At 74.8% G+C, this 57671-nt stretch carries 44 protein-coding genes (1 of these 44 only partly in view); 23 read left to right on the forward strand and 21 right to left on the reverse strand.

Annotation, left to right across the window (positions count from 1 at the left end; all coding sequences use genetic code 11):
- Window positions 1–117: 117 nt before the first annotated feature.
- The 4 genes from ACIRVF_RS24885 to ACIRVF_RS24900 form a co-directional block, all read right to left on the reverse strand.
- The gene (locus ACIRVF_RS24885) at window positions 118–1215 is read right to left on the reverse strand and encodes a CU044_5270 family protein (protein ID WP_402821735.1); all 1098 of its coding nucleotides are present in this window, start codon (window positions 1213–1215) and stop codon (window positions 118–120) included.
- The gene (locus tag ACIRVF_RS24890; protein WP_402821738.1) at window positions 1212–1850 is read right to left on the reverse strand and encodes an RNA polymerase sigma factor; all 639 of its coding nucleotides are present in this window, start codon (window positions 1848–1850) and stop codon (window positions 1212–1214) included. The genes ACIRVF_RS24885 and ACIRVF_RS24890 overlap by 4 nt, the downstream gene beginning before the upstream one ends.
- Window positions 1851–2181: 331 nt before the next feature.
- Entirely contained in the window at window positions 2182–2679 is a 498-nt protein-coding gene (locus ACIRVF_RS24895) for a phosphoribosyltransferase (protein WP_402821740.1), read from the reverse strand.
- 125 nt (window positions 2680–2804) lie between these two features.
- On the reverse strand, window positions 2805–4211 hold the full coding sequence (locus ACIRVF_RS24900) for an alpha/beta fold hydrolase (RefSeq protein ID WP_402821743.1): 1407 nt from the start codon (window positions 4209–4211) through the stop codon (window positions 2805–2807).
- Window positions 4212–4424: 213 nt separating this feature from the next.
- Between ACIRVF_RS24900 and ACIRVF_RS24905 the strand changes: the two genes are divergently transcribed.
- The 3 genes from ACIRVF_RS24905 to ACIRVF_RS24915 all read left to right on the forward strand — a co-directional run bounded on the left by ACIRVF_RS24905 (window position 4425) and on the right by ACIRVF_RS24915 (window position 7576).
- A complete protein-coding gene (locus ACIRVF_RS24905) occupies window positions 4425–5171 on the forward strand; it encodes a hypothetical protein (protein ID WP_402821745.1) in 747 nt (248 codons plus the stop codon).
- Window positions 5168–6502, forward strand: coding sequence for a nucleotidyl transferase AbiEii/AbiGii toxin family protein (locus ACIRVF_RS24910; RefSeq protein ID WP_402821748.1), 1335 nt, complete (start codon window positions 5168–5170; stop codon window positions 6500–6502). The genes ACIRVF_RS24905 and ACIRVF_RS24910 overlap by 4 nt, the downstream gene beginning before the upstream one ends.
- A gap of 216 nt (window positions 6503–6718) precedes the next feature.
- A complete protein-coding gene (locus ACIRVF_RS24915) occupies window positions 6719–7576 on the forward strand; it encodes a polysaccharide deacetylase family protein (protein ID WP_402821751.1) in 858 nt (285 codons plus the stop codon).
- A gap of 200 nt (window positions 7577–7776) precedes the next feature.
- Here the strand turns inward: ACIRVF_RS24915 and ACIRVF_RS24920 are convergent, their stop codons facing one another.
- Window positions 7777–8448 (reverse strand): hypothetical protein, encoded by a 672-nt coding sequence (locus ACIRVF_RS24920; RefSeq protein WP_402821754.1) that lies wholly within the window; start codon window positions 8446–8448, stop codon window positions 7777–7779.
- 47 nt (window positions 8449–8495) lie between these two features.
- Between ACIRVF_RS24920 and ACIRVF_RS24925 the strand changes: the two genes are divergently transcribed.
- Window positions 8496–9191 (forward strand): hypothetical protein, encoded by a 696-nt coding sequence (locus ACIRVF_RS24925; protein WP_402821757.1) that lies wholly within the window; start codon window positions 8496–8498, stop codon window positions 9189–9191.
- An 87-nt stretch (window positions 9192–9278) separates the two neighbouring features.
- On the opposite strand, the gene ACIRVF_RS24930 is transcribed toward ACIRVF_RS24925, so the two are convergent.
- The 3 genes from ACIRVF_RS24930 to ACIRVF_RS24940 form a co-directional block, all read right to left on the reverse strand.
- Complete coding sequence (locus tag ACIRVF_RS24930) at window positions 9279–10475, reverse strand: ParB/RepB/Spo0J family partition protein (protein WP_402821759.1); 1197 nt, start codon at window positions 10473–10475, stop codon at window positions 9279–9281.
- Window positions 10475–11041 carry a ParA family protein gene (locus ACIRVF_RS24935; protein ID WP_402821857.1) on the reverse strand — a complete coding sequence of 189 codons (567 nt, stop codon included), beginning with the start codon at window positions 11039–11041 and terminating at the stop codon, window positions 10475–10477. Before ACIRVF_RS24935 ends, ACIRVF_RS24930 begins: the two co-directional genes overlap by 1 nt.
- A 399-nt stretch (window positions 11042–11440) precedes the next feature.
- Window positions 11441–12466, reverse strand: coding sequence for a saccharopine dehydrogenase family protein (locus ACIRVF_RS24940; protein WP_402821762.1), 1026 nt, complete (start codon window positions 12464–12466; stop codon window positions 11441–11443).
- A 103-nt stretch (window positions 12467–12569) separates the two neighbouring features.
- Between ACIRVF_RS24940 and ACIRVF_RS24945 the strand changes: the two genes are divergently transcribed.
- Complete coding sequence (locus ACIRVF_RS24945; RefSeq protein WP_402821765.1) at window positions 12570–13556, forward strand: helix-turn-helix domain-containing protein; 987 nt, start codon at window positions 12570–12572, stop codon at window positions 13554–13556.
- 6 nt (window positions 13557–13562) lie between these two features.
- On the opposite strand, the gene ACIRVF_RS24950 is transcribed toward ACIRVF_RS24945, so the two are convergent.
- From ACIRVF_RS24950 to ACIRVF_RS24965, 4 genes are all read right to left on the reverse strand, one after another.
- Window positions 13563–14552, reverse strand: a complete 990-nt coding sequence (locus ACIRVF_RS24950) for an aldo/keto reductase (RefSeq protein ID WP_402821768.1) — start codon at window positions 14550–14552, stop codon at window positions 13563–13565.
- Between the two features lie 299 nt (window positions 14553–14851).
- On the reverse strand, window positions 14852–16126 hold the full coding sequence (locus tag ACIRVF_RS24955; RefSeq protein WP_402821770.1) for an alpha/beta hydrolase family protein: 1275 nt from the start codon (window positions 16124–16126) through the stop codon (window positions 14852–14854).
- A gap of 385 nt (window positions 16127–16511) precedes the next feature.
- Window positions 16512–16892: a hypothetical protein gene (locus ACIRVF_RS24960; RefSeq protein ID WP_402821773.1), complete on the reverse strand. Its 381-nt coding sequence runs from the start codon at window positions 16890–16892 to the stop codon at window positions 16512–16514.
- A gap of 141 nt (window positions 16893–17033) precedes the next feature.
- Window positions 17034–17357 carry a hypothetical protein gene (locus ACIRVF_RS24965; RefSeq protein ID WP_402821776.1) on the reverse strand — a complete coding sequence of 108 codons (324 nt, stop codon included), beginning with the start codon at window positions 17355–17357 and terminating at the stop codon, window positions 17034–17036.
- A gap of 319 nt (window positions 17358–17676) precedes the next feature.
- Here ACIRVF_RS24965 and ACIRVF_RS24970 point away from each other — a divergent pair, with 319 nt between their 5' ends.
- Entirely contained in the window at window positions 17677–18222 is a 546-nt protein-coding gene (locus ACIRVF_RS24970; protein WP_402821779.1) for an RNA polymerase sigma factor, read from the forward strand.
- 60 nt (window positions 18223–18282) lie between these two features.
- Here ACIRVF_RS24970 and ACIRVF_RS24975 read toward each other — a convergent pair whose 3' ends face one another.
- On the reverse strand, window positions 18283–19038 hold the full coding sequence (locus tag ACIRVF_RS24975) for an SH3 domain-containing protein (RefSeq protein ID WP_402821781.1): 756 nt from the start codon (window positions 19036–19038) through the stop codon (window positions 18283–18285).
- A 268-nt stretch (window positions 19039–19306) separates the two neighbouring features.
- Here ACIRVF_RS24975 and ACIRVF_RS24980 point away from each other — a divergent pair, with 268 nt between their 5' ends.
- Window positions 19307–20473 carry an NlpC/P60 family protein gene (locus tag ACIRVF_RS24980; RefSeq protein WP_402821784.1) on the forward strand — a complete coding sequence of 389 codons (1167 nt, stop codon included), beginning with the start codon at window positions 19307–19309 and terminating at the stop codon, window positions 20471–20473.
- A 138-nt stretch (window positions 20474–20611) separates the two neighbouring features.
- On the opposite strand, the gene ACIRVF_RS24985 is transcribed toward ACIRVF_RS24980, so the two are convergent.
- Complete coding sequence (locus ACIRVF_RS24985) at window positions 20612–21178, reverse strand: Uma2 family endonuclease (protein WP_402821787.1); 567 nt, start codon at window positions 21176–21178, stop codon at window positions 20612–20614.
- A 234-nt stretch (window positions 21179–21412) separates the two neighbouring features.
- Here ACIRVF_RS24985 and ACIRVF_RS24990 point away from each other — a divergent pair, with 234 nt between their 5' ends.
- On the forward strand, window positions 21413–23848 hold the full coding sequence (locus ACIRVF_RS24990; RefSeq protein ID WP_402821789.1) for a bifunctional serine/threonine protein kinase/MFS transporter: 2436 nt from the start codon (window positions 21413–21415) through the stop codon (window positions 23846–23848).
- Between the two features lie 128 nt (window positions 23849–23976).
- On the opposite strand, the gene ACIRVF_RS24995 is transcribed toward ACIRVF_RS24990, so the two are convergent.
- The 3 genes from ACIRVF_RS24995 to ACIRVF_RS25005 form a co-directional block, all read right to left on the reverse strand.
- Window positions 23977–24303 carry a PadR family transcriptional regulator gene (locus ACIRVF_RS24995; RefSeq protein WP_402821792.1) on the reverse strand — a complete coding sequence of 109 codons (327 nt, stop codon included), beginning with the start codon at window positions 24301–24303 and terminating at the stop codon, window positions 23977–23979.
- A gap of 164 nt (window positions 24304–24467) precedes the next feature.
- Complete coding sequence (locus ACIRVF_RS25000) at window positions 24468–24722, reverse strand: hypothetical protein (protein WP_402821794.1); 255 nt, start codon at window positions 24720–24722, stop codon at window positions 24468–24470.
- A 114-nt stretch (window positions 24723–24836) separates the two neighbouring features.
- Window positions 24837–26288 (reverse strand): amidase, encoded by a 1452-nt coding sequence (locus tag ACIRVF_RS25005; RefSeq protein ID WP_402821797.1) that lies wholly within the window; start codon window positions 26286–26288, stop codon window positions 24837–24839.
- 169 nt (window positions 26289–26457) lie between these two features.
- On the opposite strand from ACIRVF_RS25005, the gene ACIRVF_RS25010 reads away from it, so the two are divergent.
- Window positions 26458–27072, forward strand: a complete 615-nt coding sequence (locus ACIRVF_RS25010) for a TetR/AcrR family transcriptional regulator (RefSeq protein ID WP_402821860.1) — start codon at window positions 26458–26460, stop codon at window positions 27070–27072.
- Between the two features lie 103 nt (window positions 27073–27175).
- Window positions 27176–28411: a cytochrome P450 gene (locus ACIRVF_RS25015; RefSeq protein WP_402821800.1), complete on the forward strand. Its 1236-nt coding sequence runs from the start codon at window positions 27176–27178 to the stop codon at window positions 28409–28411.
- A 254-nt stretch (window positions 28412–28665) separates the two neighbouring features.
- Here ACIRVF_RS25015 and ACIRVF_RS25020 read toward each other — a convergent pair whose 3' ends face one another.
- Window positions 28666–29439, reverse strand: coding sequence for a hypothetical protein (locus ACIRVF_RS25020; RefSeq protein ID WP_402821803.1), 774 nt, complete (start codon window positions 29437–29439; stop codon window positions 28666–28668).
- 447 nt (window positions 29440–29886) lie between these two features.
- Between ACIRVF_RS25020 and ACIRVF_RS25025 the strand changes: the two genes are divergently transcribed.
- The gene (locus ACIRVF_RS25025) at window positions 29887–30333 is read left to right on the forward strand and encodes a hypothetical protein (RefSeq protein ID WP_402821806.1); all 447 of its coding nucleotides are present in this window, start codon (window positions 29887–29889) and stop codon (window positions 30331–30333) included.
- Between the two features lie 290 nt (window positions 30334–30623).
- Here ACIRVF_RS25025 and ACIRVF_RS25030 read toward each other — a convergent pair whose 3' ends face one another.
- Complete coding sequence (locus ACIRVF_RS25030; protein WP_402821808.1) at window positions 30624–31217, reverse strand: VOC family protein; 594 nt, start codon at window positions 31215–31217, stop codon at window positions 30624–30626.
- A 32-nt stretch (window positions 31218–31249) separates the two neighbouring features.
- On the opposite strand from ACIRVF_RS25030, the gene ACIRVF_RS25035 reads away from it, so the two are divergent.
- The 3 genes from ACIRVF_RS25035 (at window position 31250) to tgmC (ending at window position 32969) form a co-directional block, all read left to right on the forward strand.
- Entirely contained in the window at window positions 31250–31405 is a 156-nt protein-coding gene (locus ACIRVF_RS25035; RefSeq protein WP_402821811.1) for a hypothetical protein, read from the forward strand.
- A gap of 191 nt (window positions 31406–31596) precedes the next feature.
- Complete coding sequence (locus tag ACIRVF_RS25040) at window positions 31597–31857, forward strand: hypothetical protein (protein ID WP_402821814.1); 261 nt, start codon at window positions 31597–31599, stop codon at window positions 31855–31857.
- Window positions 31854–32969: an ATP-grasp peptide maturase system methyltransferase gene (gene tgmC, locus ACIRVF_RS25045; RefSeq protein ID WP_402821817.1), complete on the forward strand. Its 1116-nt coding sequence runs from the start codon at window positions 31854–31856 to the stop codon at window positions 32967–32969. The genes ACIRVF_RS25040 and tgmC overlap by 4 nt, the downstream gene beginning before the upstream one ends.
- A 409-nt stretch (window positions 32970–33378) precedes the next feature.
- Here tgmC and ACIRVF_RS25050 read toward each other — a convergent pair whose 3' ends face one another.
- Window positions 33379–34260, reverse strand: a complete 882-nt coding sequence (locus ACIRVF_RS25050; protein WP_402821819.1) for an SDR family oxidoreductase — start codon at window positions 34258–34260, stop codon at window positions 33379–33381.
- An 85-nt stretch (window positions 34261–34345) separates the two neighbouring features.
- Between ACIRVF_RS25050 and ACIRVF_RS25055 the strand changes: the two genes are divergently transcribed.
- From ACIRVF_RS25055 to ACIRVF_RS25090, 8 genes are all read left to right on the forward strand, one after another.
- The gene (locus tag ACIRVF_RS25055) at window positions 34346–34924 is read left to right on the forward strand and encodes a TetR/AcrR family transcriptional regulator (protein ID WP_402821822.1); all 579 of its coding nucleotides are present in this window, start codon (window positions 34346–34348) and stop codon (window positions 34922–34924) included.
- Between the two features lie 485 nt (window positions 34925–35409).
- A complete protein-coding gene (locus ACIRVF_RS25060) occupies window positions 35410–36369 on the forward strand; it encodes a thiopeptide-type bacteriocin biosynthesis protein (protein WP_402821825.1) in 960 nt (319 codons plus the stop codon).
- A gap of 3 nt (window positions 36370–36372) precedes the next feature.
- Window positions 36373–39153, forward strand: a complete 2781-nt coding sequence (locus tag ACIRVF_RS25065; protein WP_402821828.1) for a lantibiotic dehydratase — start codon at window positions 36373–36375, stop codon at window positions 39151–39153.
- Window positions 39154–39164: 11 nt separating this feature from the next.
- The gene (locus ACIRVF_RS25070; protein ID WP_402821831.1) at window positions 39165–39335 is read left to right on the forward strand and encodes a hypothetical protein; all 171 of its coding nucleotides are present in this window, start codon (window positions 39165–39167) and stop codon (window positions 39333–39335) included.
- Between the two features lie 143 nt (window positions 39336–39478).
- Window positions 39479–40696, forward strand: coding sequence for a lanthionine synthetase LanC family protein (locus ACIRVF_RS25075; protein ID WP_402821834.1), 1218 nt, complete (start codon window positions 39479–39481; stop codon window positions 40694–40696).
- 236 nt (window positions 40697–40932) lie between these two features.
- Complete coding sequence (locus tag ACIRVF_RS25080) at window positions 40933–41670, forward strand: hypothetical protein (protein ID WP_402821837.1); 738 nt, start codon at window positions 40933–40935, stop codon at window positions 41668–41670.
- 752 nt (window positions 41671–42422) lie between these two features.
- Entirely contained in the window at window positions 42423–42704 is a 282-nt protein-coding gene (locus ACIRVF_RS25085) for a MerR family transcriptional regulator (protein WP_402821863.1), read from the forward strand.
- A gap of 276 nt (window positions 42705–42980) precedes the next feature.
- Window positions 42981–44018 carry a GDP-mannose 4,6-dehydratase gene (locus ACIRVF_RS25090; RefSeq protein WP_402821840.1) on the forward strand — a complete coding sequence of 346 codons (1038 nt, stop codon included), beginning with the start codon at window positions 42981–42983 and terminating at the stop codon, window positions 44016–44018.
- 55 nt (window positions 44019–44073) lie between these two features.
- On the opposite strand, the gene ACIRVF_RS25095 is transcribed toward ACIRVF_RS25090, so the two are convergent.
- Window positions 44074–44391 carry a hypothetical protein gene (locus tag ACIRVF_RS25095; protein WP_402821843.1) on the reverse strand — a complete coding sequence of 106 codons (318 nt, stop codon included), beginning with the start codon at window positions 44389–44391 and terminating at the stop codon, window positions 44074–44076.
- Window positions 44392–44718: 327 nt separating this feature from the next.
- Here ACIRVF_RS25095 and ACIRVF_RS25100 point away from each other — a divergent pair, with 327 nt between their 5' ends.
- Window positions 44719–57671 carry the beginning of a type I polyketide synthase gene (locus ACIRVF_RS25100; RefSeq protein WP_402821866.1) on the forward strand. The gene runs 15340 nt beyond the window's last position, so only the first 12953 of its 28293 coding nucleotides appear in the window; its start codon is at window positions 44719–44721; its stop codon lies off the right edge, out of view.

The raw sequence follows: 57671 nt of genomic DNA on the forward strand, positions 1-57671 counted from the left end.
TGTGGTACCCGCCCCGATTTTTTTTGGGGGGGGGCGCCGTGCTGGCCCCCTGCGCCGGGGGGGGGGGGGCCCCCCCCCGGGGGGGCCCCCCCCCCCCGCGGCCCCCGGGCCGGCCCGTCACTTGGCGGGTTCGGCCTCCAGCTTGTCGACGACGGCCGAGGTGAGGACGGCCGAGGCGTACTCGAAGCCCTTGCCGTCGCCGGCGCCCGGGGACGGGTCGCCCGTCGGCGGGAGGCCGTCGGGGCCGGCCGGCGGGAGGTCGGAGAGGAGCACCTCGCGCACGCCGAGGAAGGCGCCGGTGGTCCTGTCGAAGATCAGGGACACGCGCATGGTGCCGTTGGTGCCGACCACCGCGACGCCGTGCCGGCCGGCCGCGTCCACCTCGTCGGCGACCACGGACGTGCCCGGGATCTTCGCGGCCGCCTCCATGAGCGGTCCGGCGACGGCCGGCGGCGCCGCGATGTTCTGGAAGATCATCTGGACGTCCGCGAAGGCGAACTGGTTGTACAGCTTCGGCGTCATCGGCGTCCCCGACACCCGCTTGGCGCGGTCGAAGGAGAGCAGCTGTTGCAGCAGCTGCTGCGGATCGGTGGGCAGCGAGGCGACGAATTCGTAGGTGGGGGAGTCGAAGCCCGCCGTGCGGGGGGCGCCGGAGGAGGTCGACAGCGTGGCGGGCCAGGAGGTGCGCCCGTTGCCCATCGTCGGGTCGAGGATCAGGCCGTCGGACCTGCCGTCGACCGCGAACCACGACCTGCGCTCGTGCCTGGTCTCGCGGGCGCCGTCCTGGAGCTCCCGCCGGTAGACGAACTGGGCGCCCCTGGCCCCGGGGTCGGGGCTGCTCGCGACGGCCTTCGCGGCGCGGGCGAGCAGGCCCGCGGGATCGGTCGGCTCGGGCAGCGGGGTGGCGGACGGGGCCGGCGAGGCGGACGACGCGGACGAGGCGGACGAGGCGGACGAGGCGGACGAGGCGGACGAGACCGGCGCCGCCGGCGCGGCACCGCCGTGGCCGCGGCCCGGGACGGCCACCACGGTGACGGCTGCCAGCGCGCCGACCGCCAGCGGGGCGGCGATCAGCCACACCATCCTGCGCCGCGATCGCGATTGCGATCGCGCTGGCTGCCGCGATCCGTTCGTCCCGGCGGCGATCTCACTCATCAGGTGCTCCTTCAGGAACCGTCGGCGGTCGGCGGGGAGCAGCTCGGGCGAGTTGTTCATCGGGTCTCCTCCTGCAGCGACCGGGCGGTCTCGAAGCCGCCACCCCGTACCTGTCCGACGCCGGGAACGGGTTCCCGGCGTCTCGCCGCCCCGTGCAGCTCCTTGTCGGCGAGCGTGCGCAGCCGGGCCCGCGCCCGGGACAGGCGCGAGCGCACGGTGCCCACCGGGACGCCGAGGGCCTCGGCCGCCGACGCGTAGTCGAGCCCCACCCACACGCAGAGCCGGAACACCTCGCGCTCGGAACGGCGCAGACGCGTCAACGCGCGCTGAACGGCGGCTAGTTGGGCGCCGTCGTCGATCCGGGAGACCAGTTCGTCGGCGAAGTCCGGTACGGGCTCGCGCTCGGCCAGGCGCGCCATCGCCGCCCGGTGGCGCCGGGTGGCCCGCGCGGTGTTGCGCAGCACGTTGGTGGCGATCCCGAAGACCCAGGGGCGCAGGTCGCCGTCGCCCTCGTGCAGTTCGGCGCGCAGGCGCCAGGCCTCCAGGAAGGTGAGCGACACCGCGTCCTCGGCGGCCGCCCAGTCCCCCAGGGTGCGCAGCGCGTATGCATACACGGCCTGGGCGTGCGCGTCGAAGACCTCGCCGAGCGCGCCCTGGTCCCCGGCGCGCAGGCGCGCCCGTTGTGACAGTTCCATACCTCCCCCTGTCCGCCGGGCGGGTGGGGTTCCGTATGGGCCGCGTCACAGCGCATCGGCCCCCGACGGCGGGTCGTCGCCGGGAGCCCGGTGTGGCTGAGCGGTGATCAGGTTACCCGTCGCGCGTGATTCCCTCCCGGGTCGAGGAGACGCGCAGGCAGCAGCCGCTGGCCATGCCAGGGGTCGCGCAGTGGCATCCTCGACCCGGGAGCCGCATCCCGGCGCAGCGCGAAGAAATCGGGAACCCGCCGAGACGGTCCGGATCGCCGTGGTGGGAATCCCCGGCCCTCAGGCCGGCGAGCGGAGGTCAATGAGCCGCTCGCCACCCCGGTCAGGCATCGAGGATCTGGCCGTGGCGCCTGACCACCGGGCCCTGCGCCGACCACGGGAACTCGATCCAGTCGTCGGTCCTCTTCCACACGTACTCGCACTTCACGAGGGAGTGCGACTTCTCGTAGATGACGGCGGAGCGGACCTCGGCGACGTGTTCGAGGCAGAAGTCGTGCACCAGCCTCAGCGTCTTGCCGGTGTCGGCGACGTCGTCGGCGATCAGGACCTTCTTGTCGGTGAAGTCGATCGCGGCGGGGACGGGCGCCAGCATGACGGGCATTTCGAGGGTCGTGCCCACGCCCGTGTAGAACTCGACGTTCACGAGGTGGATGTTCTTGCAGTCCAGCGCGTACGCCAGGCCGCCCGCCACGAACACGCCGCCGCGGGCGATGCTCAGGACGAGGTCGGGCGCGTAGCCGTCGTCGGCGATCGTCTGCGCGAGTTCGCGCACCGCCCGGCCGAAGGTCTGGTAGTCGAGGATCTCGCGTGCATCGGTCACGGCGTTCAGTGTCCCCGGCCGCCGGCCGGCCGGCGAGCACCGGCACGCTGGGAGCCGCCGGGCGGGCCGTTCCGTCCGGCGTGCGGACGGCCCGCCCACGGACGGGAACCCGGCGACGGCTCCCCCTACTTGAGCAGGAAGTCGTACACCGCCTGCCGTCCGGCCGGGTTCGCGGCCCGGTTCTGCACCGAGTGCGCCGCCCCGGGCACGATCACGATCTGCGGGTCGTGCGCCATTCCGGCCACCTGCTGGAGCACTTCGTACGGGGTGGAGATGTCCCGGTCGCCGCCGAGCAGCAGCACCGGCACGTCGGGTAGCTTGCGGTGCTCCGACGGCGCCGGCGGCACCTGCTCGCGCGGCCAGTCGAGGCAGACCAGCAGGCTGCCGATACCGGTCGCCGTCGCCGCGTCGTACGGCCAGGTCTGCTCGGGGGTCAGCCGCTGCCGGGTGCGTTCCAACGCCGCCGCGCGGTCCGCGACGGGGGTGTCGGTGGTGCCCCACGGGAAGCGCGAGTCGGCGCACAGGGTGGCGGAGTGCAGTCCCTGGCTGAGCTCCTCGGCGGGGGCGGCGTCGACCTCCCGGTGGACGAGGTCGAAGAAGTCCTGGAGCTTCGCCGGCCGCCCGGCGGCGGCCTCGTGAAGGATCTCCGGGACCGCGCCGTAGTCCGGGTCGATGAACTCGTAGCCGGTGAGCGCACTCAGGATCTGCGCCCCGTTGCCGTACCGGTGGACGGTGGCGGCCAGGTCCTCGGCCGGGTCGGTGGTGCAGCCGGTGGCCAGGCAGGCGTCCCGCAGGACCCGGGCGGTGGCGGGCAGCGCGGCCAGGTCGAGGGGGTCGAAGCCCTGTGGCGGCGCCACCGAGTCGAGCACCAGCCGGGCCACGTGCCCCGGGTGGGCGAGGGCGTAGCGCTCGGCGACGAAGGTGCCGTACGAGACGCCGTCGAGGGTCAGCCGGTGGTCGCCGAGGGCGCGGCGCAGCAGGTCGATGTCGGCGACGGTGTCCGCGGTGCTGTAGAAGCGAGCGTCCGGGCCGAGGGCGGCGGCGCAGTCGGCGATCGACTGCTTGCGCGGCAGGGCGAGGTCGGAGGAGCCCATGTCCTCCTGGAGGCCCGGGCACCGGAGCGCGCCCCGGCCGGTGCCGCGCTGGTCGAACATCACCAGGCGGTAGTCCTTGAGGACGGGCTCCAGCCTGCTCGCCATCCGCTCGATGGTCGGGACGCCGGGCTGGCCGGGGCCGCCGGTGAGGAACAGCAGGTCGCCCTTGGGGGCGTGGGCGTTGCCGGTCATCGCCACGGCGAGGTCGAGGGTGCCGGGGGTCCGGCCGCCGTGGTCGAGCGGGACGGCGAGGGTCCCGCAGACGAACTCCGGTGCGTCCCGGCAGGGCGCCCGCCCGGTGATCCCGCCGCCGCCGGCTCCGGCCGGTCCGGCGGCGGCGGTGGCGGCGAAGCCGGCGGCGGGGGTGGCCAGGGTGGTGCCGACGGCCACCGCGACGGCGCCCAGCAGGGCGGCGATGCGGCCGCGCGTGCGCGTCATGTTTCGTCCTTCCGATCGCGCCGCGTCCGTACTGACGCGGTCGTGGAACAGCCTGCGCACCGGGGCCCGGCGATGGCGAGCGTTCGGACCGGATTCGACCGGGAACAAACCGTCGGGACCCGGGAGTCCGTTCGTAGGGGGAGGGGCCGGTGGGTTCGGCTCCGCGCGGCAGGGCGTGAGCGGTTGTCAGAGGCGCTTGGCAGGATGCCTCCCATGCTCGCCACCCATCCTGACCAGCGCCAGGACGACCGTCCCGGCCGACTCGACCGGCCCGCGCGGCCCGTTCCCCCCGACGTCCGGGGTGCCTTCGAGGTGCACCTGACCGTGGGGCCCGGTGCCGCCGAGGCGCTGGCCGCGTGGGCCGACGGCCACGGCCTGAAGTTCACCCACATCCTGCTGGAGCGCGGCGCGTCGCCCTCGCAGCCGATGCTCACCCTGCGGGCCGACGGAACGCTGGCGGAGGTCGCCGCCCTGACCGACCAGGTCGGGGGTCGGCTGCGGCGGGCCGGGTTCACCGTCCTGCGGGCGAAGATCGAGGCCACGCCGTGGGCGGAGGGTGTTCCGGCCTCGGACGAGGACGCCGTGCCGCACGGGGCCGGCCGCTACTTCGAGCACCACGTCAAGCTGCTGCTGCCGGCCCCGGCCGGCGCACCCGACACCGCCCGCCTCACCGCGCTGGCCGTCCGGCACGACGCGCACCTGTCGCGCAACCCGCGCCGGGTGCGCGAGGACGGCCGGCGGGAGTGGTTCGTGACCCAGCGGTGCCGCCTGGTCGGCCTGGACACCGCGGGCCGTCGGCTGGAGGCGTTGCTGCGGGACCTCGCCGCCGACGGCCACGAGGTGGTCTCCGCGGAACGCGAGTTCGTCGTCGTGGACAGCCATGAAGGCCTGGACGCGGGCTGGATAGCCGAGCAGCACGGGCACACCGCCCGGCCCTACGGAGAAGGAGAGTCGATATGACCCAGGGGCAGGAGCAGGGGCAAGAGCAGGAGCAGGGGCAGGGCCGGCCCCCGTCCGCCGTGGCGTGGGAGGAACTGCGGTACGGGCCGTGGCGCGGCGTCGTGCTGCCCAGGCAGCCGCCGTCCGAGGACGTCCGCGAGGAGCGGGAGCTGCCCAGGAGCATCCGGCCGGTCGACGACGCGGCGGTGACCCAGCAGCCGGTCTTCGACCCCGCCCTCGCCGGGTACGCCCGGGCCCTGCGGCCCAGCGAGCCCGCCTTCACCGACCCGCGGCTCGCCGAACGCTGGCTCGCCGCGCGCCGCGAGGCGCTCACCACCGTGCTGTCCGCCGTCGCCGGTTCGCGGTGGGCCGAGCACCTGGTGCTGCGGGGGAGCGTCCTGCTGCGCGCCTGGTACGGCGAGCAGGCGCGCGAGCCCGGCGACCTGGACTTCGTGGTCCGCCCGGTGGACTGGGAGCTGGAGGACGAGCGCACCGACCGCATGCTCCGGGACCTCGCCGCCGACGCCGAACGCCTCTCGGGCGCGGTGCGGCTGCACGCGGACCAGGCGGTCGGCGACGAGATCTGGACGTACAGCAGGATTCCCGGGCGCAGGCTCGTCCTGCCGTGGTCGGCGCCGGGCGTTCCCGGCGGGACGGTCCAGCTCGACTTCGTCTTCACCGAGCACCTGCCCGTCCCACCCGAGCCCTACCGGCTCCCGGGCGTCACCGCGCCGCTGCTCGGTGCCACGCCCCAGCTCTCCCTCGCGTGGAAGATCCTCTGGCTGGTCTCGGACAACCACCCGCAGGGAAAGGACCTCTACGACGCGATCCTGCTCTCGCGCACGGCCGAGGTGCCCTACGAGCTGCTGCGGCAGGTCTTCAGTCGGTCCGACGAAGGCTGGTCGCAGTGGCCGGTCCTCCCGGAGCAGATCGGCGAACTCGACGTCGACTGGGACGAGTTCGCCAAGGACTACCCGCAGTTCGCCGAACCCGTCGAGGAGTACCCGGCCCAACTGCTCGCCGCGCTCCGCCCGACCTTCGCCGGTCTCGGAGAGTACGCACTGCGCGCCCGGTGGCTGGCACCGCTGACCGAGGAGCTGCGGGACGTGCTGGTGAGCGAGGGCATGGAGGAGGTCCAGCAGCGGATGTCCCGACGCCGCATAATGCCGGACAACACCCTGGTGATCACCTGCGAACTGCTGGGCGGGGACCTCGAAGGCGCCCACCGGACCGTCGCCGGCCACCTCGGCACCCAGCCGGACCGCAGGACCCGCAAGCTGGCGGAGGCCGCCGCACGCTACGCCGCCGAACTCGCCGGGGACGGTCCGGAGGGCGGCGGCGCCGGCCACTGAGGCCGGCCGCAGGCCGCTGCTCCCGGCACTGCGGGCCGGGAGCAGCGGCCTGTTCGAAAGGGGCGGGTCCGTGAAGCGGAGCCTCGCTCCCACGCGAAACTTCCCGGGTTCGTCACCGCCCGGCTACGCGCGTGGAACCGGGGAACCCCGCCACCCCCGCCGACGTCATGGACCTCAGAGAGCACGGCAGGAGCGGTTCGGGGGGAGTGGTCGTTGATGGAGTTCAAGGCGCGCACGGGGAACGAGCGCAAGCGTTCGTGGGTGGCCGTCGCCGCGGCGGTCGTCGTCACGGTGGCGGCCGCCTGGGCGATCCCGACCGTCACCGCGTCGGTCGCCGCCCCCCACTCCACCGCCGCACAGGGGCGGGACGCGAGCGCCGACGGCGGCCACAACGGCCAGGACGGCGCCCAGGGCAGCGGTGGCGTCGGTGGCGGCGGCGCGCAGCAGGGGGCCGGGGCCGTCCCCGAGGGCATATCCCACGCCTCCGAAGCCGGAGGCAACGCCGTCAACATCACCATCGACGACGGCCCCGACCCCGTCTGGACCCCGAAGGTCCTCGACGTCCTCAAGCAGTACGGCGTGAAGGCCACGTTCTGCATGATCGGACCGCAGGCCAAGGCCCACCCCGAGCTGGTCAAGCAGGTCATCGCGGGCGGCCACCGGCTCTGCGACCACACCGTGGACCACGACACCACCATGGACAAGAAGCCCGTCGCCTACCAGGAGAAGGAGATCCTGGACGCGAAGAAGATGATCGAGGAGGCCGCGGGCGGCGCCGCCCAGGTCCAGTACTACCGGGCCCCCGGCGGCTCCTTCACCCCCGACAGCCGGCGCATCGCCGCCGCCAACGGCATGCGCCCGCTCGGCTGGAACGTCGACTCCAAGGACTTCACCAGGCCCGGCACGGCCGCCATCGTCGACACCGTCAAGAAGGAGATCGGCAACGGCCCGACCATCCTCTTCCACGACGGCGGCGGCGACCGCCAGCAGACCGTCGAGGCCCTCGGTCAGGTGCTCACCTGGCTGAAGGCCCAGGGCCGCCCGACCGGCTTCCCCGTCCGCACCACCTCGTGACCACCCGTCCCCCGGTGCTGCTCACCGGCGGCGGCCACGACGAGGAGGCGATCTGCTGGGCCGCCACCGCCCACCGACGACACCGCGAACACCTGGTACGCCGTCATGCCCTCCGCGGGGGCGATCCGGGGACAGGCCGCCACCCGCGCCCAGGGCCTCCCCTGACGGTTCCACCAGCGGGCCCGCTGGTGGAACCGTCCTCAGGGAAGCGGCGTGGGACCGGAGGCGGGGCCCTGGCCGACGAGGTGGATCCGGTTGCGGAGCTCCGCCTCGGCCCAGTCCAGGTCGGCGCGCAGGTCGAACCAGACCCGGTCCTGGCGGCCGTCCGGCTGGTCGAGCCCGACGGCGACCCAGGAGAAGACGCCCTGAAGGATCTCCCGTCGGCGCCCGGGGGAGGTCACGGACAGGGCGAACGCCACGGCGAGGCCGGCCCGGGTGACGAGCAGGTGGCTCGGGTCGCCCTGCCGCGGGCGGCCCGCGGTGAGGTAGCGCGGGGAGTCGGTGATCTTCAGCCATTCCAGGACCGCGTCCGGCACCTGCTCACGCAGGATTCCCGAGATGGAGTCGCGCACGGCGACCGCAGGTTCCTCGGCGAGCCAGCCCAGCCAGTGTCCGGACCCCGTGAGCTCGGTGAAGTCGTCCTTGGGCGGGCCGTAGTCCGGGTTCTCCACGAACTCCCCGGTCAGCTTCCCGTCCTCGCCGACCCGCCACACGCCCTGGACGGCTTCGCCCGGAACGTAGCCGTTGGGGTCGCCGATGAGATCGGGGTCGATCGCGGCGACCGACCCGCCGGGATTCGCGGCAGCCTCCGCGACCAGCTCCGGCGGAGGCGACTGCAGGATGCGGCGCCGCTCGGCCGATATGTCCCCCATGGTGCAAACCCTTCGTCCGGCGCGATCCCGAGGACCCGCCTCGTGCAATGCCGAGTCATGGTCCCACGGGTGCGGTCGGACGGGCTTTCAGGGGCCGGAGAAACACCACCGGCGGCCCGAGCGGGCTCTCCCACGCGCGTGCGACCGTCGACTTCTGGTCCCACCTCGTCGAGGGCTGCCCCGAGACCGCGTTCACCACGCCGCACGACCCCTACGCCACCACCGCGCAGGAGGCGGTCGAGCACCTGCGGATGCTCGCCCTGGAACGCCGGATCGGCCGCCAGGTGCACGACGACCAGCTGGCTCGGGCCGGGCTGACGGCGATGGCACTCGGCGTCGAGGCGCCGTCCCTGCTGCTGCTCGCGGGGCTGTCGCGCGAGGAGTACGGCCGGGCCTCCGGGCTCTTCGACCAGGTGCTCGGCGAACTGGGCCTCGACGCCGGCCCGCTCACCGACGACACCGATCTCCCTGGGGAGTCGGCCCGCTGGGAGCTGGTCCGCCGGTGGCTCCGGCTGATCGTGAACGGAAGCACGGCACCCGCGACCGGCGGCGACGTCATCGCGTACGACGGCTGGGGCAAGCCGGCCAGGCCCCGGGCACTGTGGCCCCTGGTCAGCCTGGTCATCGAGTACCACGACGGCCCCGGGAGGCCGCTCCGCGCACCGGGGGAGCTCGCCGGAGCGATCGTGGCCGAGGCCGAACGACTGCTCGCCGGCCCATGGCCGCCCCGCGGGCCGCGGTGACGGGAGAACGCCCGGTGCCCTCACCGCCGGGGAGGCGATGAGGGCACCGGGGCCGGTCGTCAGCAGCCGGTCGTCAGCTGCCGGCCGTCAGCTGCTGGTCGTCAGCAGCCGGTTGGCCAGGGCGTCGGCGAGGCGGTAGGCCTCGTCGGCCGAGAGGGTGCGGCAGATGGCGTCCGCCAGTTCCTCGACGTTGTGCCAGTCGACGTTGCCGAGGCCCGTCTGCGGGGCGGCCGGCGTCGGCTCCTCGTCCACCGGGGCGAGGGCGCGCTGCTCCGGCATCGGGAGGGGCTCGGAATTTTCCGCGGAAAATCGCTCGGCGCCCGGAGCCGGTTCTGGGCTCGTCGGCTGCGGGCCGCGGGGCGCGGGCTCCGACCGGTCGGCCGAAGGCACCGGAGCCGGAGCCGGAGCAGGCGTCGAAGCCGGAGCCGGAGCCGGAGCTGGGGCCGGAGCCGGAGCTGGGGCCGGTGTCGAAGTCGGCGTCACCACGGGTGCAGCCGGCTGCGGAGCCGCAGCCTGGGCGGGGGCCTGCGCCGCCGCCCTGGCCTCCAGCTTCGCCGCCCGCCTGGCCGCCACGGCGTCGGCGTCGGCCTGGAGCAGCTGCTCCAGCTCCGCCGTCTGCTCGGCCAGGGACATCTCCTCGATGCCCTTCACCGACCCGAGCCGCCGTGCGACGTTGATCGAGACGCCCTCCTCGCCGCGCGCCTTGGCCCGCACCTGGCGCTGCAGCTCGGGGTGGAGCTTCAGCAGGTTCTTGCGGTGCGAGATCCAGCTCTGGGACCAGCCCTCCGCCTCGGCGGCCTCCTTGGCGGTCGGGTACTGCGCCACGATGAGCAGGACCGCGTTGGCCTCCTCGATCGGGTCGAAGTCCTTGCGCGCCATGTTCTCGTCGAGCGCCGCCCGCAGCAGGGTCGCCTTGGACTCCGCCACCGAGTCGTCGACGACGACCAGCAGCTGCTCGCGCCCGTACAGCTGCGCGGCGGCCCGTCGGCGGTTGCCGTTGACGACGACGACGTCGTCCGGGCCCGCGCCCAGCGCCTGCCGGTCCTCCGGCCACAGCCGGAGGTAGGCGGCCGGGGTGACGGCGAGGCAGCTCTGCAGCTGGCGGTCCTTGATGCTCGCCAGGTCGGAGAGGTCGCCGAGCTCGTCGCGCGGGTTGCGCGGGTTGGGCAGGCAGTTGGCGGTGCGGATCCACCGCGCCGGGGTGTCGCTCGCGCTGTCCACCCCGGGGGCGTCGACGACCGGGTCGGCGGCCATCGAGGCGAAGGAGACGCGACGGCCCGCCATCAGCGACCTCCGTAACCGAGTTCGAGGGACAGCCGGAAGAAGTCCTCGCGGGCGCGGTAGGCGGTGCCGCTCTCCTTGTACTGGGTGACGACCGTTCCCTCGGCCACCGCCCGGGAGTGGATCTTGTACCGGCGCAGGACGGTCTTGGCACGCGGCCATCCCCGCGCGGCGATGTACGCCTCGGTGTCCTCCAGGTCGGCGCGGCCGTCCCGGGGGTCCCAGTTGTTGACGACGACCCGGTACGGGATGCCCATCGGCTCGATGACCTTCTGGATGGTGCGCGCCGTGGGGTCGAAGCACAGCGGCTCGGTGATCATCGGGACGAGGACGTCGTCGGCTATCTCCAGCGCGCGGCGCAGGATCTCCTCGTCGGCCAGGGTGCCCGGCGTGTCGATGAAGATGTGCTCGTACTCGTCCTTCGCGCCGAGGACGTCGAAGGTGCACGCCGCCAGGTTGACCGTGGTGGTGGTCTTGCCGACGCCGCCCTTCTGGTTGGCGATCACGTGGATCTTCGCGCCGGTCTTCTTGAGGTGGACCAGCTGCTCGGCCTGGTCGTGCGCCGCCATGAAGTCGAAGGGCAGGTTGTCCCCGACCCGTTCGGCCCAGACGACCGCCGACCCCTGGGGGTCGGTGGACACGACAAGCACAGATGGCTTCATGATGTTCCGTTCTCTCCGTGGGCTTCCCGGGCGGCTCGCCCGGTACTGCGGATGCCCGCCGCTCAAAGCCGTGGCGGCGGACTGGAACAGCATTCCAGATGATCGACTCGGCATCCGACACGACCCGCCTGTGGCGGAGCGCAACAGCCGTGATCCGCGAGGAGGGGGCGGTGAGCGCCGCCACTCCGGCGGTCACCGACCGGTCCCGGCCGCAGCCGGGCGGGTCGGGAGCCAGCTGGGTGGTCAGCCGGCCGGATCGTCAGTCGCCGGGTCGTCAGCCGGGCGGGTCGTCAGCCGGCCGGGTCGTCAGCCGGTCAGGTCCACGGTCAGGTGACCGGAGAGCGCCCGCAGGAAGTCGACCGCGTCGAACGCCTCGCCCGCGGCGACGACCCCCACCGCCCGGTTCTGCCCGGCGAGGATGCGGCGCACCGCCTCCACCGCCAGGGGCGCCGAGACGGCGTAGATGTCCCGGCCCCGGGCCACCGCCCGGCGCTGCCCGCCGCCGGAGCGCACCACCACGTCGACCAGGAAGGTCTGGTCGGAACGGCCCTGCTCGTCGGCCGCGACCGGCGCGGGCGTCTGCGGGGCGGCGAGGTCCCGGACCGCCTCCACGGTCATGTAACTGTGCAGATCGGTGACGGACAGGTGGCTCGGCACGGTCACGATGTCCGCCATGGCGAAGTCGCCGATGACCGGGCGCGCGCCCAGCGGCTCGGGGAAGGTCCACTCCAGCGCGGGCAGTTCGTCCTGGTGGTACGTCAGCCGGCCGCCGGTGTGGCGCAGCCGCCGGTCACCGCGCCGCTCCCGCGAGACGGCGCCCGACAGCCGGGTGCCCGGGGTGGGGTGCCAGCTGCTCAGTCCGTAGGCGATGTGCACCTCGTCGGCCGCCGTCCAGTCGCCCATCGCGGCGGTGGCCAGCAGGTCGCCGAGGCCGCCGTAGAAGGCCATCGCGGGGACCACCACGGTGCCCGCGGCCCGGGCGCGGTCGGCGAACCGGTCGAAGGTGTCCAGGTTGGCCTCGATCTCCGCCGCCACGTCCACGTACGGGATCCCGGCGCGCAGTGCCGCCTCGATCACCGGGGCGACGGTACCCGCGAACGGCCCCGCGCAGTTGATCACCGCGTCGGTGCCGGCCAGCGCGCGGTCCAGCGAGTCCGGGTCCTCGACCGACGCCGGCCGCGCCTCGCTCCCGGGGTGCTCGGCCGCCAGCGCCGCCAGCCTGCCGGCGTCCCGGCCGACCAGCACCGGGTGGAAGCCCCGCTCCCGCAGGTGCGCCACCACGAACCGCCCGGTGTGCCCGTACGCCCCGACCACCGCGACCGTCTGACCCATCGTTCTCCGCCTCTTCCCGCTCGTTTGCCGTTGCCACCATCCTGGCGGCGCGGCAGCCCGGGCGGTGAGTGTCCGGAACGACAGCGCTCGTACAATTCCGGACATGGCTTCCGTCGCCCTGGCCGTCACCGACGGCATGCTGCACTTCGAACTCTCCCTCGCACACGAGGTCTTCGGTTCGCGTCCGGCCGCCGTCACCGGCCCCTGGTACGACCTGGCCGTCTGCGCGCCGGCTCCGGTCCGGGTCGAACGGTTCCGGCTGGAGCCCGACCACGGGCTCGACCGGCTGGCGGCCGCCGACACGGTGATCGTCCCGGGCTGGGCCGACGCGGACGCCGACCCGCCCGCCGAGCTGGTCGACGCCGTGCGCGCGGCCCACCGGGCGGGCGCGCGGGTGGCCTCGCTCTGCACCGGCGCGTTCGTGCTGGCCGCCGCCGGGCTGCTGGACGGCCGGCGGGCCACCACCCACTGGGCCCACACCGACGCGCTGGCGGCCCGCTACCCGCGGGTGACGGTGGATCCGGACGTGCTCTACGTGGACAACGGCAGCGTGCTCACCTCCGCCGGCAAGGCCGCCGCCATGGACCTGTGCCTGCACCTGGTCCGGCTCGACCACGGCGCCGCGGTCGCCAACACCGTGGCCCGCCGGCTGGTGGTGCCCCCGCACCGCGACGGTGGCCAGTCCCAGTTCGTCACCACCCCGGTGCCCGCCCCGGAGAACCACCCGCTCGCCGCGCTCTTCCCGTGGGTGCTGGAACGTCTCGACCAGCCCCTGATGGTCGAGGACCTCGCCCGGCAGGCCCGGATGAGCTCACGCCACCTGGGCCGGCACTTCCGTGCGGTCACCGGCACCACGCCGCTGCAGTGGCTGCTCGCCCAGCGCATCCGCCACGCACAGGAGTTGCTGGAGACCACGAACGACGGGATCGAGCGGATCGCCGGCGCGACCGGCATGGGCACCGCCACCACGCTGCGCCGCCACTTCCAGCGCACGGTCGGCGTGCCTCCGGACACCTACCGCCGCACCTTCCGTCCTGAGGCGGTCCTGACGGGCGGTCACCGATCAGTACGTCCGGGACCTGTCCGGTGACCGGCGCTAGCGGTTCACCGCCCGCATCCCTTCCTCGTCGTAGCGCTCGCCGGCCGCCTCGGGCAACTCGGCGTCGATGCGGGCCAGGTCCTGGCCGGTCAGCTCGATGTCGACCGCGCCCGCGTTCTGCTCCAGATAGGTGCGGCGCTTGGTGCCCGGGATCGGCACGAGGTCCTCGCCGCGGGCCAGTACCCAGGCGATCGCCAGCTGGGCCGGGGTGACGCCCTTCTCCGCGGCGATCTCCTTCACCTTGTCCGCGAGCCGGAGGTTGGCGGCCAGGTTGGCCTCGGTGAAGCGCGGGTTGGTGCGGCGGAAGTCGTCCCGGTCGAGCTCGTCCGGGGAGCTGAAGCGGCCCGCGAGGAAGCCGCGGCCGAGGGGGGAGTACGGCACGAAGCCGATTCCGAGCTCCCGGCAGGTGGGGAGCACCTCCGCCTCCACGTCCCGGGTCCACAGCGAGTACTCGCTCTGGACGGCGGTGAGCGGGTGGACGGCGTGGGCGCGGCGGATGGTCTCCGCGCTCGCCTCGCTCAGCCCGATGTGGCGCACCTTGCCCTCCGCGACCAGTTCGCCGAGCGCGCCGACGGTCTCCTCGATGGGCACGGTCGGGTCGACCCGGTGCTGGTAGTACAGGTCGATGCGGTCGGTGCCGAGCCGCGCGAGCGAACCGTGGACGGAACTGCGGACGTGCTCGGCGGAGCCGTCCTGACGGCCCACCGTCGACATGTCGCCCGGTACCGCGCCGTCCATCCGGTAGTTGAACTTCGTGGCGATCACGTACTCGTCCCGGTGTCCCCGGACGGCCTCGCCGACCAGGGACTCGTTGGTGAGCGGTCCGTAGACCTGCGCCGTGTCGAGGAAGGTGATGCCCAGTTCCAGGGCGCGCCGGATGGTCGCGACGCCCTCGTCCTGGTCGGCCGTGCCGTAGAAGGCGGACATCCCCATGCAGCCGAGACCGATGGCCGACACCTGGAGATCCCGCAGACTGCGCTGTTGCATGTGACCCTGCCAGCCCTTCCCGTTGGTCCTTCGCACGGCCCGACGCTCTTCCGCCACTCCGCTCCGGGCGCACCGGCCGGGCCTCGCGTCCTGGGAGAGGACCCTACGGGGCCCGCGCCGTCCGGCGGCGGACCGGCACGGCCCGGTGCGGGTTCCCCGCGGGGGTCGGCCCGCGGCGGGCATGCCGTCGGGGCTCCCGCTCGCCGGGCCGGACCCGCCGGGCCGGACCCGCCGGGCCGGACCCGCCGGGCCGGACCCGCCGGGCCGGACCCGCCGGGCGCGGCCCGTCCGGTGACGTGTCACCGCTCGTAGAGCATCTCGGGGAAGTTCGGCGACGGGCCGTCGAGGAGGTGGTCGTCGTGGCCGCGCAGCCAGCGGTCGAGGAACGACGCGACGTACGAGCGGGTGGCCTGCACCGCGCGGTCCGGGCGGACGTCGCCGACGTCGGCGGTCAGGTCCGGGCCGCTGATCGCGCCCTGGCGGGCGAGCTGGGGCAGCAGGGACTGGGCGTCGGTGTAGGAGCCGTGGCGGGAGCCGGTGAGGGTGACGTCGGCGTGCCAGCCGGTGCTGTGCTGCCACAGGGCGTTCCAGCCGGGCTGCTGGTGGTAGCTGCCCGAGTCGGGCTCCTGGGTGCCCATGAGCAGGAACGGCCGGGTCAGGCCGTCCTGGGCGACGCTGGGCAGGAAGACGCCGGTCCGCCCGTCCGGGCCGGGGAAGTGCAGCTGGCCGTCGAGGTCGACCCCGGCCTTGAGGCGCGGGTCGTCGTGCATGGTCTGGAGGGCGGTGGAGCCGCCGCCGGAATGGCCGACCATGCCGATCCGGTCGAGGTCGAGGGAGGCGGCGAGGCCGGTCGGCAGGCCCGGAACGCGGCGCAGCCCGGCGAGCCGGTTTAGGACGAAGCGGGTGTCGTCGACCCGGGTCTGCAGGACCTTGCGCAGAAGGGCGCCCATGTCGACGCCGGGCTGCTCCATCAGCGCGGGGAGGACGGAGGTCGCGAGGTCCCCGTCGGGGAAGGCGACCTCGGAGGCGTCGTAGGTGTGGTCGACCGTCACCACGGTGTAGCCGCGCGAGGCGAGGTCCTCCACCAGGCCGGTGCCCCAGGTGGCCGGGTCGCCGAAGCCGGCCGAGTACAGCACGACGGGCCGCCTGCCGCCGGGGAGGGCGGGCGCGTCGGCGCGGGCGTGGGTGCGGATGCCCGCCCAGTCGGTGCGGCCCGGCTCGAAGCCGTGCTCGCGCTGGCCGACGCTGCCGGCGCTGCCGAAGTGCTCGGCGGCGGCGGGGAGCATGTACGGCGCACGGTCGTCGTCGGTGGCGGCCCGGGTGGTCGGGTACCAGAAGCTGATCATCAGCTTGCGGTGCCGCCCGGGCTGCCACGGGTCGTCCCGGCGGTCGTCCGTGAGCTGCAGGGACGTCGTGCCGACCGGGTACGGCCCGGTGGGCTGCGGCAGCCAGGCTCTGGCCTGCTGCCCGGTGCCCCGCTCCGGCGCCGCCACCGCGCCCGGTGCGCCGACCACGCCCAGGGCCGCCGTCGCCGCCAGCAGCAGCGCCGCCACTGCCCGTCCTCGCCCGTTCATCGCCGTTCCTCCTCGTTCGCTTCCGTCTCGTGCCCAGCAGGGGCGACGGTACGGGCGGGAAGGGCCGGATTCCGTCATACCGGGGTGTCAAGTCCCGTGTGATACCCGGGTACGACGGTTCCGGCGCTGCTCCGGGGCGGTCAGGCGTCCTTCCGGCACGGCGAGCGGCGGATGAAGGACGGTTCCGCCACCACAGCGGCTGTCTCGCGTCCGGACCCCGGGCGTGCGTCCCACGGTGCGGGACGGGCGCACGCGCGCCCGCCGGATGGGGCGACGTCGGCGGGGCGGTGCCGGCCGGGCGACGACAGCCGGGGCGACGACGCCGGCCGGGCGGTGCCGGCCGGCGGCCGAGGACCTCCGGCCGCCGGACCGGGCACCCCTCGGGTTACGGGTACTCGCAGTACACGGGGCTGGAGTTGGTCTCGACCGGTACGCCGGGCACCGGGCCGTCGTTGGAGCCGCCGCTGACGTACACGGCGCTCACCCAGCCCAGCCAGCCCCCCGGCGTGACGATCTCCAGCCAGTAGTGGTTGTAGTAGGAGCCGTCGGAGACGTAGCCGTCCCAGCGCTGGCAGAACGCCTGCACGTTGACGTTGGTGAGCCGCTCCTGCGTGGCCAGTCCGCAGCTGGTGTTCGCGCACTCGCGCACCCGCACCTGGCTGGCCCAGACGTGGACGGACGACGTCGTGACGGCGGCCTGCGCGGGAGCCGCCGTCACCCCCAGCACGGCCGTCAGGCCGAGCAGGGTGGCGCACAGCGCGCGCACGGAGAACCTTCGGTTCGTGGACTTCCAGGACACAGCGGTGCCCCTCTCGGTGTCGTGTCGATGGGCGGAAGTGGACGCGTCAGCCGGGGGACGGCGCCGGCGGGGCGCTCGTATGAGCGTCCGCGCCGCCGTCCTCCGGGATCAGTGGCAGTCGGATTCGAGGGACAGGCCGGGCACCGGCTGGTCGTTGTCGCCACCGCGCACGTACACCGCGCTGATCCACCCGACCGGGCCGCCCGCGTCCACCTGCACCCACCAGTCGTTGCGGTACGGGCCGTCCACCACCTCGGTGCTCTGTCGCTGGCAGAAGGCCGTCACCCACCGTCGGCCGATCTGCGCGCCCTCGATCGGCGGGCAGGACGCGGACGTCCCCGCGCAGGCCCGGACGTTCACATTGGTCGCCCACACGTACAACCGGGCGTCCGCGGTGGTCGCGTGGTCAACTACCCGACGGAGTGGTGGCACTGGTCCTACGGGGACCGGTACTGGGCACTGGTGACCGGGCGGCGGTCCGCCCGCTACGGTCCCGTGGAGCCGCCGCTCGGGACGGCGACCTCCGCAGCACCGGCCTGAGCGGGTCCGCCCCCGTCCAGTCCGCCCGCTTCCCATCCGCCCACTTCTCATCCGTCCGCCCGAACACGTCTGCTCCGAGTCCGTCCGCTCCGAGTCCGTCCGCTCCGAACACGTCCGCACGACCGGCCGGCGCCCCTGCCCCCCGACCGGCCACCGCAGCAGCCGCGCCCAACCGACCAGCGACACCGCGTGCACCTGGGGGAACCGTCCGATGAGCATCGCCAAGCCCTGTGACACCGTCCTCGACCGTCCGCTCGACGTCATGGACTCCACCGAGTTCGACGCCGTCTTCACCGAGGTCATGCCCCGGCTGCGCCGGCGGCTGCTGGCCCTGACCGGCAATCCGCACGACGCGGACGACCTGCTCCAGGACACCTACCTGCGCCTCTCCCACCGGGCCAGGCGACGCACCCTCACCGTCCAGCAGCACCCGTACGCCTACGCCTCGGCTACCGCGCTCAACCTGCTGCGGGACTCCTGGCAGCGGCCCTCCCGCCGGGAGACGGCCACCGGCCGGCTGCCGGAACCGGGCTGGGACGGCGGAATCGAGCGCTGCGAGACCAGGTGCGCGGCGCTGGCGCTGCTCACCCTGCTGTCGCCGAAGGAGGCGGCCGCCGTGATCCTGGTGGACCTGGAGGGGCTCAGCCACGACGCGGCAGGGGAACGGCTGGGCGCGCACCGGGGGACGGTCCAGCGCAACCGGATGCGCGGCCTCGCCAAGATGCGGGCCGCGCTGGCCGATCTCCGGGCCCGCTGACCGGGTGCGACGGGGTGGGGGGAGGGGCGCCGGGCCCCGCCCTCACCACACCGCGCCGTCTCAGCACCTCGCGCCGGCCGGCAGCCCCGCGTACTGGTTCCCCTTCAGGTAGACCGCGCTGGCCCAACCCTCGGTGAAGCCGATCCACACGTCGTTGGTGTAGCCGTGGTCCCGGACGGTCTCGCCGTGGGTCCAGCAGAGGGCGTCCGTACGGGTCTCCCCGGCCAGGATCTGGTCGAAGGCCCGGGAGGACGTGTTCGGACCGGTGCGGATGTTGACGGTCTCGTAGGCGGTGACGCTGTACGGGCCGAGCGCGGGCGCGCTGCTCGCGTCCGTCGCGCTGCTCGCGTCCGTCGCACCGCTCGCACCGCTCGCACCGCTCGCACCGCTCGCACCGCTCGCGCCGCTCATGCCGGGGCAGTCCGGAACGTCGGGAAGCCGGTTGTCCGGGTAGGCGACGTAGTAGCTCGCCAGCCACCCCGTCGACCGGTCGGTGTTGATCATCAGCCAGTACGGGTTGCCTCCCACGACCTGCCCGGGGCCCTGGCAGTAGACGTAGAACTGCGAGCCCGGCTGGAGGCGTTCGCGCACGTCGGGGCAGTTGGCGACGGAGGGGTGGCGCCCGCAGGTGTTCGGATCGGCGTCGCTGACGCGGACGTTCACGTCGGTGGCCCAGGTGTGGTAGTAGCGGCCGGCCGGGGCGGCGGCCGACCGGGCTTCCGCCACCGGGGCGGCGGCCAGCAGGCCGGCCGTGGCGGCGACGACCACGGCGGCGGGAACGGCGGCGGAACGGCGGAAGGACGGGAAGCGGGACACAGCACTCTCCTGACACAGGCTGACTGACACGGCTGACTGACATGGCGTCGGCTGACACGGGCCCGCTGACACGGGCCCGCTGACACGGGCCGGCTGAAACGGGCCCGCGCCGCGCACGGCGGGCCATCCGGGGGACGGCGGACGGCCGGAGCGGGTATGACCGCTTCTCCTGCCCGGAGCTGTGACGCACATCACTGGGAGCGGGGCATACCGCCACCTCCCGCGCACGGTCCCCGCGGTGACACACCGCCGACCGAGGACGTGCACCGTGAACACAACCATCAGGACGCGCCACACCGCCGGCCGCTCGCTGGCCGTCGTCGCCGCCTTCGCCCTCTCCGCCGCCCTGCCCCTGACCGCGTCCGCCGCGTCCGCCGCGCCGGCCGCCCCCGCGTCCGTCCAGGCCGCCTGCGACGTCCTCGCCCCGGGCGCCTCGGCCACGGCCGAGGCCGCCGTCCGGGCCGCCTGCAGCCAGCTCGGCGTCTGGTACAGCTGGGGCGGCGGCCACGGCGCCACTCCCGGCGCCAGCTACGGCTACTACGACGGCGTCGACCCCGCGAGCCTCCACGACAACGAGCGCAAGGGCTTCGACTGCTCCGGGCTGTCCCGCTTCGCCTACGCCCAGGCGACCGGCCGCGACCTGCTCAACGGCACGGCCGACGACCAGTTCCACACCTCCCATGCGTCGGCCCGGTTCTCCGCGGCCCAGGGCTCGGCGCCGCTCCTCCCCGGCGACCTGATGTTCTGGGGCAGCGGCCACATCCACCACGTCGCCGTCTACATAGGCGCCGGACAGATGGTCGAGGCGTACGAGTCGGGCACCCACATCCGGGTCACGCCGGTGCGCACCGGCGGCGACTACGCGGGCGCCGTCCGGATCGACGGCTCCGGTACGGTGCCGCCCCCGCCCGCCAACGGCGGTACCACCTTCGAGACCTGGGGCACCGGAGTGCGCACCCACTCCTCGCCCAGCGTCGGCTCGTCCGTCGTGGACACCTTCCCGGGCCCCGACCAGGTGTCGGTGATGTGCCAGGAGCACGCCGAGCTGGTCACCGCGGAGGGCTACACCAACGACATCTGGTCCCGGCTCACCGACGGCTCCTGGATGACCAACATCTACATCAAGGGCCCGGCGTCGCTGCCCGGCATCCCGGACTGCGGCGGCACCTCCACACCGCCGCCGAGCGGCGGCAGCAAGGCCTTCCAGACCTGGGGCACCGCAGTGCGCACCCACTCCGAGGCCAATGTGAACGCCGGCGTGGTCGACTACTTCCCGCAGCCCACCACCGTCAACGTGGTCTGCCAGGCCCACGCCCAGACGGTGACCGCCGACGGCTACACCAACGACGCCTGGTCCCGGCTGACCGACGGCTCCTGGATGACCAACATCTACATCAAGGGCCCGGCCTGGCTGCCCGGAGTGCCCAGCTGCTGAGCCCGGCCGCCCCCGGTGCGGCGGCGCGCCCGCCGCACCGGGGCGTTCCTCCCCGTGCCCGCCGGCGTCGCGCCCGGTGCGCCCGGTGCGCCCGGTGCGCCTGTTGGGGCGGGTGGGCCGAAGTGGGCCGGGCGGCCCTCAGAATCCCGCTGTGTCGAGTTCGGTGTTCAACGGCGGCGGGAGCCGCAGCGGCGTACCGAAGGGGTGGGGGCCCTCGACCAGGGTGTAGCCGAGCCGGCCCGGCTGGGAGAAGAGGGTGCAGGTGCGTTCCTGCCGGTCGACCAGGAGGTACACGGGGGCGCCGAACTGGGAGTAGCGCCGACGCTTGGAGGTGCGGTCGGTGTCGCCGTTCGACGGCGAGGTCACCTCGACGACGAGCACGGTCTGGTCGGGAAGGAGCGCTCCTTCTGTCTTCGCGAGTTCGGCGGGTACCACGGCAAGGTCGGGGACGTAGTAGTTCTCCGTACCGGGCAGGTCGAGGTTTCCGGAGCCGGCGCGCAGGCCCAGTTCACGCATGCGGGGCCCGATCTGTTCACGGATCAGGTCCACGGCGGTCTCGTGGGCCCAGGAAGGTGACACGGGGGTGATGACTCCCTCGACGATCTCCACGCGGTCACCCGCGATGTGCTGAATCGCGTACTTCAGTGCCTGCTCCGGATTCGGCACCTGGCTGTAGTCACCCGGGCCGGCGTGCGCCGTGCTCACCTGCTGCTCTCCTGTCCGGATCTCAGTGCTCGGAACGGGTCCAGTGGCAACCCCGGCACGCCGCAGTGCGAGCGCCGCAAGGGCCTCAGTAACGTTACTAGCTGTCACCTCCGGTCACCTCCCCATCGGGGGAGTGAACAGTGACGCGCAGGTGCCCGTCCGCGCGGCCGGGCCCGGCCGGCCGGAGCCCGCTGTTCCCGCACCCGCGCCGACCGCCTCCGCTACATTCCTGGCGTGGACCAGTTGACCGCCGGAGATCCCCACCAGATCGGCCCCTACCGCCTCATCGCCCGGCTGGGCGCCGGAGGCATGGGGCTGGTCTACCTCGGCCGCTCCGAGGCCGGCCGCACGGTCGCGGTCAAGGTCGTCCAGGCCGAGTACGCCGCTCAGGGCGAGTTCCGCAGGCGGTTCGCCCGCGAGGTGGCGGCGGCCCGGCGGGTGGGCGGGAGCTGGACCGCGGACGTCCTGGACGCCGACACCGGGGCCGACGTGCCCTGGGTGGCCACCCAGTACGTCCCGGGGCCGAGCCTGGCCGCGGTCGTCGCCGAGGACTTCGGCCCGCTGCCCGAACACTCGGTCCGGGTCCTCGCCAACCGGCTGGCCCTCGCCCTGCAGGCCGTCCACGGCGCGGGCCTGATCCACCGGGACCTCAAGCCGTCCAACGTGCTGGTGACCGTGGACGGGCCGCGGCTCATCGACTTCGGCATCGTCCGGGCCATGGACGGCCTCGGGGGCGACAGCCTGCTCACCCGCACCGGCGTGTTGATCGGCTCACCCGGCTTCATGTCCCCCGAGCAGGTCCGGGGCCTCGAACTCACCCCCGCCAGTGACGTCTTCTGCCTCGGCGCCGTCCTCGTCCACGCCGCCACCGGGCGCCTCCTCTTCGGCGCCGCCGACGTCAGCCTGAACGCCCACCTCTTCCGGATCGCCGAGGAGGAACCCGACCTGACCGGCGTCCCGGCCTCCCTGGACGCGCTCGTGCGCGCCTGCCTGGACAAGGACCCGACCCGGCGGCCCACCCCGGCGCAGATCTCGGCCCGCACCGGCGGGGACGAGGGCGGCGTGTGGCTGCCCGGTGAGATCCTTGCCCAGCTCGGCCGCCACGCCGCCCAGTTGCTGGACTACGTCCCGGCCCCGCGGAGCGACGCCCCCGAAGCCCGGACCGACACGCCCGCCCCGGCACCCCCGCCCCCGGTTCGGGTTCCGCCCCCGCCCCCGGTTCCGTCGAGGCCGTCTCCGGCCGAAGTGCCTGCCGGAGCGGCCGCCTACACGCCGACGGTCCCCGCCCACGACGTCCACGCCGGTACTCCCGCTTCCGCCCCGGGCGCCACCCCCGATCCGTCGCCGCGCCGCCGCGGCGGCCGGGCGGTCGTCGCGGCGGCGCAGTTGGCGGTGATGCTCGGGGCGGTGTACGGGATCTGGTTCGCCACGCCCGCCCCCTCCCGCCACTTCTTCTACCGGAGTCCGGGGTTCTCCGCCTTCGCCGTGGCGTTCGCCGCGCTGCTCCTGCCCGGCGGCCACCTCGCGGACATCGCGGGGCGCAGGCGCACCCTGGCGGTCGGGCTGGTGGGACTTCCGGCGGCCTGCCTGCTCGGCTACGCGAGCGGCATGGGCTCCGCCCCGCGGATCCTGGTCCCCGCCCTGCAAGGGGGCTTCGGTGCGCTCGTCCTGGCCGCGTCGCTCGCCGTCACGGCCGACGGTTCCACCGGACCACAGGAACGGAGCCGAACCCTCGGGGTGTACGCCTGGACCGGTGTCGGCGGTTCGGTGGCGGGGCTGCTCATCGCCCAGTTGGCGGGCACGGACGTACTCCTGCTGGTCGCCGCGGCCGCCGGGCTGGCCGCCCTGCTCGGCATCCCGGTCCTGCCGCGGGACCCCCGGGGCCGCACCCGTGTCCGTTTCGACCCGCTCGGCACGCTGCTCGGAGGCCTCGGTCCCGCCGTCCTGCTCGCGGGACTCGGCCGGCCCTGGCTGGGCCCCTGGATGGTCTCCCTGTCCGCCGCCGGCCTCGTGCTGTCCGTGCTCTTCCGGTGGCAGCAGGCGGCGGCGAAGGACCCGCTCCTGCCGTCGGACGCGGTCAGGGGCCGTGGCCGCCCGGGCGGCCTGCTGGTCGCGGCCCTCACGGGTGTCGGCCTGCTCTGCCTGCTGCCGATGCTGACCGGCATGGTGTACCGGGCGTCCGGCTACTCGGGCCCGCGGGCCTGCCTGCCGATGCTGCTGATGGCCGCCGCGGCCGCCGTCGGCGCCGCCCTGGTCGGCCCCCGGCTGCGGCGCCGCGGGACCTCGCCCCGCGCCCTGGCCGTGGCGGGCCTGCTGACCACCGTGCTCGGGATGGGCGTGGGCATCGTCGCCCTGGGGAGCGGGCAGTCGGGCACGGTCCTGCCGGTCGGTACGGCCGTCGCGGGGCTGGGCACCGGCCTGGCCTTCCTGCCGCTGTTCTCCTTCGCGGCCGGGACCGCCGTCTCCCGGCGGGCCGGTGCGGTGTCGGGCGCCCTCCTTGCGGCGCAGTTCGTGGGGCAGGGCATCGGCACCTCGGCGCTGTACGCCAACCCCGGCGTCCCGCCGTGGTGGGCGGCGGTCTGCCTGCTCCTCGCCGCGGTGCTCGCCGGTGTCACGCTGCCGGCCGCGGTTCCGGTTCCGGGCGGTGCGGAGGCCGGCGCCGGGCGTTGACCCGGAGGCCGTTCGGGGCCCGGGGCTCCGGATCCGGGCCCGCACCACCGGCGGTCAGCGACCGCGCAGCTGCAGTCGGCGGGCGTCACTTCCCGTCCGCTACCGTCCGCTTCCGTCCGCCCAGGACCTCAGCTCGCGCCCGCCCTGAGCCTGTCGATGCGGGACGAGACGTACTGCCACTTCGCCCAGAACCTCGCGAGCTGCTCGCGTCCCGCGTCGTTCAGCGCGTAGAACTTGCGCGGCGGGCCGACCCCGGACGGCCGTCGGGTGACCTGGACGAGTTCGTTCCGCTCCAGCCGCAGCAGGATGGTGTACACCGTCCCCTCGACGACGTCGGTGAAGCCGAGTTCGTTCAGCCGACGGGTGATGGCGTACCCGTAGGTCTCCTCGCTGCCGATGATTTCGAGCACGCACCCTTCGAGCGTGCCCTTCAACATCTCCGTCAGGTCGTCCATCGCAGGTGCTCGCTCCTCAGCGCTGGCGGTACTGCGTGCTACCGAGTACTGCTGCACGGTAGCACTGGTAGTGGGAGTGCGGGACATGCCGGATGCGGCGGCCGGACACGTCCGTGCCCGGCCGCCGCCCCGGGGCCTCGCGCCCACAGCCGCCGCTGCCGCTTTCAGTGCTTCGGTGCGCGCGTCCGGACGAACTGGAGCGCCACGCAGCCGATCACCGTGAACAGAGCACCCCAGAACATACCCAGCCCGACGAGGCACGCGCCGAGCATCATGACGGCTGCGGCGGCCGACTGCCGGCGGATCTCAAGCGCGGAGCGTCGGCTGGCCGACGGCCGGACCAACTGACGCCCGGTGAAGACCTGCACGAGGTTGATCGAACCGAGAAGACCCGCGAATACGGCAAAGGCTGTCCACATCCCCGGAAGGGTAGCCAGCGTTGGCGATCATCGTCGAACCCGGTGCCCGTCCCGGCGGCCCCGTCGGAGTCGTCGGGCGGTCCGGGGCGGGGCGCTCGGCCCCGCGGGCCGGCCTCAGCGGGCCGGATGGTTTCCCGCCCACACCGTGGGGGTGCGGTCCGACCACGGGGCGGCCCGTTCGAGCTGCCCGGCGAGGCGGAAGAGGCGGCCCTCGCGCCCGTGGCCGGCGGCGAACTGCATGCCGACCGGGAGCCCCGTGCCGGGGTCGGCCGTCACCGGCACCGACATGGCGGGCGTGCCCGCCACGTTGAACGCCGCGGTGAAGGGCGAGAGGTCGAGGAGCCGGCGGAGCCAGCCGAGGCCGTCCAGCGTCTCCGCCCCCCGGCCGTGAGTGCCCAGGGGTACGGGGAGGTCCGGCACGGTCGGGGTGAGCAGCACGTCGTACGCGTCGAAGGACCGCGCCAGGCTCCGGGAGACCCGGTTGCGGACGGCCAGGGCGGTCACGAACTCGGTGCCGGTGACCCGCCGCCCGTAGTGGTAGCTGGCGAGGATCGGCGGTTCGAGGGTCGAGAAGTCGACCGGCCGGCCGGAGGCGGCGGCCAGCTCGTCGATCCACGCGGTGAGGTTCGCCGTCCACTGGCGGGCGTTGGCCAGGACGAACTCCTCCCAGTCGACGCCGAGTTCGGCTCCGGCCTCCTCGACCTCGTGGCCGAGGGACTCCAGCAGGCGCACGGTGCGGGCCAGCGCCTCGGCCACGGGCGCCGTGGTGCGGTGCCCGCCCCACGGCTGGGCGAGGACACCGATCCGCAGGGAGCCCGGGTCCCGGGTGACCTCCTGCGCGTACGGCCGGGGTGGCTCCGGGGCGACGTAGGGGTCACCCGCCGCCGGGCCGCTGACCAGGTCGAGCAGGAGTGCGCTGTCGCGCACGGTGCGGCTGACGCCGCCCTGCACGGCCAGGCCGTTGAAGATCTCGTCGACGTCGGGGCCGACGGGTATGCGGCCACGGGTCGGTTTCAGTCCGAACAGGCCGTTGTAGGCGGCGGGGACGCGGATCGAGCCCGCGGCGTCGGTGGCGTGCGCGAGCGGCACGATCCCGGAGGCGACGGCCGCGCCCGCGCCGCCGCTGGAGCCGCCGGCGCTGCGCGTGAGGTCCCACGGGTTGCGGGTCGGGCCGTACAGCACGGGTTCCGTCGTGGTGCTGTAGGCCATCTCCGGGGTCGCGGTGCGTCCGAACGTCACCAGGCCGGCGCGGCGGAAGCGCGACATCAGGGTGGAGTCGGCGGTGGCGACGTTCCCGGCCGCGAGGCGGCTGCCGAGCTCCGTGCGCCGGCCGGCCATGGTGATTCCGAGGTCCTTGACCAGGAAGGGGACCCCGGCCAGCGGCGCGCTGCCGGGGCGGGGCCGGTCGTCGGCCGGCCAGGTCTCCACGACGGCGTTGACCTGCGGGTCGACGGCCCGTGCGGCCTCCCGCGCGGCCGCCTCCACCTCGGCGGGGGTCACCTGGCCCCGGGCGATCAGTTCGGCGAGCCCGACCGCGTCGAAGCCCACGTAGTCCTTGACGTCCACTGGGTCACTCCTTGCATCGAGAATGATACCGATCAGTCCTAGGCGATACCGATCGGTATCGCGTGGAACGGACTGGTACCGTAGCAGGAAGGTTCAGAGAAACAGGAAGAGCGGGAAGCGGAAGACCCGCGAGCGACCGGAGGCCCCCACCGCCATGACATCGCCCGCCGTGACATCGCCCGCCAGACGACCGAGCCGGGTGGCGAAGCTGCCGCCCCGTGAGCGCATCCTCGACGCCGCGGAGGAACTCTTCCGGACCGAGGGCATCCGGCGCGTGGGCGTCCAGGCGATCGCCGACAAGGCCGAGACCACCAAGACGGCGATCTACCGTCACTTCGAGACCAAGGACGAACTGGTCGCCGAGTGGCTGCGGATCGTCGCCGCCGACTACCAGGCGGCGTTCGACCGGGTCGAGGCCGAGCATCCCGGCCGGCCCGGGGAACAGATCCTCGGCCTGGCCCGCTTCATCGCCGAGGGGCTGCCGGCCGTCTCGCACCGGGGCTGCCCCTTCATCAACTCCATCGCCGAGCTGCCCGACCGCGCCCACCCCGCGCGGCAGGTGATCGAACAGCACAAGGAGCGCCAGACCCGCCGGCTGGTCGACATGTGCGCGCGGGCCGGGCTGCCCGACCCCGAACAGACCGCGGCCGAGATCACCTTCGTCCTCGAAGGCGCCCAGGTCAGTACGCAGAACGGCAGCATCGACCGGACGGGCGAGCGTCTGATGCGGATCGTCGAGGGAATCGTGGACCGGGCCGGAACGCCCGCCCCGACCGCCCGCTGAGCGGCCCAGGGGTCGGGTGGCGGGACGGGACGCCCCGACCCGCGCCCGGCGCATCCGGGCGACACCCGGTTTTGCCCCGCACCGTCCCGGGCAGCCGAGGCCCATGGACCGACGATCTTGCCCCCGGGCCGACAACACCCTGCCGCTGCTGCTGAGCGGCTACGCCTGGCTGCCGAACCGGAGGCGCCGCCGTCCCGGACCGGTGCTGCGCACCCGGCTGCTCGGCCGCCCGGCCGTGGCCCTGCACGGCCCCGAAGCGGTGCGTTTCTTCTACGACGAGCGCCACATCCGCCGCGCCGGCGCGCTGCCGGAGCCGGTGCGCTCCACCCTGTTCGGCCACGGCGCCGTCCACGGCCTCGACGGGGCCGCCCACCAGCTGCGCAAGGCGATGTTCCTCGGCCTGCTCGCCGACCCGGACCGGCTGGAGCGGCTGGTCGGTAGCGTGGACGCGGCGTGGGACGCCGCGGTGCCGGTCTGGCGCGAACGCGGACGGGTCGTCGTGCTCGACGCGGTGGCCGAGGTGCTCACCGCAGGCGTCGCCCGCTGGGCCGGCCTCACCCTCCACGACGACGAGGTGGCGCCCCTGGCCCGCGACCTGGTGGCCATGGTGGACGGCTTCGCCACCGTGGGCCCGCGCCACTGGCGGGCCCGGCTGGCCCGTCGCCGCCGCGAGCGGTCACTCGCCGCCCTGGTCGAGGCCGTCCGGGACGGTTCCGCGTCCGTACCGGCGGACAGTGCCGTCCAGGTCGTGGCACGGCACCGCGACGCGGACGGCGAGCTGCTGACGCCGAGGGTCGCGGCGGTGGAGTTGCTGAACGTCCTGCGCCCGACCGTCGCGGTCTGCTGGTTCGCGGCGTTCGCGGCCCACGCCATGCACCGCTGGCCCGACAACCGCCGGCGGCTCGCCGAGGACGACGCCGCCTTCGCCACGGCCTTCACCCAGGAGGTGCGCCGCTTCTACCCGTTCGCCCCCTTCGTGGGCGGCAAGGCGGCCGCCGACCTGACCTTCGCCGGCGAGCCCCTCCCGGCCGGCACGCTCGTCCTGCTCGGCCTCTACGGGCACCTGCACGACCCGGCGCTGTGGGAGGACCCCTACCGCTTCCGCCCCCAGCGCTTCCTCGATGCGCCCGCCGACCCGCGGAAGCTGATCCCGCAGGGCGGCGGCGACGCGGCCACCGGCCACCGCTGCCCGGGTGAGGGCGTCGTGGTGGGGCTGCTGGAATCCCTCGCCCCACGGCTGGCACGGCTCGACTACACGGTCCCCGACCAGGACCTCACCATCGCGCTCGACAGGGTGATCGCCCGCCCCCGCAGCGGCTTCGCCATCGACCTGGCCTGACGCGGAACGCGCCCCGGCCCGCGCGATCCGCGATCCGCCGCGGGCGGTCCCGGAGGCCATTCGGCGTCCGGATCGCCCCCGCGGTGCGCGAGGTTGACGGCTCCTGGGCCACGCCGTACGCCTCCGGATCCTCCGCTTCGTGCCCCGCCACCGGCAGCGGGTGGACGAGCCGGACGGCCGGCTCGTGCGCGAGGTCCTCGGCCGGGAGCAGTTCCTCGCCCCGGGGAGAACGTGCGGTACGACAGTCATGACAGTCATGACGGGGAGCGTGGTCCGGAGGTCCGACGGCGCCGCCGGGCGGGGGACGTGAGGCGAATGTGGTCGTAGCCCGTACCGGCCGCGATCAGCCAGAGCGCGACGCCGATGGCCAGGGTGACGTTCGGTGGCCACAGGATGAGGATCAGGAAGAAGGTGGCGCAGACGGTCATGACCGCGGCCCCCAGTCCGCCGGACAGGAAGTCGCCCCTCATGGCCGCGGCGTCGTTCGGGAACGGGGCGGTGAACAGCAGCACCAAACCGGCGCCGATCAGCACGCCCTGCGCGATGAGCGGCGGCCAGAGCCCGTCGTGGAGCTGCTGGCTGCGGCCCTGGTAGCCGAGTTCGAACACCTTTCCCCGCAGGACCTTCAGGTCCAGCACGGTGCCCGGCTGGACTTCGCGGTAGAACGCGGCGTCCACCGTGTAGCTGCCGGCCGGCGCCTTCTCGCGGGCGACGGTCAGCTTGAACACGGTCGAGGTGTCGTGCGGTTCGGTCCACTGCTTCGTCACCCTGCCGCTCTCCCGGGCCGTGCAGAGCGCACCGGGCTTCGCCTCCGCGGTGCCGCAGAGCGGAGCGGTGCGCTGCCCGTGCTGCTCCTCGAAGACCTCGGCGAAGATGACGAACCCGCGAACGGTGAGGGCGAGGGCCAGCAGCCCGAGCAGGATCCGGGCGACGCCTCTGAGCCGTCTCCTGAGGGCGTGGGTCGGTTCCTCCGACCGTTCCTCCGGTGGCGCGTCCCGGATCGGCACCGAGTCCTCAGGCGTCGTCATCGTCGCCACTCCGCGTCCGTACCGTCCGTGCGTCCATCGGCGCCCCCCACCGGCAGATACCTTCCCGTGGCGCCGTACCCCGCCTCACCCGCCTCCCTGCCTCACCCGCCTCCCTGCCTTACCCGCCCTTCCCCTTTCGCACCCGGTACGAGTCCGGGCGCCCACGGGATCATGCCAGGCCCGGCGGGAGCCTGCGACGAATTCCGGCCTCTCCCAGTGCACTTGCCCGGTGGCACCCGTCGGCGCGTCCCGGGCCGGCGGCGCCGGTACCGGTCGTCCTGGTCCTGGTCCTGGTCCTGGTCCTGGTCCTGGTCCTTGTGCCGGCTGCCGTCGGAGGTGGTCCGGCTCGCCGGGGTGTTGTGACGGGGAGCCGTCGTGTTGTCAGTGCCGGATGGGATCGTACGGGTACGTCGGGCCGCCGGGCCCGGCACCGAGGAGGGGACAACCATGCGGCGTACGAGCTTCGCCTGGGCGGCGGCGGTAGCGGCGGTGGCGACGGTCGCGGGAGCTGCAGCTCCCGCGACTGCCGAGCAGGTCGGGACACCCGGGACGGGAGAGGTCCTGCCGTACCCGGGGCCGGAGGGGCTGCTCTGGATCCCCGACTGGACAGGCGACGGCGGGGCCGTCACCGGTGGCGCCTTCCCGGCCGGACCGCCCGTCACGGTCACCCTCGGCTGCCGGGCGGGCGGCGGCCCGGGTGAGGCGCGGGTCTCCTTCACCGCGGTGTACGGCGACACCACACCGGTGGACTTCACCGTGGCCTGCCCGGCCGAGGCCGTCGGCACGGGCTCCGCCGTGGTGACGGCCGAACAGGGCCGTTCCTTCCACGTCGCGGTGGCCACGTCGGCGCCGGACGTCCACTGGGGGCTCACGGTCACCCAGCCGGACGCCTGACCGCCCGGGACGGGGGGCGAGCACCCGCGGTGAAGTGACGAGTTCCCGGGACGGCCGGCGGGCGGCGGGTGGCGGTCGTCGATGCCGGTGACGCCGGTGCTGAAGCGGTCCAGGGCGTTCGAGATCGGCGCCGGGCCGCAGGGGCGGGGCGCGTCGATCGCCGCGGGCCGGTGGCCGGCTCCCGCATCCGGCGGACCGGCTCTCCGAGCGATCGGTCCCGGCAAGCCATGGTCCCGCTGGGCGAGAGCATGGACGAACTTCGGTGCCCTCGGGGGAGCCCGAGGCGAGGATCACCCTGCCACGTGGAACTCGTTCCCGCCCGGGTCGAGGAACTCGCCGGGCTCCCGGCCGCGTTGGGTGACCTCCAGCCGCACTCTGTTCCGTGCCTCCTTCGGCGCTGCGGGCGGCCCCATCACCAGCGAGACCGTACTGGTGGGCGTCCGGCGCAGCCGGACGCCCCAGTCGTGCTCCTCGGCCGCCTGCCAGTCGGCGCGGGACTGCCAGAAGGCCTTCTGCGCGTCGCGGTGCTCCTGCGTGACGTCGAGGCAGATCGCCACGAGGCCGCAGTCGCCGAGCACGCCGGGGTGGCCGGGACGCAGCACACAGAACTCGTTGCCCTCCGGATCGGCCAGCACGTCCCACGGGACGTCCCCCTGGCCGATGTCGACCCGCGTCGCACCGAGCGTGAGCAGGCGCGCCACCTCGGCCTCCCAGTCGGGGCCGCCGGCCAGATCGAGGTGGAGCCGGTTCTTGTGGGCCGTCTTCGGTTCCGCGGCCGGGGTGAACCGCAGTCGGAGGCCGTCCGTCCGGCCCCGTGTCGCGTCCGCCCAGAAGCGGTCCATACGCGCGGGATCCAGCGCGTCGATCACGATTCCGGTCAGCATCCCGTTTCCCCCAAGCCCCTGGAACCCGCTGCATGCTCGTCCCGGCCGCCGCTGTCGGTGTCAGCGTCGGCCCCGGATCCGGAGCAGGCATCCTGGACACCCTGCCGCCGAAGATCGCCGAGCGCAAGACCTGCGCCACCATCGCAGCACAGTACTGCTCCGAACTTTCCCGCTACATCAGGGAATAGGGCCTCTCGTCAAGTGCGCGAGTGGCCATTGCGCCGCCGGATTCAGCAGACGACTCCGATATCTGGGACTGACCGGTCCCACCTTCCGCGAACGCCCCCGCCTCTTCCTCCCTCATCGGGTGGCTGGGGCAGGGGCCGTCTTGCGTTCCCGCTCGCCAGGTGCGCTGTGCGCTGATCACCGCCCTCCCGGGGTGCTCGACTGGCGCAGCGAGTATCGGAACCTGACGTACGAACCCGTGGACTGCGCTGAGCCGGTGCGGGCCGCCCTGCTGCGATTCCTCGGTGAGTCCGGTCTTCGTTTCGGGGCATTCGACTTCGCCGCGACGCCCGAAGGTGAATGGTGGTTCCTGGAGTGCAACCCGAACGGTCAATGGGCGTGGCTGGAGCACGCGACGGGCCTGCCGATCACGTCCGCAATCGCCGATCTTCTGGAGAACGGAGTTACCGAGTGAGCGAGTCCGAAGGGCTGCGGGCGGTGCTGGCCGCACAGCTCAAGGAAGCGGGGGTGATCCTGAGCGCCGAGTGGGAAGCGGCGGTGCTGGCTGTCCCGCGTGAAGCGTTCCTGCATGACGGCTGGTTCGAGTACGACGGTGACGGGTGGTACCGGCCCGTGTTGCTGGAGAAGTCGCCCGAGCTGATCGGCCGCGTGTACGAGGACGACACGTTGGTGACGCAGCTCGCCGGCTGTGTGGTGCCCCGGCAGGTCGAGGGCCGGTTGGCGCAGGTGCCCACGTCGTCATCGACTCTGCCCGGCCTGGTGGTCCGGATGCTCGAAGATCTGCGGGTGCAGCCCGGCATGTCCGTGTTGGAGGTCGGCACCGGCACGGGCTACTCAACTGCTCTGCTGACGCACGTCCTTGGCGACGACCATGTGACGTCGGTGGAGGTGGACGCGGACGTGTCGGCTCGGGCATCTGTGGCGCTCGGCGGACTCGGCTACTGGCCCGAGCTGGTGACCGGTGACGGACTCGCCGGGTACGCCAAGGGGGCGCCGTATGACCGGATCATCGCCACGTGTGGGGTCCGGACCGTTCCGGCCGACTGGATCGCGCAGACCCGTCCGGGCGGCGAAATCCTGGTGACCGTGGGCGGCTGGATGAACGCTTCCGAGCTGGTACGGCTCACGGTGGCCGAGGACGGGACGGCCACCGGTCCGGTGCTCGGCGGCGGTGTGTCGTTCATGCTCGCCCGCCCGCACATGCCCCCGCCGCTCGGCATGCTGCCCGCGCTCGACCAGGGCGAGGCCCGCCCGGCGGGTGTCGGCGCTGACGTGCTCGACCAGTGGGCGGCCCGGTTCGTGGCGCAGTTCGCGGCGCCCACCGCGCAGTACTTCGCCATGGCTCGGAACGGACGCACCGAGCACGTGTTGGTGGACGTGGACGGCGGGTCATGGGCCGTGGTGTTCGAGGACGGGGGCCAGTGGCTGGTCCGGCAGGGCGGCCCGGTCCGGCTCTGGGACGCGGTGGCCGAGCTGATCACCCGGTGGCGTGTTGCGGGTGAGCCCACGGGCGGGCGGCTGCGGATGATCGTCAGCCCAGAGGGCCAGCGGATCGAATGGGACTGATTCCGGAAGCTGGGGCCCTGCCCGGTAGGCCCCACGTACGACGATGCCCCGCGCGGTCTCTCCGACCGTGCGGGGCCTCTTGCATGCGCTGACGTGACGGTAAGCTCAGCGGAACTGGCAGTCACGTGTGTTGGGGTCGGCCAGCACGGGCTTCCCACCCGGGCGTTGCGCCCGAGGCCGGGTTCCTGCTGACCGCTCTTACCCGCTCGCCGGCGGCCATCAGGCCGTCGGCCACGTGACGAGCGACGTTACCGCGAGCGCCGAAGACGACTGCCACCATGGTGGGGGCCTCCTCCTGGGTGTGGACCTGTCGGTCGTGGACGTGAACGGCCGGGCAGCGGCGGTGCCGGGTGGGGGAGGGCGTGCCGTTGTCGGCGCGAGCGGCGTGGGCCGGCTTTCCGGTCGTCGCTCAGGGCCGGATGTTCTCCAGGTCCTCCAGGAGGCTCAGGTGCTTCGGCTCCCAGCCGAGGGCCTGCCGGGTGCGGGCGCTGGACGCGGGCTGGTCGGCCGCGAAGATCGGGCCGAGAGGGCCGTACGTCAGCGGCGGCACCGACTCGACCGGCAGGGCCAGCCGTCGGCCGATGACCGCGGCGATGTCCCGCACCTGGTCCCCCTCGTCGCCCACGGCGTGCCAGGAGGTGCCGGCTTCCGCCTGCTCCAGCGCGAGCCGGAAGAGGACTGCCGCGTCGAGCGCGTGCACGGCCGGCCAGCGCTGGGTGCCGTCGCCCGGGTAGCCGGACACCCCCGTCCGGCGTGCGATGTCGGTCAGCAAGCCGGCGAACCCGCCCGTGCCCCGGTTGTGGACCGTGCGCGGCAGGCGCACGGCCGTGCTCCGGACCCCGCGCGAGGCCAGGCCCAGGACCGCCGTGACGGCGCGGCCGCGACCACCGACCGGCCCGTCGGTCGGCAGCGGGTCGGCCTCGGTGGAGGCACGGCCCGGCACATGGGGCGTGCCCGAGCAGGTGACCAAGGGCCGGTCGCTGCCGACGAGTTCCTCGCCGAGGGTCGCGAGGGCGGCACTCTCCTCCGCGACCGCCTCGGCGACGGCGTCGGGGCTGCTGAAATTGTTGGCGAATGCCAGGTGGATCACCCCGTCGGCCTGAGCGGCGCCGGAGCGGAGGACGTCCAGATCGGCGAGAGCTCCCCGGAGAGGCTCGGCCCCGGCCGCCTCGACGGCCCGCGCGGAGGCGTCGGAGCGGGCGAGCGCGAGGACGGTGTGGCCGTTGCCGAGCAGTTCGGCGACGACGGCGGAACCGATCAGACCGGTGCCACCCGTGACGAAGACGTGCATGAGGCTCTCCCTCAAGTGATGGGACTCTTGTCCCATCACTCTAACAGGATGATGGGACAAGAGTCCCATCACGTATGATGAAGCCATGGCTCGATGGGAACCAGGCGCACGCGAACGCCTCGTGGTGGCCGCAGTGGACCTGTTCACCGAGCAGGGGTACGACGCCACGACGGTCGCGCAGATCGCCGAACGCGCAGGGGTCACCAAGAGCACCTTCTTCCGGTACTTCCCCGACAAGCGAGAGCTGCTGGTGGCCGGACAGGAGACGCTGAGCCGGCTGCTCACCGAGGGGATCGCCGAGGCGCCCGAGGACGCCAGCCCCCTCAAGGCGGTCGCCGCCGGTCTTGAGCGCGCGTCGAGCGCGATGGGTCCCATGAATCGCGAGCTCGCCCCGCGCCTGAAGGCCGCCGTCGCCGCCAGCGTCGAACTCCAGGAGCGTGACGCCCTCAAGACCGTCAGCCTCGCGGCCGCGATGGCGACCGCCCTGGTCGCCCGCGGCCTGTCCGAACCGGCCGCGGCCCTGGCCGGCGAGCTGGGTGTCCTCGCCTTCAAGCGCGGGTTCGCCGAATGGTCCGAGAGCGACCGTGACGGCAAGGACGAACTCGCCGGGTACGTCCTGGCGGCGCTGGACGAGCTGCGTACGGTGAGTGCCTCACTGGGGTAGGCGCGACGTGCGCGATGTGCGCGACGTGCGGAGCGCATCACGGGCAGGCTCCCGCTCCCGGCGCGCGTCGAACTCCGGCGGCTTCTTGCCGGGCTCGATGCGGAGTTCCGCCGCAGGACACTTCCCGACCCTGATCCGAGCCGTTGGCTGGACCGGAGCGGAAGTCCGTATCCGTGGTGGCGTCGACGGTTGTACGTGGGCAGAGGACCTGGTGCGGGACGGCGGCGGCGATGGTGAGCCGCGCGTCGAGGCGGCATGATCTGACGGCTCGACGATCAGGGCGAGCCGTGAACCCGGTGCGGCCGGCGCATCGTGTCGCCCCGTTGTGAAGCAGGCCCGCCCGTAGCGCATTCGGCGCGAACGGTCCCCTGCGCGCTTGGGGCGTGACCCTTTTGATCGTATGAGTATTTGTCTTCCGTTTTTCAATCCGGCCGAATCCTGGAAAACCAAGGGGAGCAGCGGAAATCACGAGGAGGTGGGGCGCGATGTTGGACGTCGAACGATTGCTGGCCGACTGCCTCCAGGACGTTCGCGCGGTTCCGCGAGGCACGGTACCCGTCGATTCCGCGAGCCCCGAATACGAAGCCGCGCGCCGCACCTTCCTGAGCGCCGGCCTGTCCGCACTGCGCGAGGACAGGCCGGAGGACGGCTGGGTCCAGATCAACCTCGCGCCGGGCCCGGCCACTTGGTGCCGGACGTACCGCGCCGTCGCGGACACGGCCCGCGATCTGATCGCCGCCGGCTCGGCCCGCTCCTTCTTCTTCATGCACAAACCGCCGGGACTGCGGGTCCGGTTCGAGGCGGCCCGGTCGGATTCCGAGGCACTGCGCGAGGAACTCGTGCGGCGCTTCCGCGGCGTGGACGGACGGTCGGGTCCGCCGTTGTGCGGAAGGTACGAACCGGAGACCTATCTCTTCGGCGGTCTGCGATCGATGCGGCACGTCCACGACCTGTTCACGGTGGATTCCCTGGCCTGGCTCGATCACCACGACACCGTCGCCGAAGGTCGGCTGGAGGCGGTCCCGGACTGGCGGTTCTCCCTGTACCTGCTCGGTGAACTCCTCGACGGCCTCGGCATCGTCGGCTGGGAGCACCGCGGGGTCTGGCAGGTGCTGCGGGACGACATCGGGCGCGGGCTGGGCACCGACCCGGACGAGGACGCCCGGCGAGCCGCCGCGGGCATCCTGGCGGTCTGGCGCAGCCGGGGCCCGGACCTGCTCGCCCCGCTTCCGCCGCAGCGGCGGGCGGCGGTCGAGGCGCACGGGAACGCCCTGCGCCGGGCCGCCGAGGCCTGGCGCACCGGCTACTTCGAATCCGGTGAGGCGGTGCTAGGCCCACGTCGCGCCGCTGCCCACTACGTCGTCTTCCACTGGAACCGGGGGCGGCTCTCCCTGGCCCGGCAAGGCCTGCTGACCGACGCTCTCGCCGGTGACGGGAGGTTCTGACACATGGCCGTGAACATGCCCGTGAACGTGAACGTGGACGTGGACGTGGACGTGGACGAGGCCGCGGGACCCGCCGGCACGGCGCTGCTCCGCGTGGCCGGCATGCCCCTGGAGGCATGGACGGCGGCGGGCAACCCGGAGCTGTTCGCGCAGTTCGCCGACCATGCCCGGCAGGACGAGCAGCGGGCGGAGCACGCCCGGGAGCTGGCAGCGCGGTTGGGCGACGTGGTCGTGCCGCACCCCGGTCTCACGCCCGCCGACCGCCGCGCCGTGCTGGCCCTGCGCCGCCGGCTGCACTCCGGCGCCGCGCCGGGCCCGGCCGACCGCCGGCTGCTGGAGCGGCTGCCCGCCGCCCGCGGCCTCGTCACGGACGCCGCCCGGCTGGCCGCCGACGCCGAGTCCTCCTTCGCCGCCCTGCGGCGGCTGGAGGAGGCGGTGGCGGACGAGCGCGAGCGCGTGGGCGCGCTGGGCTGGTCCCTGCTGTGCGCGTCCCCGGTCATGCGGGCCTTCCTGGACGAGACGGATCCGGGAGCCGCCGCGGACGTGTACGGGCGGCTGGCCGCGGGGGAGTCCTGGGGCGGGAAGCGGCTGCGCAAGCGTGCGGCGTACGTGTGGCGGGCCCTCGGCCGGGCCGCGGCCAAGACCACCCCGCGCGGCTGGGTCGGCCAGGTCACCCTGGTGCCGGTCGCCCCGGCGGGCGAGGACGGTGGCGGGGCCGACGGCGCCCTGCCGCGGCTCATCCCTCCGGGCGCGGCCCTCGGCGAGGTGGCGGCCGAGGCCGTGGAGAACGTCCATGCGGTGCGGGCCCGGCTCGGCGGCCTGGACCTGCGGACCGCCGGCCCGGCCACGCTACTGGCCCTGTCTCCGCTGCACTTCCTTCAGCCCGGGAGCGGCGCACCGGGCACCGGGGTGCTGCGCTGCTGGGCGGTCGACCCGAGCGAACCCAGCCGGATGCGCCAGGTCGTTCTGCGGCGGGTCCTCCCGCTGGAGCAGGTCCTGGCCCACCTGGGCGGCGGCCCCAGGACGTTGTGCGACCTCGAAGCCGCTCTGCTGGGAACGGCGGCGACCGGGACGGCGGTTCGCGGACCGGAGGTGCTGCGCGGCTTCCTCGCGCACCTGCTCGGGCTCGGCGTGCTCCAGGCCTGTCAGGCCCCGCGCCGCCGTGCCACGGGCTGGTTCCCCGCCGAGGACGTCCGTGAACGCGGCACCCTTCCGCAGCTGGTACCGGTGCCGGTGCCGGGCGCCGGGTGCGGCATATCCGCCCCGGCGCCGGCGCACCGCACCACCGGCTCCGCCTCCGTCCCCGCCGAAAGCGGGACCTCCTCCGCCGGGGCCTCCCGGCCGTGGTTCACCGATTCCTACCGCACCACCGCCTCGGCCGTGTCCGGAGCGGCCGTCCGCCGGGTGGAGCGGGCCCTCGGCACCGCCGCCCGCGTGGCGTGGCTGCGGGAGACCGACCGGCTCGCGGGGCCGGACCCCCACCGGCTCCCGCCGGAGCCGGCAGAGCTCGCGGAGCTCACCGAACGGCCGTGCCCGCTCGGCGACATCCTCGCGCGCTGCCTGCCCGACGGCGACTCCCCGCCCCCGCAGCCCCTGCGCCGGTACACGGGCTGGCACCCCGCCGAGACCTCCGGTTCCGGTTACGCCGCACTGCTGGCCCACCTGTCCGCCCGGGCCGACGCCGGGACGGTGGACCTGGACGACGATCTGCTGGACGCACTCGGGGCTCCCCCGGCCGCGACGGTCCTGCCGCCCTGGCCCCTGGACTGCCTGCTGCGTCCGCTGCCGGGGCCCGGTCCGGTCGCGGCCCTGGAGACCGCCTCACCGGCCGGTGTGCTGGACGCCCGGTTCGCCGACGCACTGGGCACCCTGCACGGCGGCTACGACAACCTCCGGAGCTACCGGGCCTTCCTCGCCTCCGTGGAGCGGCTGTCCGGGGCGCGCTTCGTCGAACTGCTGGTTCCGCCGCTCGCCGAACGGGCCGCCAACGCCGTACGACGGCCGGTCATAACCGGATGGTGGACGGGGGATCCCGACCCCCTGCCCTACCACGGCGCGGACGGCCTGACGGCCCGCTACCTGCCGCTGAACCGCATCACCCTCCGGCGGGCCGGACCGCGGATCATCGCCGAGGCCGACGGGTACCGCCTGCTGCCCGTCCACCACGCCACCCGCACACCACTGCCCCCGTACGACGTCCTGCTCCGGCTGCTGCTGGCCGCGGGCCACCCGGCGGGCGCGCGCGTGATCCGCCTGGACGGCCTGGCCGGGGCGTTCCCCGGCGCGAGCCGACTGCCCCGGGTGACCGTCGGCGGCGGCGCCCTGGTCATCAGCCCCGCGGTCTGGCGCGTCCCGGCGGCCCTGCCGTGGCGGCCCGGCGACGGTGACCTGGTCAAGGCACGCGCCCTCGCCGACCTCGAACGCCGCGCCGGGCTGCCGCGGTTCGCGTTCGTACGGGCCGTGCCCCAGCCCAAGCCGGTGCCCGTGGACTTCGCGGCGCTGACCGCGATCCCCCTGCTGGAGCGGATCAGCGCGCGCCACCCCGACGCGGAGCTGCTGGTCGAGGAGATGCTCCCCGCTCCGGGCGACCTGCCACTGCGCGATCCCCTGCACGGAGGCGCCGCCGTCGCCGCCCAACTGCTGCTACGACTTCCGTTCGACCGGGGCGCCGAGGAACTCGCGGAGCCCGCTGCCGCCGCACTGCGCGGCGAACCCGACGTCCCCGGTGCGCCCGACCCCCGCGGGCGGGCCACCGGGGCGGTCAACACCCATCACCGCTCCTGAAGGAGGCAACCATGCCCGACACCACCACGCTCACCGACCTCGACGCCCTGATCGGCGACCTGGACGCGCGCATCACCGAGACCACCCTGCCGACGCCGGAGGCCAGCAGCGGGGGCTGCAGCGGCCTCTGCACCGTCCTGATCTGCGACACCGTGGCGCTCTGCACGGGCGTCTACTGCTGATCGCCCCTGGGGCCGTCCGAGGGGTGACCGACCTCGGACGGCCGCCCGGGCGGCGGCCCTGACGGCCGCCGTCACCGGCGCTCCGCCCGGCCCGCACCGGCCGCGAGGGCGGAGCGCCGACCCGTCGTCCCCGAGGAGTCCCCGTGCCGCAGCACACCGCGAACGCCGAGAGCACCGGCACCGCCGTCACCCGACTCGCCATCCGGCTCCTGGACGCCTGGTCGTCGCGGCCCCGCGAGGGTCTGGCGGGCGCCGAACTCCCCTCCGATCCGGGCGTCCCCGTCCTGGCGTCCCTGCTGCACGCCACCGGAGGGCCCGAGGCCGAACGGTCCGCGGCCCGGGCCGTGACGGTGTGGACCCGCAGCGCCGGCCGCGGGCCGGCCCACTGCGGGCTGTACGACGGCGGGCTCGCCGGGACACTGGCGGGCCTGCGCCTGGGAGCCCGGGTCCACCCGGAACTGCAGCCGGTCGCCGACCGGCTCCGCGACCGCCTGGTCCACACCGCTCCGTCCCTCGGCCGGCGCTGCGAGCGGGTCGCCTTCCCGGACTACGACCTCATCGTCGGTCCCTCCGGCGTCCTGCTCGCCCTGAGCACGGGAACCCGCCCCACACCGGCCGAACTCGGCCCCTTCACCGACCACCTGATCCGGCTGTGCGACGCCGACGAGCTGCCCCGGCTGCGAACGGGGCAGTACGCCGGTCATCCGCACCTGGGCTGGCTCGACGGGCGGATCAACACCGGCATGGGCCACGGCGTCGCGGGAGTCGTCGCCGCCCTCACCGCGGCAGTGCGCCACCTCGGACCGCGGCCCGGGCTGACGCCCGCCCTGCGCCGCGCGACCCGGTGGCTGGTGCGACAGTCCTTCGACGACGCCCGCTCCGTCCGCACCTGGGACGGCGCCGGGCTCGACGACGGCCCGCCGCCCGCCGGACCGCGCGCCCGGCAGGCCTGGTGCTACGGCACGCCCGGAGTGTCCTGGGCGCTGTGGGACGCCGCCGACGCGGCGGGCGACCGCGAGACGGCCGCCTGGGCCTCAGCGGCGTTCAGCACGCTCGCCGAGCGGTACGACGAGCGGTTCCACCTCTTCGGCGACCGCCCGAGCGACTTGCTGGCCCTGTGCCACGGGGCCTCCGGCGTCCTGGCGGTGGCCGACGCCTTCGCCCAGCACGCCGGCCTGCCCGCCGCGGCCGCGCTGAGGACCCGTCTGCTCGCACACCTGCGGGCGCGCCTGCCCGAGGTGGAGACCCTCGGCGCGGAGGGGATGGGACTGCTCGGCGGAGCGGCCGGCCCGCTGTGTGCCCTGCTCACCGCGGGCCACGGCGCCCCGCGGGCCTGGCTGTCCTGCCTCGGACTGCGCTGAGCCGTCCCGGCGCCCGTCCCGCGCCGGCGGAGCTCCGCTCCCGGAATTCGCCGCTCCCGAAAAGTCGCCGCTCCCGGACGCCCATTCGAAACCGGTGAGCGTCGACCACCCCGTTCCGGCGGGGGCGGGCAAGCGCCCCGGCCCTCACAGCGAACCGCAACCGCCGAGGGCACAGCCGCGTCCACCCGGATACGAACGGTCGCCCGATCGCCGTACAACCGGGGGGATTTCCGGACATGCCGATGAACGATGCCCTGCCCGAACCGCCACGCGGCTCGATGCCGCCCTGCCCGGGCTGCGCCCTGACCGACCAGGTCCGCGCCGTGCCGGCGGTCCACATGGCCGAACGGCGCAACGTCACCGTGCGCTCCACCGACCGTGACGGGCACACCCGCACCCGTACCCAGGAAGAGGTGTCCGCCCTCGGCCGGGCCCTGGCGCCCGCACCGCCCGCCACCAGCACGACGTTCAAGGCCCTGGTGATCCTGAGCGTCCCGGCGCTCGCCGGGGCGGTCGGCACCTTCACCGCGGGGATGCAGGAGCGCAACAGGGCCGCCGACTCCGGCCCCGACCTCTCACCCCCGGCCTGGGTGACCAAGCAGCCGGAGTTCCCCGACGACCTCCCCGGCTTCCCGAAAGCCCCTCCGCCCTCCCCCCACGCGCACACGGCCGCCCCGCTCGCCGACCTGAACGGCACTCCGACCGTCCTCCTGGTGTCCTACCTGTTCATCGGCGCCGTGATCGCGCTGCTGACAGGAGCGACCGTGCTGTTCCTCGCCAGACGGCGCCGGCTCGCCGGGCGTCCGCGGGCCGAACGGCTCTGGAACCAGGCCTGGTACTGCGCCCGCTGCGCCACCGCGCACTTCCCGCCCGCCGCAGGGCAGGGCACCGCGGCGCTCACACTCCCGGACTTCCGCAGAACGGTCTGGACGGCGGGCGGCTACGGCGACCTCGCCGACCGGTACCGGCCCTAGCCACGCCGTCCGCCCAAGGTGTCCCGGCTGCCGCCTGCCTGCGCGGTGTCGCCGCTCGCTCCCTCTGGGGGGCGCGGCGGCGGCCCGGGGGGTGCCGCCGCCGCGCAGCGGGAGACTACCTCACCCGCGGGCGCCGCAAAATCTATGCGCGCCGGAGTAGACATTGCTCGCGGGCGGGTCTAACGTTTCTGTCGTAGACAGCAGTCGGCGATACCGGCCAGACACGAACTGGCCGGGGTTGTTGGACAGAAGTTTGCGGTTCGGTCCGGCAGCGGAGTTCCGAAGCCAGGCAGGTGCAGGACGGCGACGGGACTGGCTGCCGGACCGGGCGGCCCGCAGGTATCAGGGGCTGCCGTCAGCGATGCCAGTAGTACGCAGTTCAGTGAGTGCGGTACCAGCGGTACGAAAAATGACAGTTCAGTAACAGAGGATGAACGGAGGGCGCAAGCGCCATCAGGATCGCCCGGCCCGTGAACACTCGCCCGGGCGGACACCGCAGACCCCAACGCAAGGACGGTGGTTTCCGGTCACGCATACGCGATCCCCGTACACCCCTCTCGTGGGGCAGTGCGGAAGTTGAAGGACCGGCTCAGGCCGGTAGATGGTGTTGTTCCCCTTCGGGGCCCCGGAGCCGACACGGCGCCGGGGCCCCTCGACGCGTTCTCCCCGAGAACCAGAGAGGTGCAGTGACTACAACGACCAGCCCCGGCACACCCGACAAACTCGACGACGACGACTACCCCGCCTACACCATGGGTCGCGCCGCCGAGATGACCGGCACCACCCCCGGCTTCCTGCGAGCCCTCGGCGAACACCGCCTCATCACCCCCCTGCGCTCCGACGGCGGCCACCGCCGCTACTCCCGCTACCAGCTGCGCATCGCCATGCGCGCCCGCGACCTCGTCGACCAGGGCACCCCCATCGAGGCCGCCTGCCGCATCATCATCCTCGAAGACCAACTCGAAGAAGCCCTGCGCCTCAACGAACAACTCCGCCGCTCCCAGCACGGCCAGGAACCGCCCGCGGTCACCTGACCGCCGATCGGCACCCGGTACGAACCCCTCCCGCGGCCCCGCCGGTCTTCGCCGTCCCCGCTCCGCGGGGCCACCGGCCGGGGCGGCCCGGTTCCCTCAGGTCCGGTCAGCCGGCCGCGACGGCGCGGAGCCGCTGCCGTTTCGGGCGCCTGCCGCACGGCCCAGCACGGCCCAGCACGGCCCCGCGCCCCGAAGTCTCGCAAATTCCTTAGCCCGGCGGGTGGTTCGCTGGCTGTTGCCGAGAGCGGACCGCGAGCAGTGGCTGAAGGGGAACGGATGTCCAAGCGAGCACTGATCACCGGGGTGACCGGCCAGGACGGGTCGTACCTGGCCGAGCACCTGATCTCCCTGGGGTACCAGGTGTGGGGCCTGAGCCGGGGGCAGGCGAACCCCCGGAAGGACCGGGTCAGCCGGCTGATCCCGGAGCTGCGGTTCGTCGACGGCGACCTGATGGACCAGGGCAGTCTGGTCTCCGCGGTCGACACGATCCAGCCGGACGAGGTGTACAACCTGGGGGCGATCTCCTTCGTCCCGATGTCCTGGCGCCAGCCGGAGCTGGTCACCGAGGTCAACGGCACCGGCGTGCTGCGGGTGCTGGAGGCGATCCGGATGGTCAGCGGCATCAACAAGCCGGCCGCGGCCGGCGACGGGACCGGGCAGATCCGGTTCTACCAGGCCTCCAGCTCCGAGATGTTCGGCATGGTCGCGGAGACCCCGCAGCACGAGTCCACCCGGTTCCACCCGCGCAGCCCGTACGGCGTGGTGAAGACCTACGGGCACTACATCACCCGCAACTACCGCGAGTCCTACGGGATGTACGGCGTCTCCGGGATCCTGTTCAACCACGAGTCGCCGCGCCGCGGTGCCGAGTTCGTGACCAGGAAGATCTCGCTCGCGGTCGCCCAGATCAAGCTCGGCCTGCAGGACCGGCTGCTGCTCGGCAACCTCGACGCCGTCCGCGACTGGGGCTTCGCCGGGGACTACGTGCGGGCCATGCACCTGATGCTCCAGCAGGACGACCCGGGCGACTACGTCATCGGCACGGGCCGGATGCACTCGGTCCGCGACGCGGCCCGGATCGCCTTCGAGTGCGTGGGCCTGGACTGGGAGGAGCACGTCGAGGTCGACCCCGCGCTGGTGCGGCCCGCGGAGGTGGAGACGCTCTGCGCCGACGCCCAGAACGCACGCCGCGTCCTGGGCTGGGAACCGACGGTGGACTTCACCGAACTGATGCGGATGATGGTCGAGTCCGACCTCGAACAGGCCCGGCTGGCCCGCGACTACGGCGAGGTGCTGTCCGGCGCGCGCTGGTGACGGCGGGTACCGGCGGAGGGCGGCGGGGACCGGACGGAACCGGGCCCCCACCGCCCTACGGGCGTTCCGGGGCCGGTGCGGGGGAGGCCGGCGGGCGGGAGAGCTCCAGGATCGCCAGCGCGATCCCGGCGCCCTGGTCGCCGAGCCGGGCGGCGTAGCGGAGCAGCATGGCGTTCTCCTGGGCCAGGCTGGTGGTCGGCAACCCGGCGGCGCGGCGGCTCAGTTGGTGGCCGCGGGCCAGCCGGATCCGGTGCACCAGCTGGGCGATCAGCTGCTCGTCGAGTGCGCTGAGCTGCTCCGCCGTCTCGTCCGCGATGCCCTCGGTGGCCCGCGGCGGTCTCGGCTGGTCCCCGTGCGGGACGGATTCGGGCATGGCGGTCATCCTCGTCGACGTGGGTGGCCCGCGGCGCGCCCGACGGACCGCGCCCAGGGCTCGCGCATCCGACGATCCAGCCGGAACGCCCGGCAATTCCCTAGAGTCCGGGCCCCGTTCGCCGACCACCCGGGCGGCACCCGGCCGCCCTGCGGCCCGACGGGGCCCGACGGGCTCCGACGACAGACCCTAGGGATTTCCCGCGCCGGGCCGATCGAGACTGATCGCCGAAGTGCGGGAATGCGAGCGCCGCGCGTGCGGAGCACGCGGGCCGTCCACAGCGGACCCCCTGCCGTTCGCCGGTCCTCCAGATGGGTTGCGTCGATGATGGACAAGGAACAGAAGCTCCGGGACTACCTCAAGCGGGCCAGCGCGGATCTCCAGCGCTCCCGGCAGCGGGTGGACGAACTGGAGGCCGCCGCCCGGGAACCGATCGCCATCGTCGGCATGGGCTGCCGCTTCCCCGGCGGGGTGGCGAGCCCCGAGGACCTCTGGGCGATGCTGGTCGACGGCCGGGACGGCATCACCGGCCTGCCGGCCGACCGCGGCTGGGAGCTCGACCCGGCCGACGGTCCGACCGACGTCCGGGGCGGCTTCCTGCGCGGCGCCGCCGACTTCGACCCCGGCTTCTTCGGCATCTCGCCCCGCGAGGCGCTGTCCATGGACCCGCAGCAGCGCGTCCTGCTGGAGACCGCCTGGGAGGCGTTCGAGCGGGCCGGCATCGACCCCACCGGGATCCGCGGCACCCGGACCGGCGTCTTCGTCGGCGCCATGCCGCAGGACTACCGCACCGGCCCGGACGACGACGTCCAGGGCTTCGTGCTGACCGGCAACGCCACCAGCGTGATCTCCGGCCGGCTCTCGTACGTCTTCGGCGCGGTCGGCCCCGCGGTCACCGTGGACACCGCCTGCTCCTCCTCGCTGGTCGCCCTGCACCTGGCCGCCCAGTCGCTGCGGGCGGGGGAGTGCGGCCTGGCGCTCGCCGCGGGCGTCACGGTGATGTCCACCCCCACCACCTTCGTCGAGTTCGCCCGCCAGGGCGGGCTGGCCGCCGACGGCCACTGCCGGTCCTTCGCGGACTCCGCCGACGGCACCGGCTGGTCCGAGGGTGTCGGCGTGCTGGTGCTGGAGCGGCTGTCGGTGGCCCGGCGCAACGGCCACCGCGTACTGGCCGTGCTGCGCGGCTCGGCCGTCAACCAGGACGGCGCCTCCAACGGCCTGACCGCCCCCAACGGCCCCTCCCAGCAACGGGTGATCGAGCAGGCGCTGCGCAACGCCCGGCTCTCGGCCGACCAGGTCGGCGTGGTCGAGGCGCACGGCACCGGCACCGTGCTCGGCGACCCGGTGGAGGCGCAGGCGCTGCTCGCCACCTACGGGGCGAACCGGGAGGCGCCGCTGCTGCTCGGCTCGGTGAAGTCCAACCTCAGCCACACCCAGGCGGCGGCCGGCATGGCCGGGGTGATCAAGACGGTGCTGGCGATGCGGCACGGCCTGCTGCCCCGCACGCTGCACGTGGACACGCCGTCCTCGCACGTCGACTGGGAGTCCGGGGCGGTCCGGCTGCTCACCGAGGCGACCCCCTGGCCGCGGGGCGGCGAACCGCGCCGCGCCGGGGTCTCCTCCTTCGGCCTCAGCGGCACCAACGCCCACGTCATCATCGAGGAGGCCCCGGAGGTCCGGGCCCCGGACGCGTCGGAGGGCCAGGAGCAGGGCCAGGGCCAGGTCGAGGTCGCGGTCGCGGCCGAGGCCGGCTCCGGGGCGCTGCCCTGGCTGGTCTCGGGCCGGACCGCGGAGGCGCTGCGCGCCCAGGCGGAGCGGCTGCGGGACTTCCTGGAGTCCGGCCCGGCCGGCTCCGACGCCGAGCTGGCCCGCGCCCTCGCCACCACCCGGGCCGCCCTGGAGCACCGCGCGGTGGTCACCGCGCCCGACCGGGCCGGGGCGGCCGTCGCCCTCGCCGCGCTCGCCGCCGGCACCGGCGACGGACGGCTGGTCCGGGGCACCGTCCAGGGCCGCGGCAAGCTCGCCTTCCTGTTCGCCGGGCAGGGCGCCCAGCGTCTCGGCATGGGCCGCGATCTGGCCGCCCGCTTCCCGGTGTTCGCCGCCGCGCTGGACCAGGCGCTGGCCGCGCTCGGCGACCGGCCGGGCCCGTCGCTGCGCGAGGTGATCCTCGGCGCCGACGAGGACCTGCTCAACCGCACCGGACAGGCCCAGCCCGCGCTGTTCGCGATCGAAGTCGCGCTGTTCCGGCTGCTGGAGTCCTGGGGCGTCACCCCGGACTTCGTGGCCGGCCACTCGGTCGGCGAGATCGCCGCCGCCCACGTCGCGGGGGTCTTCTCGCTCGCCGACGCCGCCGCCCTGGTCTCCGCCCGGGCCCGCCTGATGGAGGCGCTGCCGGAGGGCGGCGCGATGATCGCGCTCCAGGCCGGCGAGGACGAGGTTCGGCCGCTGCTCGGCGAGGACGTGGCACTGGCCGCCGTCAACGGCCCGCGGGCCGTGGTCGTCGCCGGCGCGAGCGCGCCCGCCGAGGCCGTCGCCGCGCACTTCGCGGCACTCGGCCGCAAGGTCCGCCGGCTGCGGGTCTCGCACGCCTTCCACTCGCCGCTGATGGACCCGATGCTCGACGAGTTCCGCACCGTCGTCGCCGGGCTCTCGCCGCAGGCGCCGGTCATCCCGGTCGTCTCCACGCTCACCGGTGCGCCCGCCACCGTCGAACAGCTCACCTCCGCCGGCTACTGGGTCGACCAGGCCCGCGGGACCGTCCGCTTCGCCGACGCCGTCGACCGGCTCGCGGCCCACGGCACCGCAACGTTCCTCGAACTCGGGCCGGACGGCACTCTGGCGGCGCTCGCCCAGACCTGCCTCGACGAGTCGGCCGCCGACGGCGCCGGCGCCCTCGCCGCGCTGCGCCCCGGCCGGGACGAGACCGAGGCGCTGACCGAGGCGCTCGCCGGACTGCACGTCCGGGGCGTGCCGGTCCGCTGGGACGCCTACTTCGCCGGGACCGGCACCGCCCGCCACGTCGACCTGCCCACCTACGCCTTCCAGCACCGCCGGTACTGGCCGAAGAGCGCGCTCGCCCGCACCGGCGACGTCCGGGCGGCCGGGCTCGGCTCGGCCAACCACCCGCTGCTGGCCGCCGCCGTGTCGCTGGCCAACACCGACGGCCTGCTGCTGACCGGCCGGCTGTCGCTGCGCACCCACCCGTGGCTGGCCGACCACGCCGTGGCCGGCACCGTGCTGCTGCCCGGCACCGCGTTCCTGGAACTCGCGGTGCGGGCGGGCGACGAGACCGGCTGCGACCGGGTCGAGGAACTCACCCTCACCGCTCCGCTGCCGCTGCCCGAGGAGGGCGGCGTGCAGGTCCAGGTGTGGGTCGGCCGGCCGGACGCCACCGGGCGGCGCGGCATCGGGATCTACGCCCGTCCCGAGGGGGACGAGGACGCCCCCTGGACCCAGCACGCCGACGGCCTGCTGGCCGTGGACGAGCACCCCCGTCCGGCCGGGGACTCCGGCGCCTGGCCGCCGGCCGGTGCGGAGCCGCTGGACCTGACCGGCCCGGACGGCCTGGACCGGCGGCTGGAAGGCGCGGGCTTCGGCTACGGGCCCGCCTTCCGCGGGCTGACCGCCGCCTGGCGCCGGGACGAGGAGGTGTTCGCGGAGGTCGCGCTGCCGGAGGCGGTGCGCGGCGAGGCCGGCGGGTTCGGCATCCACCCGGCACTGCTGGACGCGGCACTGCACGCCGCGGGCTTCCTGGTGCCGGGCGGGGTGCCGTTCTGCTGGCAGGACGTCAGCCTGTACGCCGCCGGGGCCTCGACCGTCCGGGTGCGGCTCTCGGCGGCCGGAGAGGACACCGTCGCCGTCGCGGTCGCCGACGCCGCGGGCGGCCCGGTCGCCTCAGTCGGCGCTCTGGTGCTGCGGGCGCTGCCGAGCGGTGCCGGCGCGGGCCCGGGCCCTTCGGCGGAGGCGCTGTTCGAGCTGTGCTGGGCCCGTCCGCGCGGCGGCGGGGCGCCGGTGCCGGCCGCGGTGGCGGTCGACGGGCCGGACCCGCTCGGCCTCGGGACGCTTCCGCCCGCCGGGGACGGGCCGGCCGGGGTGGTGCTGGTGCCGCTCGCGGGCGACCCGGCCGATCCGGTCGGCGCGGCCCACGAACTGACCGTCCGGGCCCTGGCCAGGCTCCAGGCGTGGCTGGCGGACGAGACGACGGGGGACGCCCGGCTGGTCTTCGTGACCCGCGGCGCCGTCAGCACCGGGGCGGCCGAGGAGGTCACCGACCCGGCCGCGGCCGCCGTCTGGGGCCTGGTGCGCTCCGCGCAGGCCGAGCACCCGGGCCGGTTCGGCCTGGTCGACCTCGATCCGGCCGGCGGTCCGCTGCCCGAGGCGGCCCTCGCCGGGGACGAACCGCAGCTGGCGGTCCGGGCCGGCGGCGTGCTCGCGGCCCGGCTGGCCCGGGCGGGCGCCGTCGCCGGTGCGCTCGGGGAACGTTCCGGGGCGGCCCAGGAGCCGGCCGGGGCCGGGTGGGACCCGGCCGGGACCGTGCTGATCACCGGCGGCACCGGCGGGCTCGGCGCCGTCCTGGCCCGACACCTGGTGGCCGAGCGCGGCGTCCGACACCTGCTGCTGGTCAGCCGGCGTGGCGCGCGGGCCGAGGGCGCCGCCGAACTGGCCGCCGCCCTCACCGGGTCGGGCGCCGAGGTCACCGTCGAGGCCTGTGACCTGACCGACCGGGCGGCCGTGGACCGGCTGCTGGCCGGCGTTCCGGCCGAGCACCCGCTGACCGCGGTCGTGCACGCCGCCGGCGTGCTCGACGACGGGGTGGTCACCGCGCTGACGCCCGAGCGGCTCGCCGCCGTCCTGCGGCCCAAGGCCGACGCCCTGTGGCACCTGCACCGGGCCACCGGCGGCCTCGACCTGGCCGCCTTCACGGTGTTCTCCTCCTTCTCCGGCACGGCCGGCTCGCCCGGCCAGGGCAACTACGCGGCCGCCAACGCCTTCGCCGACGCACTGGTGCACCACCGCCGCGCCGCCGGACTGCCCGCCCAGTCGCTCGGCTGGGGGCCGTGGGCGCCCGCCGGAGGGATGACCGGCGGCCTCACCGCCGCCGACCTCGACCGGCTGGCCGCGGCCGGCACCCCGGCGCTGTCCGTCGCCGACGGCCTCGCCCTGTTCGACGCCGCGCTCACCCGGCCGCAGGCCGTGCTGCTGCCCGTCCGGCTGGACCTGCCGGTGCTGAGGGCCGGCCGGGAGGTGCCCCCGCTGCTGCGCGGACTGATCCGCACGCCCGCCCGGCGCGCCGCCGCGGCCGCCACCGAGGCGGCCGGGACGCTCGCCCGCCGGCTCGCCGGGCTGGACGCCCGGGCCCGCACCGAGGCCGCCGTCGAACTGGTCCGCGCCGAGGTCGCCGCCGTGCTGCGGCACGCCGACCCGGCCGAGGTCGACCCGCAGCGTCCGTTCCAGGACCTCGGCTTCGACTCGCTCACCGCCGTCGAACTGCGCAACCGGCTCGGTGTCGCGACCGGCCTGCGGATCCGCGCCACCGTCGTCTTCGACCACCCGACCGTGGCCGCCCTGGCCGAGCACGTGCTGGACGGACTGACCGGCTCCCAGGCCCCGGCGGCCCCGGCACCGGTACGCGCCGCCGACGCCGCCGATCCGATCGTCATCGTCGGCATGAGCTGCCGCTACCCCGGCGGCGTCGCCTCGCCCGAGGACCTGTGGCGGCTGCTCCACGAGGGCACCGACGCCGTCTCCGGGCTGCCCACCGACCGCGGCTGGGACCTGGACGCGCTCTACCACCCGGACCCGGACCACCTGGGCACCAGCTACACCCGGGTCGGCGGCTTCCTGCACGAGGCCGCCGACTTCGACCCGGCCTTCTTCGGCATGAGCCCGCGCGAGGCGCTGGCCACCGACGCCCAGCAGCGACTGCTGCTGGAGGCCTGCTGGGAGGCGGTGGAGCGGTCCGGGATCGACCCGGTCACGCTGCGCGGCAGCCGCACCGGCGTCTTCGCTGGCGTGATGTACAACGACTACTCCGCGCTGCTGGCCGGCGGCCGGTTCGAGGGCCACCAGGGCAGCGGCACCTCGCCGAGCATCGCCTCCGGGCGGGTCTCCTACACCCTGGGCCTGGAGGGTCCGGCGGTCACCGTGGACACCGCGTGCTCCTCCTCGCTGGTCGCCATGCACTGGGCGATGCAGGCGCTGCGGACCGGCGAGTGCACCCTCGCGCTGGCCGGTGGCGTCACGGTGATGTCCACCCCGACCTCGCTGATCGAGTTCTCCCGCCAGCGCGGCCTGGCCCCGGACGGGCGCTGCAAGGCCTTCTCCGACCGGGCCGACGGAGTCGGCTGGTCCGAGGGCGTCGGCGTGCTGGTGCTGGAGCGGCTCTCCGACGCCCGGCGCAACGGCCACCCGGTGCTCGCGGTGGTGCGCGGCTCGGCGGTCAACCAGGACGGCGCCTCCAACGGCCTCACCGCCCCCAACGGGCCGTCCCAGCAGCGCGTCATCCGCGCCGCCCTCGCCAACGCCGGGCTGACCGCGGGCGAGGTCGACGTGGTCGAGGCGCACGGCACCGGCACCCCGCTCGGCGACCCGATCGAGGCCCAGGCGCTGCTGGCCACCTACGGCCAGGACCGCGAACTCCCGCTGCTGCTCGGCTCGGTGAAGTCCAACCTGGGCCACACCCAGGCCGCCGCCGGCGTCGCCGGGGTGATCAAGACCGTGCTCGCCATGCGGCACGGCCTGGTCCCGCGCACCCTGCACGCCGCCGAGCCGTCCTCCCACGTGGACTGGGAGGAGGGCGCGGTCGAACTGCTCACCGAGGAGACCTTCTGGCCGGAGACCGGGCGTCCGCGCCGGGCCGGCGTCTCCTCCTTCGGCTTCAGCGGCACCAACGCCCACGTCATCCTGGAACAGGCCCCCGCCGCCGTCACCGCGCCGCCCGCCCCGAGCGTCGCGGAGCCCGTCCTGCTCTGGCCGCTGGCCGGGCGCAGCGCCGCCGCGCTGCGGGACCAGGCCGCCCGGCTGCGGTCCTTCGTCACCGCCCGCCCCGAGCTGCGCCCGGCCGACGTCGGGCTCGCGCTCGCCACCACCCGCTCCGCGTTCGGCCACCGCGCGGTGGCCGCCGGCGCCGACCGGGACGAACTGCTCGCCGCCCTGGCCGCGTTGGCGGCCGGTGAGCCGGCCGCCGGGCTGGTCGCGGGCGAGAGCGGCGGCGGGCGGCTCGCCCTGCTGTTCGCCGGCCAGGGCGCCCAGCGCCTCGGCGCCGGGCGCGAACTCGCCGAGCGCTTCCCGGTGTTCGCCCGGGCCCTGGAGGAGGTGCTGGCCGAGTTCGGCCCCCGGCTGGAGCGCCCGCTGCGCGAGGTCCTGTACGGCGACGACGAGCAGCTGCTGAACCGGACCGGCTGGGCCCAGCCCGCCGTCTTCGCGGTCGAGGTCGCGCTGTTCCGCCTGCTCGACTCCCTGGGCGTGCGGCCCGACCTGCTGCTCGGCCACTCGATCGGCGCCGTCGCCGCGGCGCACTGCGCCGGCGTCCTCACCCTGGCCGACGCCTGCGCGCTGGTCGCCGCCCGGGCCCGGCTGATGGAGCCGCTGCCCGAGGGCGGCGCCATGGTCTCGGTCGAGGCCGCCGAGGAGGAGGTGCTGCCCCGCCTGGTGCCGGGCGTCGCCCTCGCGGCCGTCAACGGCCCCCGGGCCGTGGTGCTCTCCGGCCTGGCCGACGAAGTCCTGCGGATCGCCGGCGAGTTCGCCGCCGAGGGCCGCCGGACCAAGCGGCTGGCCGTCTCGCACGCCTTCCACTCGCCGCTGATGGAGCCGATGCTGGCGGAGTTCCGCGAGGCCGTCGCCGCCCTGGAGTTCCACCCGCCGCGCATCCCGTTCGTCTCCGACACGACCGGCCGAGCCGCCACCGAGGCCGAACTGCGCTCCCCGGACTACTGGGTCGAGCACGTCCGGCAGGCCGTGCGCTTCGCCGACGCGGTGCGCACCGCCCGCGCGGCCGGCGCCGTCACCTTCCTGGAGCTCGGCCCCGACAGCGTGCTGTCCGCGCCGGCCGAGGACGTCCTGGCCGGCGACACCGCCGTGACGGCCGTCCCGCTGCTGCGGGCCGGCCGCCCCGAGGAACGCTCCACCGCCGGGGCCCTGGCCACCCTGCACGTGCGCGGCCACGCCCCGGACTGGGCCGCCCTGTACGCCGGCACCGGCGCCCGGCCCGTCGAACTGCCCACCTACGCCTTCCAGCACGAGCGCTACTGGCCCGAGGCCGAGCCCGGCACGGCCGCCCCGGCCGCCGACCCGGCCGACGCCGCCCTGTGGGGAGCCGTCGAGCGCGGCAGCGCCGCCGAACTCGCCGGGCTGCTGGGCCTGCGCGACGAACAGCACGCCGGCCTGTACGCCCTGCTCCCGGCCCTCGCCGACTGGCGCCGCACCCGGCACGAGAAGACCCTGCTGGACGCCGCCCGCTACCGGGTGCGCTGGCAGCCCGTCCGGCCCACCGCCGCGCCGGTGCTCGACGGCAGCTGGCTGGTGGTCACCGCCGAGGGCGTGGACGACGCCGAGCTGCTCGCCGCGCTGCGCGGCCACGGGGCCCGGCTGGAACGGCTGGTGCTCGACGAGGCCTGCCACGACCGGGCCGAACTCGCCCGCCGGATCGACGGGTACGGCGAACCGGCCGGAATCCTGTCGCTGCTCCCGCTGGCCGACCGGCCCACCCCCGGGCCCGGCCTGCCGGCGGGCCTCGCGCTGGGCGCCGTGCTCGCCCAGGCCCTGGGCGACCTCCGCTCGGCCGTCCCGCTGTGGACCGTCACCCGCGGCGCGGTCTCCACCGGACCGGCCGACCCGCTCACCAACCCCGTCCAGGCCGCCTCCTGGGGCTTCGGCCGGGTGGCCGCCCTGGAGCGGCCGCAGGCACCGGGCGGCCTGGTCGACCTGCCGCCGGTGCTGGACGCGCCGACCGTGCAGGCCCTGGTCGGCGTCCTGGCAGGCGGTGGCCGCCGGAGCGGCGAGGACCAGGTCGCGCTGCGCGGCACCGCCGTGTACGGCCGCCGCCTGGTGCGCCACCCCGTCGACGAGCTGCCCCGGGCCGAGGAGTTCACCGCCGACGGCACGGTGCTGGTCACCGGCGGCACCGGCGCCCTCGGCGCCGAGACGGCCCGCTGGCTGGCCCGGGCCGGTGCCCGGCACCTGCTGCTGACCGGCCGCCGCGGCCCGCAGGCGCCCGGGGTCGCCGAACTGGTCGCGGAACTGGCCGAGCTGGGCGCCACCGCCACCGTGCTGGCCTGCGACGCGGCCGACCGGGACGCGCTCGCCGCGGCCCTGGCCGCCGTCCCGGCCGAGCACCCGCTGACCGGCGTGGTGCACGCCGCCGGCCTCGGCCAGGCCGCCCCGCTGGCCGACACCCCGGCCGAGGAACTGCACCGCCTCACCGCCGCCAAGCTGCACGGCGCCGCCCACCTCGACGCCCTGCTCGCCGACCACGACCTGGACTTCTTCGTCCTGTTCTCCTCCGTCGCGGGGGTCTGGGGCAGCGCCGGTCAGAGCGCCTATGCCGCCGCCAACGCCTACCTGGACGCGCTCGCCGAGAACCGCCGGGCGCGCGGCCTGACCGCCACCTCGATCGCCTGGGGCCCGTGGGCGGGCGCCGGGATGGCCGCCCACGAGGCGGTCTCCGACGGCCTGCGCCGCCAGGGGCTGCGCCTCCTCGCCGTGGAGAGCGCGCTCACCGAGCTGCGCCGCGCGATCGTCCACGAGGACGCCGCGGTGACCGTCGCGGACGTCGACTGGGAGCGGTACGCCCCGGTCTTCACCGCCGCCCGGCCCAGCGCGCTGTTCGACGGGATCCCCGAGGTCCGGGCACTGGCCCGGACCGCCGCCGCCGACACCGGCGCCGCCACCGACCTGGCCCGCCGGCTGCGCGGGCTGGCCGGCCCGGAGCGGAAGCGGCTGCTGGTGGACCTGGTGCGCCGCGAGGCGGCCGTGGTCCTCGGCCACGGCTCCGCCGACGGGGTGCCGGAGAAGCGGGCCTTCCGGGACGCCGGCTTCGACTCGCTGACCGCCGTCGAGCTGCGCAAGCGGCTGGCCGCCCTGACGGGGCTGTCGCTGCCCAGCACGCTGGCCTTCGACCACCCCAACCCGCTCGCCCTGGCGGCGTTCCTCGGCGAGGAACTGCTCGGCGTGGAGGCGGAGACGGCGGACCGCCGGACCACCGTCGCCGACCCCGCCGAGCCGATCGCCATCGTCGGCATGGGCTGCCGCTTCCCCGGCGGCGCCGCCAGTCCCGAGGAGCTGTGGCGGCTGGTCGCCGAGGGACTGGACGCCACCTCCGAGTTCCCGGACAACCGCGGCTGGGACGACGGACTCTACGACCCGGACCCGGACGCCAACGGCCGCACCTACTCCACCCGCGGCGGCTTCCTGCACCAGGCCGGCGAGTTCGACGCCGCCTTCTTCGGCATCTCCCCGCGCGAGGCCCTCGCGATGGACCCCCAGCAGCGCCTGCTGCTGGAGACCACCTGGGAGGCCTTCGAGTCCGCGGGCATCGACCCGACCTCGGTGCACGGCAGCGCCACCGGCACGTTCATCGGATCCACGTACCAGGAGTACGGGCTCGGCATGGACGACAGCTCGGCCGGGCACGCCGTCACCGGCACCAGCCCGAGCGTGCTCTCCGGCCGGCTCGCCTACCTGCTCGGCCTGGAGGGCCCGGCCGTCACCGTCGACACCGCCTGCTCCTCCTCGCTGGTCGCCCTGCACCTCGCCTGCCAGTCGCTGCGCGGCGGCGAGAGCAGCCTTGCGCTGGCCGGCGGTGCCACCGTGATGACCAATCCGAACGCCTTCATCGCCTTCAGCCGTCAGCGCGCGCTGGCCGCAGACGGCCGCTGCAAGGCCTTCTCCGAGGCCGCCGACGGGATGACCCTCGCCGAGGGCGTGGGTGTCCTGGTGCTGGAGCGGCTCTCCGACGCCGAGCGCAACGGCCACCCGGTGCTCGCCGTGATCCGCGGCTCGGCGATCAACCAGGACGGCGCCTCCAACGGCCTCACCGCCCCCAACGGGCCCTCCCAGCGACGCGTCATCCGCCAGGCCCTCGACAACGCCGGGCTCACCGCGGCCGACGTCGACGCCGTCGAGGCGCACGGCACCGGCACCGCCCTCGGCGACCCGATCGAGGCCCAGGCGCTCCAGGCCGCCTACGGGCGCGACCGCGACCCGCAGCGCCCCCTGCTGCTCGGCTCGGTGAAGTCCAATCTCGGGCACACCCAGTCGGCGGCCGGCGTGGCCGGGGTGATCAAGATGGTCCAGGCGCTGCGGCACGGACTGCTGCCGCGCACCCTGCACGCCGACCAGCCCTCCTCGCACATCGACTGGACCCCGGGCACCGTCGCCCTGCTCCAGGAACCGGTGGCCTGGCCGGCCGGCGAACGGACCCGCCGCTGCGCGGTCTCCTCCTTCGGCATCAGCGGCACCAACGCCCACGTCCTCCTGGAGGAAGCCCCGGCGGCCGTCCCGGCCCCGGACGCCCCGGCCCCGGCGCTCCCGCAGGGCCCGGACGCCCCGGCCGGTGGCCCCGTCCCATGGGTGATCTCCGCCCGTACGCCCGCCGCGCTGCGCGCCCAGGCTGCCCGGCTGGCCGAGCACCTGGGGGCCGAACCGGGCCCGTGCCCGCGCGACGTCGGGCACGCGCTGCTGACCACCCGTACGCTGTTCGAGCACCGCGCCGTGGTGCTCGGCGCCGACCCGGCCGAACTGCGCGCCGGCCTGGCCGCGTTCGCCGCCGGTGCCTCCGCGCCGAACACCGTGCACGGCCTCGCCGAGGGCACCGGCCGGACGGTCTTCGTCTTCCCCGGCCAGGGCTCCCAGTGGGCCGGCATGGCCGCCGAACTGCTCGACGAGTCACCGGTGTTCGCCGAACGGCTGGCCGAGTGCGCGGCCGCGCTGTCGGCGCACGTCGACTGGTCGCTGCTCGACGTGCTGCGGCAGGCCGAGGGCGCGCCCGGCCTGGACCGGGTGGACGTGGTTCAGCCGGCCACCTTCGCGGTGATGGTGGCGCTGGCCGCGCTGTGGCGCGCCCACGGGGTGCACCCCGACGCGGTGATCGGGCACTCCCAGGGCGAGGTCGCCGCCGCCGTGGTCGCCGGGGCGCTCTCCCTGGAGGACGGCGCCCGGGTGGTCGCCCTGCGCAGCCGGCTGATCGGCCGCGTCCTGGCCGGCTCCGGCGGGATGGTCTCGGTGCCGCTGCCGGCCGCCGAGGCCGAGGAGCGGATGCGCCGGCACGGCGACGGGCTGGGCATCGCCGCCGTGAACGGCCCGCGGACCGTCGTGGTGTCCGGACCGGCCGGACAACTCGACTCGCTGATGGCCGAGTTCGAGGCCGAGGGGATACGCGCCCGGCGGATCAGCGTCGACTACGCCTCGCACTCCGCCCAGGTCGAACTGCTCGCCGGGGAACTGGTGGCGGCCCTCGCCCCGATCCGCCCGCGCGCCGCGGAGGTGCCGTTCCACTCCACCGTCACCGGCGAGCGGCCGGACACCACCGTCCTGGACGCCGACTACTGGTACCGCAACCTGCGGCAGCCGGTGCGCTTCGACCCCGCGATCCGTGAACTGATCGCCCAGGGGCACGAGTTGTTCATCGAGGTCAGCCCGCACACGGTGCTCACCATGGCCATCGAGGCCACCGCCGAGGACTGCGCCGGCCGGGCCGCCGCCGTCGGCACCCTGCGGCGGGACAAGGGCGGCACGGCCCGGTTCCTCGGCTCGCTCGCCGAGGCATTCGTCCGCGGCGCCCGGGTCGACTGGTCCGGCCTGCTGGCCGGGGCCCGGCCGGTCCCGCTGCCCACCTACGCCTTCCAGCACGAGCACCTGTGGGCCGTCGCCCCGCGGCCCGGAGGGGAGCCCGAGGACGGCGAGTTCTGGAGCGCCGTCGAGGAGGCCGACGTCGAGTCGCTGGCCGCCCGGCTGCGCATCGACAGCGGCGCGCTCGCCCCGGTGCTGCCCGCGCTCTCCGACTGGCACCGGCGCCGCCGGGACCGCTCCACCGTCGGCACCTGGCGCTACCGGGCGGCCTGGAAGCCGCTCGGCAACGCCACCGCCGCCACCGCCACCACCGCCCGGCTGGACGGCACCTGGCTGCTGGTCAGCACCGCGCCGGACACCGTCCCCGGCAGCGGGCCGGACACCGCGCCGGTGGCCGGACAGGACGTCGTCGAGGCGCTGGCCGCCCACGGCGCCCGGATCGAGCACCTCGTCCTGGACGGCGAGTGCACCGACCGGCAGCGGCTCGCCCAGCG

The organism is Kitasatospora sp. NPDC101157 (assembly GCF_044768255.1).
Classification (GTDB): domain Bacteria; phylum Actinomycetota; class Actinomycetes; order Streptomycetales; family Streptomycetaceae; genus Kitasatospora.

Bases quoted from the DNA above. Each gene is read 5' to 3' on its own strand.
- ACIRVF_RS24885 (WP_402821735.1), bottom strand. From the start codon at position 1,215: ATGAACAACTCGCCCGAGCTGCTCCCCGCCGACCGCCGACGGTTCCTG.
- ACIRVF_RS24890 (WP_402821738.1), bottom strand. From the start codon at position 1,850: ATGGAACTGTCACAACGGGCGCGCCTGCGCGCCGGGGACCAGGGCGCG.
- ACIRVF_RS24900 (WP_402821743.1), bottom strand. From the start codon at position 4,211: ATGACGCGCACGCGCGGCCGCATCGCCGCCCTGCTGGGCGCCGTCGCG.
- ACIRVF_RS24905 (WP_402821745.1), top strand. From the start codon at position 4,425: ATGCTCGCCACCCATCCTGACCAGCGCCAGGACGACCGTCCCGGCCGA.
- ACIRVF_RS24910 (WP_402821748.1), top strand. From the start codon at position 5,168: ATGACCCAGGGGCAGGAGCAGGGGCAAGAGCAGGAGCAGGGGCAGGGC.
- ACIRVF_RS24915 (WP_402821751.1), top strand. From the start codon at position 6,719: ATGGAGTTCAAGGCGCGCACGGGGAACGAGCGCAAGCGTTCGTGGGTG.
- ACIRVF_RS24920 (WP_402821754.1), bottom strand. From the start codon at position 8,448: ATGGGGGACATATCGGCCGAGCGGCGCCGCATCCTGCAGTCGCCTCCG.
- ACIRVF_RS24925 (WP_402821757.1), top strand. From the start codon at position 8,496: ATGCCGAGTCATGGTCCCACGGGTGCGGTCGGACGGGCTTTCAGGGGC.
- ACIRVF_RS24930 (WP_402821759.1), bottom strand. From the start codon at position 10,475: ATGGCGGGCCGTCGCGTCTCCTTCGCCTCGATGGCCGCCGACCCGGTC.
- ACIRVF_RS24935 (WP_402821857.1), bottom strand. From the start codon at position 11,041: ATGGCGGCGCACGACCAGGCCGAGCAGCTGGTCCACCTCAAGAAGACC.
- ACIRVF_RS24940 (WP_402821762.1), bottom strand. From the start codon at position 12,466: ATGGGTCAGACGGTCGCGGTGGTCGGGGCGTACGGGCACACCGGGCGG.
- ACIRVF_RS24945 (WP_402821765.1), top strand. From the start codon at position 12,570: ATGGCTTCCGTCGCCCTGGCCGTCACCGACGGCATGCTGCACTTCGAA.
- ACIRVF_RS24950 (WP_402821768.1), bottom strand. From the start codon at position 14,552: ATGCAACAGCGCAGTCTGCGGGATCTCCAGGTGTCGGCCATCGGTCTC.
- ACIRVF_RS24955 (WP_402821770.1), bottom strand. From the start codon at position 16,126: ATGAACGGGCGAGGACGGGCAGTGGCGGCGCTGCTGCTGGCGGCGACG.
- ACIRVF_RS24970 (WP_402821779.1), top strand. From the start codon at position 17,677: ATGAGCATCGCCAAGCCCTGTGACACCGTCCTCGACCGTCCGCTCGAC.
- ACIRVF_RS24995 (WP_402821792.1), bottom strand. From the start codon at position 24,303: ATGGACGACCTGACGGAGATGTTGAAGGGCACGCTCGAAGGGTGCGTG.
- ACIRVF_RS25000 (WP_402821794.1), bottom strand. From the start codon at position 24,722: ATGTGGACAGCCTTTGCCGTATTCGCGGGTCTTCTCGGTTCGATCAAC.
- ACIRVF_RS25015 (WP_402821800.1), top strand. From the start codon at position 27,176: ATGGACCGACGATCTTGCCCCCGGGCCGACAACACCCTGCCGCTGCTG.
- ACIRVF_RS25020 (WP_402821803.1), bottom strand. From the start codon at position 29,439: ATGACGACGCCTGAGGACTCGGTGCCGATCCGGGACGCGCCACCGGAG.
- ACIRVF_RS25025 (WP_402821806.1), top strand. From the start codon at position 29,887: ATGCGGCGTACGAGCTTCGCCTGGGCGGCGGCGGTAGCGGCGGTGGCG.
- ACIRVF_RS25030 (WP_402821808.1), bottom strand. From the start codon at position 31,217: ATGCTGACCGGAATCGTGATCGACGCGCTGGATCCCGCGCGTATGGAC.
- ACIRVF_RS25035 (WP_402821811.1), top strand. From the start codon at position 31,250: ATGCTCGTCCCGGCCGCCGCTGTCGGTGTCAGCGTCGGCCCCGGATCC.
- ACIRVF_RS25050 (WP_402821819.1), bottom strand. From the start codon at position 34,260: ATGCACGTCTTCGTCACGGGTGGCACCGGTCTGATCGGTTCCGCCGTC.
- ACIRVF_RS25055 (WP_402821822.1), top strand. From the start codon at position 34,346: ATGGCTCGATGGGAACCAGGCGCACGCGAACGCCTCGTGGTGGCCGCA.
- ACIRVF_RS25060 (WP_402821825.1), top strand. From the start codon at position 35,410: ATGTTGGACGTCGAACGATTGCTGGCCGACTGCCTCCAGGACGTTCGC.
- ACIRVF_RS25065 (WP_402821828.1), top strand. From the start codon at position 36,373: ATGGCCGTGAACATGCCCGTGAACGTGAACGTGGACGTGGACGTGGAC.
- ACIRVF_RS25070 (WP_402821831.1), top strand. From the start codon at position 39,165: ATGCCCGACACCACCACGCTCACCGACCTCGACGCCCTGATCGGCGAC.
- ACIRVF_RS25080 (WP_402821837.1), top strand. From the start codon at position 40,933: ATGCCGATGAACGATGCCCTGCCCGAACCGCCACGCGGCTCGATGCCG.
- ACIRVF_RS25085 (WP_402821863.1), top strand. From the start codon at position 42,423: ATGGGTCGCGCCGCCGAGATGACCGGCACCACCCCCGGCTTCCTGCGA.
- ACIRVF_RS25090 (WP_402821840.1), top strand. From the start codon at position 42,981: ATGTCCAAGCGAGCACTGATCACCGGGGTGACCGGCCAGGACGGGTCG.
- ACIRVF_RS25095 (WP_402821843.1), bottom strand. From the start codon at position 44,391: ATGCCCGAATCCGTCCCGCACGGGGACCAGCCGAGACCGCCGCGGGCC.